This is a genomic window from Olivibacter sp. XZL3 (assembly GCF_004368405.1).
Taxonomy (GTDB): Bacteria; Bacteroidota; Bacteroidia; order Sphingobacteriales; family Sphingobacteriaceae; genus Olivibacter.
Map to the genome: position 1 here is coordinate 115,344 of NZ_SBJH01000010.1, position 57,671 is coordinate 173,014.

Genomic DNA, 57,671 nt, shown 5'->3' on the forward strand with positions numbered 1-57,671 from the left:
CATAGGTGATCACTATCCGAAAGGAAGGCAGATTGATTATGTATTGGGCCCATTCGACAAAGAGGAACAGCTTGAGTTGCCTTCTTTGATTCAACATGCTGTTGATGCTATTAAGAGCTTTGTGTCTGTAGGACTGGAACTAACGATGACGAATTTTAATAAGTAGGGAGTAGGGAGTGAGGGTTTAAGGTATATGGTGTGCGGTTTAAGGTGTAAGAGATAAAAGCCTATGGCCTAAGGCTTACAGCTGGTGCACTGACACGAGTAACGAATAACGAACAACCAATAACTGATAACGAACATGAAAGTTTACGGAATTAAGAACTGCAATACGGTAAAGAAAGCATTAGATTGGTTAAACAGTAACCACATTGCTTATGATTTTCACGATTTCAAAAAGCTGGGGGTAGACGAAGCTACCTTACAGCGTTGGGAAAAGGAGGTGAGTTGGGAATTGTTGGTGAACAAAAAGGGGACAACATGGAGAGGGTTGACCGATGAGGAAAAGGAAGCGGTTAACGACCGAGATTCGGCCAACAAGTTGATGCAAGAAAAAACGAGTGTTATAAAAAGACCGGTTATTGAATCACCGAAGGGTCTGATTCTGGGATTCGATGAGAAGGTGTACCAAGACAAATTAAAATAATTGTTACAAAGGCTTAAAATAAACGTTTTAAGCCTTTTTCTTTTTATAATGCCTTAAAAATAAGTTTATATTAGCAAAAAAATATAGCTGAGCGTAATCGTTATTTTAGTTAACGGATGTTTTTAGCCGCTTTCGCCGGCTATCAGCCGGAAAATATTCACATGATATAATTTTTTAATCCATAAATATGTTTAAAAATCAATCCTTAATTGCCTTTGCTTTCTTTGCGCTTACAAGCAGTACTTCCTTTGCCCAACAACCGCTGTCTGTTCAAAGCAAATACGACTATGAAAAAGCTTTTGCTCCCGTCTTTTACACGCAGAATGGCGACGAATATCGATCTGCCGGCGGAAAGCCTGGGCCCAAGTATTGGCAGAATAGCGTAAATTACACACTGAAAGTACGTTTGAATGAAGACCGTAAAGAGATTGAAGGCGTTGCCTATTTAGACTATACCAATAACAGTCCTGACGAGCTTGAATTTCTCTGGATACAGCTCGATCAGAACCTTTTTTCGAAAAAGAGCCGCGGGGCGAATATCGTGCCCGTAGGGAGGAGCCGGTACGGCTCCCACGATACGCCTTTTGACGGCGGATATGCAATTGAAGCTGTTAAGGGCGCCGACGGCAAAGATGTATCTTACACGATCGATGATACGCGCATGAAGGTGGTCCTACCACAGGCGCTCAATGCTGCGGGCGGAAATACGAAATTGGCGATTCACTACCGTTACACGATACCCGATTATGGGGCGGACCGCACGGGAATATTAGAAACAAGCAATGGAAATATTTTTGCGATCGCACAATGGTATCCCCGGGTGGCTGTTTACGATAATGTGCTCGGCTGGAATGTACAGCCTTACACCGGCCCCGGAGAATTTTATCTTGAATACGGTGATTTTAATGTTGAAATCACGGCGCCGAGTAAACACGTTGTAGTATGTGGAGGCGAGTTGCAGAATCCCGAAGATGTATATACAGCAGAACAATTGAAAAGATGGGACAGCGCCCGGAAAAGCGATAAAACAGTCATCATCCGTTCTGCAGAGGAAGTGACCGACCCAGCTTCCCGTCCACAGAATAAAAAGGAATTAACCTGGCGTTTTAAACTGAACCGTAGTAGAGATGTCGCTTGGGCCTCTTCCAGTGCTTTCATAGTGGATGCCGCAAAGATCAACCTGCCGGAAGGAAAAACCGCTATGGCAATCTCTGCCTATCCTGTTGAAAGTAACGGCAACAACGCGTGGGAGCGTTCTACCGAATATACAAAATCGTCTATCGAATACTATTCTAATAAATGGTACACTTATCCTTATCCTGTTGCGGTCAATGTTGCATCCAATATTGGCGGGATGGAATACCCAGGGATCGTCTTCTGTAAGAACACGGCGAAAGGTGCCAGTTTATGGGGTGTAACCGACCACGAATTTGGACATATTTGGTTCCCTATGATTGTAGGAAGTAATGAGCGCTTATATGCCTGGATGGACGAGGGCTTTAATAGCTTTATTAATTCACTTTCGAGAGACGCCTTTAATAAAGGCGAATATAAGGCGCCAAGATATGACGGGCATAAGCTAGCAAGTATTTATTTTGACGATGACTTGGAGCCTATTATGTCTTCGCCACAAAACATGAAAGAAAGTCATATCGGGACGTTGGCGTATAGGAAGCCACAGCTTGCATTAACTATTTTACGCGAACACATTTTGGGCGAAGAGCGCTTTGATAACGCATTTAAAACCTATATTGATTACTGGGCCTATAAACATCCCACCCCGGACGACTTCTTCAGAACCATAGAGAACGTTGCCGGCGAAAATTTAAGCTGGTTTTGGCGGTCGTGGTTCCAATATAATTGGAAACTGGATCAAGCTATTGAGGAGGTGCGTTATGTAGACGACGACCCTGCGAAGGGAGCACTCGTTACCGTTTCCAATTTAGGGGAAATGCCGATGCCTGTACTGGTTGAGGTTGTTTCCGCTAGCGGCGACAAACAGCAGATCAAGCTTCCTGTAGAGGTGTGGGAGCGTAATCAATCCTTTTCGTTCAAGGTGCCCACTACAGAAAAGCTTAAGTCCGTAATTATCGACCCAGAGAAATTTTTCCCAGATGTCAATCCTGGCAATAACAGCTGGTCGGATACGCAATAAGTGTTAAATTTCTCGTTTCGACTAACACTTTTCGCTTAAAACTGTTTAGTTTGTACCTAAGAACATCAGAATACATTATATGGTTAGGCCTTTTATACTAGTTTTTGTTTTATTGATTGCTGCTTTTACGGTACGTTCACAGGATCGTTTTAAGGGAATTGTGTTAGAATATAAGAGTAACGAATTCATGCCGGAAGTCTCTGTAAGGAATTTGAACCGGTCTGATAGTACGCGTAGCAATAAAGCGGGGGAATTTTCCATTTCCGCCGTTAAGGACGATATTTTGGTTTTTTCTTATCCTGGCTATCGAGTCGACAGTTTAGTCGTAACCGATTTTGCCTTGAAGCGTGTTTATTTAACGCCGATCAACGACCCGCGCATGTTAGAAGAAGTGAACGTTACCGCCTTAACTAATAGCAGAATTGCGGAAGAGAAAGAACGATTAAAGAAGGAAGGGCAGTTTGCCAATACGGTATCGAGTGGAAGCGCCGGAAACGGGACGCAACGCATGGGCGGTATTGGCTTTTCCCCTTCCCGTATTTTTGGGAAAAATGCCCGGAATGCGCGCAGACAATACAACATGCTGGAAGAAGAGAGCAATAATCGCATCATAGACGCCCGATTTAACGAACGATTGATAACCAGTTTAACACCACTAAGGGGGGAAGACCTAAGTTTGTTTATGGCTAAATACCGCCCCAAAGCGTCGTTCATTCAAGAAGCCAATGATGAAACGCTCCGTCTTTATATTATGGATTCTTATAATGAGTATAAGGATTTAGATACTGCGGCCAAAGCGAAAATTAAGCTAAAAGAGACGAATAAACGAACTAAATAAGGTTTATCTCCCAAACGATAGCGGTTTTATCATCACTCACGGAAACGAAGGTTTGATCGTCTATCCACGATATATTGTTGATGGACAGGCGATGGCTTTCATATCCCTTTTCAAGGCTGATATTTTTGATGAGGGAATAATCGTTCGCCCGCCAGATTTTTATGCTTTTATCCCGACTAGCGGTTAGAAAAAGCGGAAGGCTCGGGTGGTATACAATACCGTAAATGCTAAACATGTGAGCCGTTACGTTCTTTTTCAATTGAAAGTGTCCCGTCTCAAAGATATTTAATTGGGCATCCCGGCCACCGGTTAATAAATGCTCATCGTCGGGGGAGAAGGTCAGTGACGTGATCGCGGCACTGTGCGCGTCAAGTTCCTGTAACCGGCTGTAATCGGCCGCCTGGAATATCCTTATCATGCTGTCTTTTGAGCCGACGGCCAATATGTCTTCTTTCCGATTGAGGGCAATGCAACGTACGGTTTCTTTCGACACGCTGAAATGATACAAGAGTTTAAAATTGGTGGTGTCCCATACCGAAAGTGTACCATCTTCCGAAGATACAATCATTTCCGTTTTTGTGCTAAAGGCTTGTATTCCGAAGACCGGTTTTTCGTGATGTTGCAGGCGCGCAACGATATGCTGTTTTTCAAAGTCGACAATCGTTACTAATCCACTACGTTCGCCAACAGTCAACAGATTACTGGAAGGGATGCGGTGCAAAGAATAGACCGAACTTTTCACCGGAAGAAGTATTTTCGTGAATTTACCCGACTCGAGATCCCATTCAACGACGCCTTTATCGTTACCTGCAGTGAATAGGGTAGAGCGGGCGCTTCCACTTTCAACCGCAAATATCGGGTTCTGATGTCCCGACAAGGTGTACTTCTTACGAACCTCGAATCTATTCATAGCTTAATTTTGATGCCGTTCGGCTAGGTTCTCAGCGATACGCGATAAGGGTATGTTTTTCTCTCGCAACAAAACCAGCAGGTGAAAAACCAAGTCGGACGATTCATTGACAAAGTCGGTTTCCGATTCATTAAGTGCTGCTATCACCGTCTCTACGGCTTCTTCACCAACTTTTTGTGCGATTTTATTGATGCCTTTTTCCCTTAACCTGTTGACATAAGAGCCTTCAGTGGGATTTATAAAGCGATCGTTTACGATCTTTTCCAACTGGAAAATAAAATTCTGGTTGTAGTTTGTTTTGAAGCAGCTCCGTGATCCGGTATGGCAAGTCGGCCCGACCGGGTTCACTTTGATTAGCAGCGTGTCATTGTCACAATCAATAGAGGTAGATACTACTTCTAAGTAATGGCCGCTTTCTTCTCCCTTCGTCCATAAACGATTCTTGGTACGTGAAAAAAAAGTAACGCGCTGTTCTTGTTTTGTTTTCTCCCATGCTTCCTTGTTCATATAGCCCAGCATAAGCACTTCAAGGGTTTGATTGTCTTGGATAACGACTGGGACTAAACCTGCTCCTTTATTGAAATCTAGCATTCTCTTTAATTTAATTAGCTTTAGCGGACCTCAATACCATGCGTCCTTAATTCTTCTTTCAGTTCAGGTATACGTATCTCTCCGTAATGAAAAACCGAGGCTGCCAAAGCCGCGTCGACTTGGGTTTGTGTAAAGACATCTACGAAGTGCTGTTGGCTGCCCGCACCACCTGAAGCAATGATAGGTATACTGAGCGTTTGATTAACGGTGCGGAGTAATGTACAATCAAAGCCGTTTTTTGTGCCATCGTGATCCATCGATGTCAGTAAAATCTCTCCCGCACCTCGACTTTCTACTTCTTTTATCCACTCCTCGGTGATAATATCCGTCTTTATGCGTCCACCGTTCAAATGCACATAGTTCTTGCCGTCAATATATTTGGTGTCAATCGCTACGACGACGAATTGAATGCCAAAAGCGTTAGCCAGTTCGTCGATTAAAGTTGGATTTCTTACAGCGGCCGAATTGATGGATATCTTGTCTGCGCCTGCGTTTAGCAGGATATCGGCATCGCTTATTTCATGGATGCCGCCGCCGATGGTAAAGGGAATATTCACATTTCGGGCAACGGCTTTCACCATGTCCACCGTTGTTTTGCGCTTTTCGTGTGTAGCGGTAATGTCTAAGAATACCAATTCATCAGCCTCTTGTCTGGAATATTGCCAAGCCAGCTCAACCGGGTCTCCGGCGTCTCTTAGGTCAACAAAATTGACCCCTTTCACCGTCCTTCCATCTTTTACATCAAGACAGGGGATAAGACGTTTAGCAACGCCGGTATTTAAAAGTTGATGAGCGAACGAAGGTTCCATTCTTTTATTTCTTCAATACTTATTCTGTTTTCGTAAATCGCTTTTCCAACTACACAGGCCTCAATGCGCAGGTCATCAAGTGCTTTGATGTCTTCGATGGAACTGATGCCGCCAGAAGCTATCAACTTAATAATGGGTGAATGATCCAGCAACTTTTTATACAAGTCGACCCCGGCGCCACCCAGTTTTCCATCTTTATTGATGTCTGTACATAAAAACCGGAAGAAACCGAGTTCTAAGCACCGATCTATATAGTCGATCAACTTCAATGGAGAGCTTTCCATCCAGCCCGAGTATTTGATAACCTCATCCAATACATCAATAGCAACCACAATATGGTCGGAGCATTTGATACCATTACAATAGAGGTGACTAAGTTCATCTAAAAATTCCGGATTGGTGATAGCTTGTGTTCCGACGATTACACGGTGTATGCCGGCGTCAATCAGTTCTTTTACCTTATCGATACTTCGCACCCCTCCGCCATACTGCACCTTCATGTCCGTTTTTTTGATGATGTCAAAAAGGTACTGTTGATTACTGAAGTCGCCTTTGGCACCGTTGAGATCGATGATATGGACAAACTCGGTGCCGTTTGACTGATACTTTTCTATCATCTCTTCCAAACTGATGTCGTAAGTGGTCACATCGTCGTATTTACCTTCTCGTAAACGCACTACCTTTTTATCCAATATATCGATCGCTGGAATAATATACATTTCTTTATTGATTAGATTGTACAAAAATTTTTTAATAAAAGTTCTCCGGCTTCCCCTGATTTCTCAGGATGAAACTGGACCCCATAAAAGTTGTTAAACTGTATAGCCGAAGAAAACTTGAGACCATACGTCGTATAAGCTAGTGTAAAAGTAGGATTATATTCTATAAAATAAGAGTGAACGAAGTAAAAATATGCGTCAGCGGGAATTCCTTTGAAGAGTTCGCTCGTGTAGCAGGTGCTAACTTTGTTCCATCCCATATGGGGGACTTTATGCGCAATCTTGTGCGCAAAGTGTAAAGTGTCCATATCCATTATATTCAGTAACCGGGCATCTCCCTCCTCAGAATGGCGCGTTAATAATTGCATGCCTACACAAATCCCCAGTACGGGTTGTTTAAGAGCCTTTATTGAATCAATTAGACCCGATGTCTCCAGTTTTCGCATTGCGGCACCGGCATGCCCAACACCAGGTATAATAATATGGCTGTATTTCTCCATATTTTCCCCCGCATTAACCATACCATATTTTAAATTTAGCCGGTCGAGGGCAGCTGTGAGCGAGAAAATATTGCCTGCGCCGTAATTGATTATTCCGATCATTTTTCCAAAGTTGTATGTTATACGTGGTGTTTTTTACGCTGCATTACCACTCAATTTACTTAAAACGTAGAACTTAAAACTTAGTATTAGAGCACGCCTTTTGTGCTAGGCAGTTCCATGTGCTCCGGGTCTCTTTTTGTCGCCATTTTAATCGCTTTGGCAAAAGCCTTAAAAATAGCCTCAATTTTATGATGCTCGTTTTCGCCTTCGGCTTTGATGTTGAGGTTGCATTTGGCGGCATCTGAAAAGGACTTAAAGAAGTGCAGAAACATCTCTGTAGGCATTTCCCCGATTTTCTCCCGCTTAAACGTTGCATCCCATACCAACCAGTTTCTCCCTCCAAAGTCTAAAGCTACTTGTGCCAGGCAGTCGTCCATTGGCAAACAGAAGCCGTAGCGTTCGATTCCCCGTTTATCGCCGAGTGCTTTTAAAATGGTTTCGCCCAATGCCAGCGCAGTATCTTCAATGGTGTGATGTTCATCGATATGGAGATCGCCTTTTGCTTTTATGGTTAAGTCCATACTTCCATGGCGTGCTAGCTGGTCGAGCATGTGATCGAAAAAAGGAAGGCCTGTTTCAATAGCGGCCCTGCCTTTGCCGTCTAAGTTGACCGATACATATATGTCCGTCTCATTGGTGGTTCTTTGGTGTGTCGCTGAACGGCTTCCGACTTTTAGAAATTCATAAACTTTGCTGAATTCGGTCGTTTCCAAAGCAACAACTTGGGAGTCGATGAGCAGGTTTTCATCTGCTCCGAGCGAATCGTCATTTCTCAGCCAAATCGCTTTTGCGCCTAAGTTCTGTGCAAGGCGGACGTCGTTCATTCGGTCGCCAATCACAAAGGAACCTGCTAAGTCGTATTTTTCTGTGTCGAAATAGGCTTTCAACATCCCGATTCCCGGTTTTCTGGTTTCCGCTTGCTCATGCGGAAAGGTACGGTCGATATGCTCCTCAGCGAAGTGAACACCCTCACCGGCAAAGGTATCTATGACAAAACGGTGTACGGGCCAGAAGTTTGCTTCGGGATACGAATCGGTTCCTAAACCATCTTGATTGCTCACTAATACCAACTCATAATCCAGTTCTTTGGCTATTCGAGGTAGGTATTGTAAAGCTCCCGGATAAAACTTAAGCTTTTCGAAGGAATCAATTTGTTCGTCTTCGGGTTCAAGGATTAAAGTTCCGTCGCGATCGATAAATAAAACGCGCTTTTTGTTGTTGCTAACCATATGTCAATTCGTTCTTCCTTATCACCTATCGGCAAACAAAGTTACCATTTATTCCTGTTTCTTTTAAAAAGGTGCTTTGATGCTTTCGGTAGATTTTGTCGTGTTTTAAATAGTATTTCCTTGCTCTTTATTAACGGATACATATCCGCTGAGCGCGTTCAGGAGTTGTTGATTTTCGGTCGGCGTTCCAACCGTAATACGGAGGCAGCCTTCGCACAATATCACTGAAGATCGGTCGCGCACAATAATACCTAATTCAACAAGGTAATTGTAAACCGCTTTAGGGGCGGTCATTTTTACCAAAATGAAATTTGCCTCCGAAGGATATAGGTGTTGGACGAAAGGCAATGTGCTTAGGCTTGCAGCGAGCTTTTCTCTTTCTGCAACCGTAGTCTTTATCCAGGTGTTGATTTCGTCTACATTCTCCAGCGCTTGTAATGCCAATGTTTGCGAGGCCTCGTTAATGTTGTATGGAGGTTTGATCTTATTGAATACATGAATAATGTCGCTGGCGGCAAATGCCATACCGATTCGCAGTCCCGCTAAACCCCACGCCTTTGAGAGCGTCTGTAGGATTACCAAGTTGTTGTATTCGGCCAACTCCTGTGTAAAAGAGCGTTGTCTGGCAAAGTTGATATACGCTTCATCTACAACCACTATGCCGTTAAAGTTATTCAACAGTGTTTCAATATCGCTTCTGTTGATGGCGTTTCCTGTCGGATTATTTGGCGAGCAGATAAAAATGATCTTGCTGTATTCGTCAATTGCTTCTGCAATACCGTTCAAATCGAGCTGAAAATCGGAGGTGAGCGGAACACGTTTAATAAGTACATCGTTGATATTGGCCGAGACTTCATACATGCCGTACGTTGGCGGAACGATAATGATATTGTCTACACCTGGGCGACAAAACGCTCGGAATAACAGGTCGATCGCCTCATCGCTGCCATTGCCGATAAAAATATGCTCAGGCGGAACGCCTTTGACTTGACTGATTTTTGTCTTCAAGCGTCCCTGCAAAGGGTCAGGATATCGGTTGTAATTGGTCGGTAGCGGCGATCCGAATGCGTTTTCATTGGCATCCAGCAGGATGGAGGCCTCTCCCTTAAATTCATCCCTTGCGGAAGAATAAGGCGTCAGTCTTTTTATATTTTCCCTTAACAGGTTTTCGATATTGACAAGCATGTTTGAAAAAAAAAGTAAAAAGTAAAAAGTAAAAAGTAAATTTTAACTAACAACTAACCTTTTAACCGTACGCTTACTGCGTTTTTATGGGCCTGTAGCCCTTCGAGCTCGGCTAATATTTCTACAGTAGGTCCGAGTTGTTTGATACCGTCGGATGTAATATGCTGAAAAGTAATTTTTTTAATAAAAGAATCTACCGACACCCCGGCATAAGCCTTTGCATAAGCGCTTGTAGGTAAGGTGTGGTTGGTGCCAGAAGCATAATCTCCTGCACTTTCAGGGGTTAAATGCCCTAAGAAGACCGAACCTGCGTTTATTATTCGGTTCGTAATTGATTGCCAATTGTCGAGTGCAAGGATAAGATGTTCAGGTGCATAGGCGTTACTAAATGCCATGGCATCTATTAAGTCGTTACACAATATGGCATAGGAGTTAGCAATGGCGGCTCGTGCGATTTCGGCTCTCGGTAATATATCGATTTGTTTGGCCAGTTGTTGATTAACCTCTTTTATGATGGACTCGCTATCGGTCACCAAAATGGCTTGGCTATCTTTACCATGTTCGGCCTGAGCCAAAAGATCGGCTGCCACAAATACCGGATTACTTGTCCGGTCGGCTATGATCAGCACTTCCGAGGGGCCCGCGGGCATATCGATCGCTGTATTGGTAGTGGCTTGTACCGTGGTTTTTGCCTTTGTAACGAATTGATTTCCCGGTCCGAATATTTTGTCGACCTTCGGAACGGTTGCCGTTCCATACGCCATGGCTGCAATAGCTTGGGCACCACCAATAAGGTAAATCCGTTTTATTTTCAATAAATAGGCACAATAGGCGATATAACCATTGATAAGGCCATTGGCTTGTGGTGGACAGCAGACCACAATTTCCCTGCATCCGGCAATACGAGCGGGCACGCCAAGCATCAGGAAGGTGCTGGGAAGTACCGCCGAACCGCCGGGCACATAAAGTCCTACGCGCTCGATGGGCCGCGCTTCTCTCCAGCAAGTAACACCTTGCATGGTGTCTATTTTCTTTTCTTTCCGTAATTGATTTTGGTGGAACTTGTAAATATTGTTAAATGCAATTTCCAAAGCCCTTTGCTGCTCCCTGCCGATGCTGGTGGCCAGTGCTTGGATCTCGTCTTCTTCAATATATAATTTTTGCAGTTTAACCTTGTCGAACTGCTCGGTGAAGTCGAATAGTGCCGCATCGCCTCTATCGCGTACGCTTTGAATAATATGGTCAACACTTTCCTGAATGGTATTGGCAGGATCTGTATTGCGCAGCGTCAGCTGGTTTAGCGCATCCTGGGAAAGCTCGTTATAGTTATATGTATTTAACATGTTTTACTCGTATTAAGATAAAAGTATCAAGCCTGTCTGCGGAGGGCAGGTATCAAGACCAATATATTATGATGATAAATCTTAAGTCCTGATACCGATATCGTCTGTCTAATTACATAATAATTTTCTCAATCGGCATCACAACAATACCCTGCGCGCCGGCGGCTTTAAGCTTATTTATTCTTTCCCAAAAATCACGTTCTTGGATAACCGTATGAACCGCCACCCAATCTTCTTCAGCGAGTGGCACCACCGTTGGGCTCTTTACACCTGGAAGCAGATTAAGGATAACGGGCAGGTTTTCACGTCTCACATTAAGCACAACATATTTCGTTTCTTTCGCTTTTAAAACCGATTGAATACGTTGCATTAACTCTTTTACTATCTCTTCTTTTTCAATTCCGTTCTTACCGATTAAGATGGCTTCGGACGACATAACGTCGGCAAAAGGTTTTAATCCGTTGCTCTTTAAGGTGCCACCGGTAGAAACAATATCACAGATTGCATCGCTCAAGCCTAAACCGGGAGAAATTTCCACCGAGCCGGAGATGGTTCTGATGGTCGCATCAATCTGATTGTCGGCTAGAAACTTCTTCAAAATGTTTGGATAAGAAGTGGCGATAGCCCGGCCTTCCAAATCGCCGATCGTCGTGAGTTCGCTTTCATTCGGGATCGCGATTTTCAAGGTGCATTTTCCAAAGCCAAGGCGTTGGAGGTAATGTACATCTACTTCTGTCTCGTTAATCACGTTTTCGCCAACAATTCCCAAATCCGCAATGCCGTCTTGCACGTATTCGGGTATATCGTCATCACGTAAGAAAAGAATCTCTAATGGAAAATTGGATACGGAGGATATTAAAGAGCTCTTATAGTTTTCGAAGATTAAGCCACAGTTTTTAAGCAGCTCGACAGACTTCTCATTTAGTCTGCCTGATTTTTGGATGGCAATTTTTAAAGATGACATCTAATAACGTATATTAAGGTTGATAGCTTGTACTTGACAGGCTATTAAATAATAAAATAAAATGAAAAATCGATTGGAGTTTATTTGCTTCACGTAGAAACATACTTATTACATATCGCCGCAAAGGCGATGATGAAAATGTACGTGATGTGTGAAGACTTTTGACATTTTTTATTGCTAAGTGCCTTTATTTAAAAGGAACATTGCAAATATAGCGTTTGATTTTGTTTTTACAAACAGAAGGTAACTTTTATTGTCAAAAAGTTATACGCCTCCAGGAGAGCGTCCGAAGGCTATTATCAGACCGCTATAATCCAAACAGCAGACAGAAAAGCGTAAGCTTCGGCCCGGCGCTTATGGAGTAAAATAACAAAGTAAGATCACCCAATACTAAATATATAAATTGTCCCTGGTCTATTGTTTTCGTACATCAAATACTGTACATTGGCTATGTAAATTTGAAACAGACAGAATATGGCTGAAACAATTAATAAGAATACAATAGAACCAATTAAGGAAGAAGTGTTAGAATCGGGTATCCAGCATGTTAACAATCCCGTGCTGGATTTGCCACAGATTGTAAAAAAGTATCTTCAGAAAATTACAGGATATACACAAAATGGTAATAGTTATGTTTTTACAGATGGTTCGGCTGCTGTAGAAATTAAAGTAGTAAGTGATGAGATTATTCGCGTGCGTCTAGCTCCGCATAACCAATTTTTAGATGACTTTTCGTATGCCGTTCCTAATCCCGATCAGCATGTGGCGCTTTATGCTTTTCAAGAAGAGGATGATACTTACAGCGTAAGCACGAACACGGTAACTTGTGTAATTAATAAAGAAGACTTTTTGATTTCCTTTCAAGACAGAGAGGGGCGCGTGATCAACCGCGATCATACACCAATGCATTGGGAAGAGAACCCCGACTTTGGAGGCTATTACGTCTATTGTACCAAGGTGGCAGAAGAACAGGAAGCATTTTATGGAGTAGGGGATAAGCCAACGCATTTGAATTTACGCGGTAAACGGGTTACCAACTGGAACTCGGATACCTACTCGTTTTCGTTTGACCAAGATCCGCTCTACAGGAGTATTCCCTTTTATATCGGGCTGAACGAAGGAGAGGCATACGGTATCTTTTTCGACAACACGTTTAAAACTTATTTTGACTTTGCGGCAGAAAAAAATGATCAAACGAGTTTTTGGTCGGAAGGCGGAGAGCTGCAATATTATTATATCCATGGCCCACATATGATGGACGTTGTGAAACGCTACCACAGCATTACAGGCACACATTATTTGCCACCATTATGGGCTTTAGGGTTTCATCAATGCCGATGGAGCTATTATCCTGAAAGTAAAGTGCATGAAATAGCGGATGGCTTCCGCTCGAGAAATATCCCCTGCGATGCCATTTATTTGGATATCGATTATATGGACGGTTATCGTTGCTTTACTTGGAACAAACATTATTTCCCGAATCCCAAGAAGATGATCAAGACCTTGGCCGATCAAGGATTTAAGACCGTTGTCATCATTGATCCAGGTATTAAGGTGGATGATAATTATTGGGTTTTTAAAGAAGGGAAAGAAAATAAATACTTCTGCAGAAGGGGCGATGATTACTTTATGGAAGGGCATGTATGGCCCGGTAGATGCCAGTTTCCTGATTTTACCAATCCCGATACACGTGAATGGTGGGGTGGTTTGTTTAAGGGACTGGTTGACGTAGGTGTGGCTGGCGTATGGAACGATATGAATGAGCCCGCCGTATTTGGGCGCGGGACTTTTCCCAACGATGTGAGGCATAACTACGATGGCTATCGCGGTTCGCACCGCAAGGCGCACAATGTATACGGAATGCAAATGGTACGGGCAACCTATGAAGGTCTGAAAAAGTTGAATCACGGAAAGCGGCCCTTTACCATTACCCGCGCCGCCTATGCGGGGACGCAACGGTATTCTTCGGTTTGGACAGGCGATAATGTGGCTACTTGGGAGCACCTCCGTTTGGGGGTGTTGCAGCTTCAACGCCTATCGGTGTCAGGCATGCCTTTTTGCGGGACGGATATCGGCGGGTTCAGTGGTGAGCCCGATGGCGAGTTGTTTAGCCGATGGATTCAGTTTGGAGTCTTTTCACCTTTTATGAGGGCACATTCAGCGGGCGACACGCGCGAGCGGGAGCCTTGGAGCTTCGGAGAAGAATTTGAAGCAATCAATAAGCAGTTTATCGAACTTCGTTATAAATTTCTGCCCTATATTTATTCCGTGTTTTGGGAGCATGCGCAATATGGTTTCCCTATCTTACGGCCTATAACGATGCTTGAACAGGCGATCGAGAGTAATATACCGAGAGAAGAAGAATTTTCTTTTGGCGATAAGGTGCTGGTTTCGCCGGTTATCAATCCCGGGCAGTTAAGTAAAAAAGTTTACCTGCCTGAAGGTTCCTGGTATTACTATTGGTCGAACAAGCTGTTTAAAGGCGGCGAGGAGCACGACATTCCGACCCCATTAAACGAAATGCCCCTGTTTATAAAAGCCGGCGCCGTCATTCCGGAGTTTCCTGTCATGCAATATGTCGATCTTCGGCAGGTAGAGTTTCTGAAACTGCGCGTTTACTATGCCGACCTCGAAGTGAACTCTTTTATTTACGAAGATCACGGAGATACCTTCGCTTACGAGCAGGAAATATATCTTGAGAAAAAAATTGTACTAAAAGGTGAAAAAAATAGCCTGACCTTAAACCAAACGATTGATGGATTGTTTACAGAGAGGTATGAAACTTATACGTTATGTTTTATTGGCTTACCTTTTGAAATAAAGAAAATATTGGTTGATAATCGGGCCGTTGAATGGAAAGAGGAAGAGGGGGTTCCAACTATTCAGGTTAATAAAGATTTCCGGAATATTGTCGTTGAATAAAATAGAAAGGAATATTTACTAGCTATATAGGCTAACATATTTTCTTTCAGTGGCCGGCGTGTGCCCCGAATTACGTTGTTCGGGTGGCACGCCCTATAAACAAAAACGCAGTGACTACCGAAAGTGCCTAACTTTTTAAAAAAAACTATACCATACTATGCATAGTACTGTCGAAGTATTTTCGTTGTTTACTGAGTTTGATGTTAACCTTTTCAAAGCAGGAAAACATATTAAGCTATATGAGAAATTTGGGGCTCATTATCTAGAGAAAGAAGGAAAGAGTGGTACCTATTTTTCTGTGTGGGCGCCTACAGCAGCCTCCGTGGGTGTAATAGGTGACTTTAATGGGTGGAATCCTTACTCACATCCTTTATACGTTCGATGGGATGCGTCGGGTATCTGGGAAGGCTTTATTCCAGATGTTCCCTTAGGAACTAACTACAAATATATTATCAAAACCGCGGCAGGAGAGAATTTAGAAAAGGGAGATCCCTTTGCGCTGGTCTGGGAAACGCCGCCGCAAACGGCGTCCAAGGTGGCTACCACCTGGTATGAGTGGAAGGACGAAAATTGGATGGCAAAAAGACATCTACACAATGGTTTGGACAAGCCAATATCAGTATATGAGCTGCACCTTGGTTCCTGGATGCGAGATCCCGCACATCCGGATCGCCTATTAAGCTATGGCCAGGTGGCCGATCAGTTAGTGCCTTATGTCAAAGAAGCTGGTTTTACGCATGTTGAGCTGATGCCCATTATGGAGCACCCGTACTATCCGTCGTGGGGCTACCAAGTAACGGGTTATTTTGCGGCAAGCGCCCGATATGGTCCGCCGCAGGAGCTTATGTACCTTATTGAGCAATTGCATTTGAATGATATAGGTGTTATCCTTGATTGGGTTCCTTCTCATTTCCCGGGAGATGCACACGGCCTGTATTGTTTCGACGGATCGCATTTATACGAACACGCAGATCCGCGAAAAGGTTATCACCCTGATTGGAGCTCGTATATTTTTAATTATGGCCGTAATGAAGTCAGGGCTTTTTTGATAAGCAATGCGCTGTTTTGGCTGGATAGGTATCATGCAGACGGCATACGGGTAGATGCGGTGGCCTCCATGCTTTACCTGGATTATTCGCGGAAACAGGATGAGTGGATACCGAATGAATACGGTGGGCGTGAAAACTTGGAGGCCGTAAGCTTTTTACGGGAATTGAATGAGGCTGCCTATGCGGCTTTTCCGGATATACAGATGATTGCCGAAGAGTCAACGGCGTGGCCCGGCGTTACCACCCCTACTTTTGCGGGCGGTTTAGGTTTTGGGATGAAGTGGATGATGGGGTGGATGCACGATACGTTAAATTATTTTAAGCAAGACCCGGTTCACCGGAAGTATAATCATCAGCAAATTACCTTTAGTACGGTTTATGCCTTTCACGAAAATTTCATGCTTCCCTTATCGCACGATGAAGTAGTGTATGGAAAGCAGTCGTTAATATATAAGATGCCGGGGGATGAGTGGCAGCGTTTTGCCAATCTCCGCGCGCTATATCTCTATATGTTTACACACCCAGGTACCAAGTTGTTGTTTATGGGGGGCGAATTTGGGCAAACGGCCGAATGGGACTATAACAGGTCGCTTGACTGGCATCTGCTTCAATATCCGCCGCATAAAGGACTGTTTCTTTTCGTAAAAGATCTGAACAGCCTCTATAGAACCCAACCAGCGTTATATGAAAAGAGTTTTTCGGCGGAAGGTTTCGAATGGGTCGAATTGGGTGACCACGAGCGCTCGGTAGTGGTTTATTATCGGAAAGGGCATTTACAAGCAGACGATTTGATTGTTGTACTCAATCTGACGCCGGTTGTTAGAGAGTTTTATCGCATTGGTCTCCCTGCTAAGGGTAGCTATGAAATATTGTTGAATTCAGACGATCAAGTATATTTTGGAAGTGGCGTGGGCTGTGAACCGGTTGTGGCGGAGCCTCATCCCTGGATGCATAAAGCTTATTCAGCGCAGCTTACCCTGCCCCCCTTAAGTGGCTTGGTGTTAAAAAGGAAAAAGTAAAAAAAAGAAAAATGCGTGTAATTCATTTTGCGGCAGAGTGCTTTCCTGTGGCCAAAGTGGGCGGCTTGGCAGATGTATTGGGGGCGTTGCCGAAATATCAGCGAAAACAGGGAATCGAAGCCATGGTTGTGATGCCCTTTTACGACAAACCTTTCGTACGGGATCATGCCTTTGAGGTATTGAATGAGGGACATATTGTGCAAGGAGGCTCATCGTATGGGTATAGCGTATTAAGGGAGTCGACAAGTAGTTTGGGTTTTGAGTTGATCCTTGTCAAAATCCCCGGCCTGCTCGATAGAGAGGAAGTATACAGTTACTCAGACGAGCGGGAACAGTTTCTCGCTTTTCAACATGCTTCGTTAAACTGGTTATGCGTTAGTTCCCAACGGCCTGATATCATTCACTGCCACGACCACCATGTAGGCTTAATCCCCTTCTATATGGAACATGTAGAGCAATTTAGTTTTTTAAAGGGCGTGCCTACCGTTGCGACCGTTCATAATGGACAATATCAAGGGTGGATGAGCTGGGATATGGCATCATTGATGCCTGCATTCGATACTTGGAGATGGGGCTTGCTCGATTGGAACGGACTGATTAATCCCCTGGCAGCGCTGATAAAGTGCAGCTGGGCTTATACAACCGTTTCAACAGGTTATTTGGATGAATTATTTAAAAAAGCAAATGGCTTGGAAGCTCTTTTTCAAGCAGAACGCGCCAAGGCCTATGGTATTGTTAACGGCATAGATACCGATATCTGGAACACTTCGAGCGACCCGATGCTTGATACTCATTTTACGCAAGCCTCTGTCAGGAAAGGGAAAGCGTTAAATAAGAAAGCAATATGTGATCAATACGGCCTTGATGAGCGCTTACCTTTGTTCGTTTTTATTGGTCGGTTTGCCTTGGAAAAAGGAGCCGATCTATTGCCGCCAGCCCTTCAATCAATTTTTGAACGTTTGGCAGATCAGGTTAATTTCTTTGTGCTGGGATCTGGCGACAAAATCATTGAAACGTCATTACTGGAGACTCGTGAACATTTTCCACAACATTTGGCCTTGTTTCTTGGTTATAATGAAGAGCTGGCTCACCAAGTTTACGCCGCGGCAGACTTTTTACTGATGCCTTCCCGAGTGGAACCCTGTGGTTTAAATCAATTGTATGCAATGCGCTATGGAACGGTGCCCGTTGTGCATGCAACAGGAGGGTTGAGGGATACCGTGGTAGATGTTGACGCGGACGGATATGGGGTGTTGTTTGATCATATTACGGCAGAAGGCATATTGGAGGGAGTTGAAAGGGCATTGAAGTACTGGAACAACGTGGGTTTGAAAGAACAAACAGCCCTGCGAAAGAAATTAATGAAACTCGACTTTTCGTGGGAAAAGTCGGCAGCCAAATATACAGATTTATATAAAAAACTAATTAATTTATGACTCCTAAGGTAATATCCATTGTGCTAGGCGGAGGGAGGGGTTCCCGATTAGCACCTTTAACTGACAAACGGTCAAAACCGGCGGTGCCGATTGCAGGTAAATACCGCTTAGTTGATATTCCGATCTCGAATTGCCTAAACTCCGGCTTCAATAGAATATTCGTGTTGACCCAATATAACTCGGCGTCTTTAAACACGCATATCAAGAATACCTATAATTTCAGTGTTTTTAGTAAAGGCTTTGTTGATATTATCGCCGCTGAGCAGACGATTGAGGGAGATAAATGGTTTCAAGGGACAGCAGACGCCGTGCGGCATTCTTTACGTTATATGGTGAATCATGACTACGATTTCATCCTGATTTTGTCTGGTGACCAGTTGTATCAGATCGATTTTCAGGAGATGATTGAGTTCCATATAAGCAAAAAGGCAGAAATTACCATTGCTACAATTCCGGTTAACGCGAAAGATGCCACCTCATTCGGTATATTGAAATCGGATGAGGAGGGGAATATCACCTCGTTTACAGAGAAACCCAAAACCGAGCTACTTGTTGATTGGAGTTCTGAGGTAAGTGATGAAATGAAAGAAGCAGGACGCGTGTACCTCGCTTCCATGGGGATTTATGTCTTCAGTAAAGGTGTATTAAACGATTTGCTAACGCAGAATCAGGGCTTAGATTTTGGGAAGGAACTCATTCCTGATGCGATTACCGACCAGAAAAAGGTGATCAGTTATCAGTACGACGGGTATTGGACGGACATCGGTAATATCGACTCTTTCTTTGAAGCCAATATCGGTCTTACGGACGAAATACCAGCTTTCAATTTATTCGACAAACAAAGCATTTTTACCCGCCCGCGCATGTTGCCTCCTTCGAAAATAGCTGCAACGACGCTTTATAATGCTATTGTAGCAGAAGGCTGTATTATTGCTGCCAAAGAAATCGAACGGTCTGTGATTGGTGTGCGTTCGCGCGTCGGAAGGGGTACGGTTATTAAGAATACCTACATGATGGGAAGTGACTTCTATCAGAACCTGGAAGAATTGGAAGACGCTAAGCGGAATAACAAACCTATTGTGGGCGTTGGTGAAGATTGCCATATTGATACCGCCATTTTAGATAAAAGTTGCTCTATAGGTAATAATGTGCAGATTAAGGGAGGGGCACATTTACCGGATGGCGACTTCGATACCTATACCGTGAAGGATGGCATTGTTGTTATTAGGAAACGCGCCGTTATTCCCGATAACACCGTTATCGGTGGTTAACCAGCCATACGCGTCCAAATCCGCTTTGTAAACTTTAAAGTACAAAATATTCGTTAGCATTAACGACTATTTTGTACTTTTGTTTTTTAATGGAAGTTCCTCAAACCGTACTGCATTTCTTAGTAGGTTTTATAGCCGTTCCGGTTATACTAAAACAGTTTTTCCCTTTCCCCGTTGTCGTCCGACCTTCCTATGAAGGCATTGACAGCCTATATTTATACTTCAAAAATCGTTTTGTTTTACATGGATAAAATATTGATAAAATCTGCCACTTTAGCGTTTCCAGGTCATGAAAAGGATGGCCAGATGATAGATGTTCTCATCTACCGGGGCGTTGTCGATACAATAGGCGATAAGAATACGCTGAACGATGAAGAAGCAGTGATTATTGATGCTCATGGGCATTACCTTGCTCCTGGTTTTTTCGATTTGAATGCAAACCTGGGAGAACCCGGTTTAGAAACCAAGGAAACCATTATGAGTGGTTGTGGGGCGGCGGCCGCAGGCGGCTTTACCGGACTGGCAATGCAACCGAATACAGAGCCTGCCCTTCATAGCAGGGGAGAAATCGCGATGGTTGTCAATATTGCTAAGGATAACCTGGTATCGCTTCATCCCGTTGGCGCAATAAGCAAAGAAAGATCTGGTAATGACCTCGCAGAGCTTTACGATATGAAACTGGCCGGGGCTATTGCTTTCTCGAATGGGAACAAGAGTATCCAGCAGGCCGGGCTGATGAGCAGGGCCTTACTATATTGCAAGGGATTTAATGCGTTGGTCATGTCGTATGCAGAAGATGCCTCCATTGCCAACCATGCGAAGATGAATGAAGGTGTAGTGAGCACCTATTTGGGCATGAAGGGCAATCCCTCCCTTGCCGAGGAACTAATGGTAGCAAGAGACTTGTCGCTTGCCAGTTATCACGAAACGGCCATTCACTTTAGTACAATCAGTACAAAAGGAAGTGTTTCCCTCATCAGGGAAGCGAAGAAAAAGGGGATAGCGGTAACCTGCGACGTGGCTGCGCATCATTTGGTGTTAACCGACCAAGAGGTTGCGGGATTCGATAGCAACTATAAAGTTAGTCCGCCATTAAGAACAGCGGACGACGTGCACGCCTTAAAAGAAGGGCTGTTGGATGGCACGATCGATGCGGTGGTTTCGCAGCATACGCCACATGAAGTCGAGTTTAAACGGGTTGAGTTTGAAATTGCAAAAAATGGTATGATCGGCCTGCAAACCGTACTGCCCTTGTTATTGAAAGCCGAATTGCCGATCAGTTTAATTGTACAAAAGATAGCGATCAGCCCCCGGAAGATATTAAATCTCCCAATGCCCGCCTTCAATGTAGGAGCCGCAGCCAATTTAGTGTTGTTTAATCCGAAAGAAAGTTGGACTTTTGACGAACGGACGAACCACTCCAAGTCGAACAACAGTCCTTTTTACGGGACGACGTTAACGGGTAGGGTAAGTCTTGTTATAAATAACAACAAAGTATATAGTAATCTAAATTAACGTTATGGACTCACGTATTGAGAAAGCACTAATAGCCGCAGTTACTACCTTTAATAAGGTGAGCGGAATTAACGAAAATCAGTTTCAAGCGGCCTTGGTGGACGTTTTCAACAGCGAAGAGAGCTATATGCAAAAAGTAGCGTTATTGGACGACTGTTTCGATTCAAATCCTTCCTACGAGGATTTAAGAGAAATTATGTTTGATCTCTTATTGATGAACTTTTTCGCTGCCGACGTTGAAAAGCTGGAAGAGGATTATCTGGAGTCGGAGGAATGGGAAGATATCGAGGAACAGACGATCGATAGAGGGACGGAACTGCTCAATTTATTGCTCTATCTAAGGGAGTGTGCAGATGAAGAGATTGAACCCGAACTGGATGACTTTCTAAAGGAATTTTTGTTAGTGGACGAGGATGAATTTCAGGATGAACATCGTATCTATGAACCGATGATCGCCAATCAGATGTTGGTAGACAGCAGTTACGAGGAAATAAGTCGCGTTGCCGCCAAACTGGATGATCAGCAAGAGCTCGCCGACATATTTTATCCGATTATGAGTTTCTTTGCTGAGCAAAATCCGTCTGAGCATCAATTTGCTGAATACTTAAAAGCAAGCGCCAATACTGCTGTCGATGCGGCTATTTATGCGCTTGTGATTGCTTACAACAAATACTAAACCGAAATGGAGAACAACAGTTTATTACGGAAAGAAGGAGCTATTTTGGGCATCACGTTGGGTATACTTATGTTGGTGCTAACCATCCTGCCTATGTATTATTACGCGTCTAGCTCTTCTTTTTGGATGGTTATTATCGGTCCGGTAATCACTGGCTTTTTTCTTCCTTTGATTCTGGCCGTTTTATTTACATTCCAGCTTAGAAAAAAGGTGGGCGGATATTGGAGCTTTAAACAAGCCGTGATAGCGGTTTTCTCTATGCTGTTTGTAGCAAGTCTCATTTCGACTATTTCAGGATTCGTTTTTGAGAAATATGTAGAACCGGATATGCGCGAACGTTATATGCGCAATATTGCGAATAACTCCATTGAATACATGGAGAAGTCGGGCGCTAATGCCGAGCAGATTGATGCACAACTAGAAAAAATAGACGAACAAATCGAAAACACGGGAGAGGCGAACCTCAGTAACACACTGCGCGGTTTAGCTATTTCCACTATTGTCGTCTTTGTTATCGCCTTAATATTCGGTGCGCTGTTCAAAAAGGAACGGCCGGTTTTCCAACCTATTTCTGAAGAACCGCAGGAATAACATTTTAACAACTGGCTTAGTAAAGTTTATTTAGACATGGATATATCTATCGTCATACCTTTGTACAACGAAGTGGAGTCTTTACCTGAATTGATGGCTTGGATTAAGCGTGTTAATGAGGAGAACGGCTTTACTTATGAGGTGATCATGATAGACGATGGGAGCACGGACGGATCGTGGGAAGAAATCGTAGCGCTTAAATCGATATACCCGGAAATTTATGCCATTAAGTTTAGGCGCAACTACGGAAAATCTGCAGCATTGAATGTAGGCTTTGCCGCCGCCTCGGGTGATGTCGTCATCACGATGGATGCCGACTTACAAGACAGCCCGGACGAGATACCGAGTCTCTTCCGTCGCATAAAGGGAGAAAAACTCGATTTGCTTTCTGGTTACAAGCAGAAAAGGCATGATCCGTTGAGTAAAACCGTACCAACCAAGCTCTTCAATGCGGTGACGCGTAAGGTATCCGGAATAGAAAATTTGCACGACTTTAACTGCGGATTAAAAGCCTACCGAAAAGACGTCGTTAAAAACATTGAAGTTTATGGTGAGATGCACCGTTATATTCCCGTTATTGCAAAATGGGCTGGCTTTACAAAAATTGAAGAACAGGTTGTAAAGCACTACCCAAGGAAGTACGGAACAACCAAATTTGGCTTTAGCCGCTTTGTAAACGGTTTTCTCGATCTGTTGTCGATCTTTTTTGTAGGCAAGTTTAGCAAAAGGCCGATGCATTTTTTTGGCAGCTTGGGCGTGCTAAGCTTTATGGGCGGTTTTATCATCACCCTGTGGCTGATTATGGATAAATTGATCAGTATATCGAAAGGCACAGTTTACCGCAATGTAACGGATCAACCCTTGTTTTATATTGCGCTTGTCGCGATCATTGTGGGTACTCAATTGTTTCTAACTGGCTTTATCGCTGAATTAGTGTCGCGGAACGCGCAAGACAGAAATAATTATCAAATAGAAAAAGTGATCTAAGTTAGCTGTTCTTTTTATATGCTTTTTTTTTCCATCGTTATACCTTTATATAACCGGCCACAAGAGATAGACGAACTTCTCTTTACCTTGGTGCAGCAAGACTACCCTAAGTTTGAGGTACTCGTAATCGAAGATGGGTCATCGTCAGATGCACGGGAGATTGTTGCTCGTTACGAGGACAGGCTCGATCTTCATTACCATTTTAAACCGAATGAAGGGCAAGGATTCAGTCGGAATTTTGGTTTTGAGCGAGCGAAAGGAGATTACTTCATTGTATTCGATTCCGATTGTTTGATTCCAGCGAACTACCTTCGATTGGTTAACGATTATCTGTCGACTCATCCATTGGATGCCTATGGAGGGCCTGATGCTGCACATGCCTCTTTTACACCGGTTCAGAAAGCGATCAGTTACTCGATGACTTCACCCTTTACTACGGGCGGAATCAGGGGGAACAAGAAGCATATCGGACCGTTCCATCCACGGAGTTTCAATATGGGTATTTCACGAAGCGTTTGGGAAACTGTGGGCGGGTATAAATTGACCAGATTGGGGGAGGATATAGAATATAGCATTCGGATTCAAAGAGCCGGATTCAAAATCGGCTTGATACCGGAAGCGGTGGTTTATCATAAGCGAAGAACAGACTTTAGCCAGTTTTATAAGCAATTGCATTTTTTTGGAAGAGCTAGAATTAATATTTACAAACATTTTCCATCGGAATTAAAGTTGGTGCATTTCTTTCCGGCACTTTTTACGCTCTTTTTTTTCTTCACGCTGGGATTAAACTTGTTGGAAGGGCTTTTTTTGTGGCGGCTGTCATGTACGCAATGGTGTAATTTCCTACTTATCGCGTACATTTTATTGCTTTTTTTTCACGGATGGTGGCAAACAAAATCGCCAAAAATTGCGGGTTTAGCCGTGATCGCGGCGTTTATCCAATTGATAGCTTATGGAATCGGATTTATGCAAGACTTTTGGAAGAGAGTGATCTTGGCCAAGCAGCGCTAAAAATCTATTCGAGGGCGAGGATCTTACGATTTAAATCTTCTATACTGAAAGGTTTTGCGATATAATCGTCTGCTCCGGCCTCCAAAGCGATTTGCTCACTTTCTCTGCTCGCTGAAAACATAATAATGGGCAAACGCGCAGTTTCTTTATTGCTTTTTAGGATCCGGACAATTTCATCTCCCATCAGGAAAGGCATCCAAATATCTATTAAGAGCAAATCTGGCTTTTCTTCTGCTATCCGGGGTAATAAATGCATGCTATTAGGTTCTAACAACACGTGATATCCGTAACTTTCCAATAATAGGCCGGTAATATCTAATATGCCTTCATCGTCGTCACATATCATTATTGTCTTTATCATGTTCATCATACTTAAGTGGTAACGTAAAGCTAAAGGTTGCTCCTTCTCCGATTGAGCTTTCGACCCAAAGGGTTCCTCTATGTTTCTTGATAATCTGGTTGCTTATATACAGGCCAATACCGATACCCGGATATCGCTTTTGCACGTCATCTACGCGGTAAAAGGAATCGAATATTTTCTTTTGATATTGGTGGTCGACTCCCAAGCCGTAATCGGTGATAGACACTTTGATAAAATCGCTTAGTCGCGAAAGGTGAATATTGATCGATCTGTTTGCTGGAGAAAATTTAATGGAGTTTGTTAGCAAATTTAGGACAACCTGCTCCAGGCGTAACTTATCTCCTACGTAGTAATTGCTTGCCGTTCCTTGAATTTCAAAATGATTGTCTACATAACGTTTTCGCAATTTGGATACCACGTCTACAATCATCGCATCGAAATCAAAAGGTTGTTTAGCCAATTCAATGGTGCCTGTTTTTATTTTTGATGCATCTAAAAGGTCGGCGATTAGATGTTCCAGCTTATCAACATAGGACTTCGTTTTATTCAGCGTCTTTTTGATTGTATTATCTACTTCAGGGGGAAGCATCCGTTGTGTCAATTGCAAACTTGCTGTAACCGTTGTCAAAGGCGTTTTAAGCTCATGGCTGGCTAAACTGAGAAAATCGTCCTTTCTTTTTTCGACCTCTCTCAATTCCGTTATATCACTGATAGCCAAAATAATATTAGCATGATTTTGATGTGATACAAATTGTGCATCAAAAGTCAGTACTTTTTTTCCGGTTCTCGTCGGAAAGTCTTCTATCTGATAATTTCTTATCTGAGTGTTTTTAGAAATTAGGCGCTCCACCAGATTTCGAAGTTCCATGATATCCCATTTGCCCTTGTCAAGTTCAAAGATGTGTTGATTCAGTATTTCATCTTCTGCGATGTGAAATGTTTTAAGAAAGGGAGTGTTAACCTTAATAATGGTTAAGTCTTTTGTAAGTATCATTACGGCATCCTTAACCGTTTCCAATACAGCAAGCATTAGGCTTTCATGATCGGTTAAGTGGTTGTCGTGCTCAACCAAGTGTTTTTTTACTTTTAATTTTTCTATACGCAATTGCTCGCTGGTGAGCTTTAAACGCGTAATGTCGTTTTGAACGCCTACATAATAGATAACTTTGCTGTCCTTATCCTTAAGCGCTTTCAAATGAAGGGCATTCCAAAAGAGGGAGCCGTCCTTTTTGTAGTTTTTTATTTCTATCTGACAGTCTTGACCTGAATGAAGCGCTTCTTTAATGATTTTTCTTTGCTCTTCATTATGGTCGTTGCCTTGTAGAAACCGACAATTATGTCCAATAATCTCATCGCGTGAATATCCGGTAAGCTCTTCAAATGCGCTATTGCAGTAAACAATCGGGTGATCGGGCTGGGCGCAATCAGTTATCACTACACCGGCTTTTGTTGCATTCAAAGCTGTGAGTAGGAGATCTAATTCCTGACTGTGAGTACGAGCGGAAAATGAAAATTTATTTTCGTCAATTTGCTTCATACGTTAACGACTGTTTGCCTATGCCTATTCGAAGCAGGGAATATCTTGTACAGTAAAGTGGTCATATCCGCGCTTCCCTTTTTGTATTTTGCTATTGCAAACTTCAAACCAAAGTACGATTGATAACCACAGCGCCGAAATCAGGGCGAAGAAAATTACTCACATTGTATACGATCGGTAGGAAGAAGGGGCTAAAGGTAATTTATGTCCGACCGCTAAGCGCGTGGTAGGCCATTATAGCTAATAAAAAAATAACATAAAAATGATAAAAAGGTTTTTTGTTTAAAATCAAGCAATTGAGCCTTTCAGTCAACTTTATTATTAGCTAAAAGAAGATTTTGGTTGAATATTTGATTAGCATATATACGGATGTTACTGCTGCCGACGTTATAAAAATAACTTTTAAGCATCTTAGTATAATAGGTGCTTAAAAGGAGCCCAACGGCGGTTTGATAAAGGTTTAGGATCCTGATTAAAAATTAACTAGTGAAGCGAATATATAGTTATGGAGTTTAGTTATTTTCTATACAAATAGCTTCTTTATTGTTGAAAAATTAAATGAACGAACCTAGCATGTGCTTATGCTAGCGAAGGGAAATGAATAAGAGCTTACACCTGCTCGCCGAGCAGATGGGATTTCATCGCCATTAAAAATTAAACACACAGATGAGAAACATTCTTTGCGTAGATGACGACACTGATTTTGCAATGATGGTTGCAGATATATTAAAACGAGAGGGATACAACGTAAAAATAGACACGGGTAAGAACATGCATAGTATTTTGAGAAGCGATAAATATGGATTGGTTCTGCTGGATGAACGCCTGATGTGGATGTGGGGCAGCGACCTCTGCATGGAACTGAAACAAAACCCGTCAACGAGGCATATCCCGGTAGCGATGGTGTCTGCAGCGGACGACATCGCAAAAATTAAGGATAGATGTGGGGCAGAGGCCTATATGAAGAAGCCATTTGAGCTCATGCAATTTTTGCATTTAGTAGACCAACTTTATCTATATAAGGACGAAGTTGTGTAGCTTTGTATACTAAGGATATTTTAAAGAAATTCTATGAGCAGCGGACAACACCGTAAAGAGATTTATAAAGGACTAAACGTCGGAATTATACTGAAGAAAGATCAGCGGACAGGCACTATCACTTATGGGTACGTCAAAGATATTTTAACATCAGCATCGTTTCATTCCAGGGGCATTAAAGTGAGGCTTGAAGACGGGCAGGTTGGTCGGGTTGCCGAAATTCTGGAGGAATAGTTTATCAACTTAAGAAAGTATTAAAAAGGCTGTCTTTTGGCAGCCTTTTTATGTTATATAGAAGGATATTAGGATCCGAGAGGTTTACGGAGTGTCTTTGTTTAAACGGATCGTACAAATTTGTACTTATTAGTAAAAAGAACTATTTTTCTTCCATGCAAGAATACCTCTTATTCATTGATACAGAAACGACCGGTTTGCCTAAAAAGTGGACCGTGGGATATGCTGCAAAGGATAATTGGCCCAGTGCGGTTCAGGTCGCCTGGATTATATTTACAAAGGAAGGGAAAGAAGTGAAGCGGGAAAATTTCTACATAAATGAAAACGACATTAGCATTAGTACACAGGCGCAACGCGTTCACCGTATAGACAACGTCTATTTAAGAAAACATGGAGTGCCGCGTTTAGCAGTAATGGAAAAACTCAAAAGCGATTTGGCGAAATTTAAGCCATTGGTTATAGGCCACTTTATCGCCCTCGACGTCCACGTGTTGGGTGCAGATTTTTACCGATGTGCGCTAGCGCAGCCTTTTTCTGAATTGTCCTTGTTCTGTACTATGATCGCGAGTTCAAAATATGTTAAAAAGCCTTGGAAGAAACACCTCCGTTTAAACGAGCTATACCAAGAGCTCTTCGAAACGGAGTTAGAGAAGGCGCATAATGCGTTGGTCGATGCAGAGGCAACCGCAAGGAGTTATTTTGAGTTGGTTAAGCGGAAGGAAATTACCGAAGAAGTTATTCGTGCGCAGCAGGTTACCTTGTCTGAACAGTTGACGGTCAATCACGGGCGAATAAGCAAGTCGGCGCTACTAATGATGATCTTTTTGTTGGTCGGTATAATCGTATGTTGCATCTTGATTTTTTAGATTTTTTATGAACAGTAAAAAAGAAGAAAACTTTTTCTCGGAAGAAGGTTACCTAATGCCTGAGGAAATTTATTCGAAGAAAATAAGTGATATTGCGTTCAGGGAGCTTGTGACATGCAAAGAAAACATGCCAGCTTATGAAGCTGCACGCATTATGGCCGAAAATAAGGTGAGCTGTTTGTTCGTTACGAGCGAGAGCGGGCATGTCAACGGCTTTGTTACCGACATCACTTTACGAGACAACGTTATAGCCAAAAAGGCAGATCCCACCAAACCTATTTATTATTTCATGGATCGGGCAATCCAATCGATCCCGATAGAGACCTATGTATATGAGGCGTTGTTAACCATGTATGAGACAAAGCTTCGCTATTTACTCGTAGAGTCGGAGGGGAAATATGTAGGCTTTGTCAGCCGGAACAAATTGATGAGTGAACAAGCGCAATCGCCTCTGGTATTTATCCAATCTGTTAAGCTTGCTAAAACAAGTAGTGAGTTAAAATACAAATGGGCTCGCGTACCTTATATCGTCAACCAGCTACTAAATAAGGGTGTACAGGCCGAAATCGTCAACCAATTGATAACGGCCATAGCCGATACGATAGCGCAAAATGTCGTGGAAGAAGTGTTGCATGAAATGGGCAATCCACCTTGCAAATTTGTGTTTATGGTGTTGGGCAGTGAAGGGCGCAAAGAACAGACTTTGAAAACAGATCAAGATAACGCCATTATTTACGAGGATAAGGCGAACGAACACCGGGAAGAAGTTAGGAAATGGTTTCTTGAATTTGCCCAGAAAGTGTCAGACAACCTGCATTTCATAGGCTTTACCTATTGTACGGGTGGATACATGGCGAGCAATTCACAGTGGACGCATTCCTTGTCGCACTGGAAAAACAATTATAAAAAGTGGATGGAAGAATCGCTTCCTGAAACTGCAATCAAATTTTCTACTTTTTTCGATTGCCGAATGATCTATGGCGATAAAGCGATCATGGACGGCCTTCGCGAATTTCTCGATGCGGAGCTTCAGCAACCATTAGAAAAATTTTTTGTATACCTGGCGAAGAATGCGTTGCAGTATGTCCCGCCCTTAACGTTTTTTAAACCGATTAAGACAATCACCGTGCAGGGACGGGAAGTCTTTGATATTAAAAAAGCAATGACGCCGATCGTGGACCTTGTGCGGGTCTACGCGCTAAGAAATCGGATTTTCCTTGAAAACACCGGAGAGCGAATGAAAATGCTGCGTGATATGGGTGTCTTTACCGAAAAGCAGTACCAAGAATTGAGCTTGTCTTATTATTATTTGATGACCATGCGTTTGAAAAGCCAAGCGGTTCGCATGATTGTCGATAAGGCAGAGCCGGATAATTACATTGATATCGACAAAATTACCCGAATAGAGCGTGTTACCCTAAAAGAAATTTTTAAAACGGTTGAAAACTTTCAGTCTGGCATACGTATCAAGTTTACTAATAATCTATTAGGATAGGAGGCGGCCACTTGTCAGACGACCAAACTCAGTAATAATACGCCAATAAGGCCAACGATGGCGACAATAGATTCCATAACCGACCAAGTAAGCACAGTGTCTTTTATAGTGAGATTAAAGTATTCTTTAAACATCCAAAAGCCGGAGTCATTGACGTGAGAGAAAGCCAGACTGCCGGCTCCAACGGCTAGTACCATTAAATTTGGATCGGTTGCTGTTGAGTGTATTAAGGGTAAAATCATCGAGCCGGTGGTGAGCCCCGCCACTGTTGCCGACCCTATGCATATCCGTATGATCGCCGCTATGATCCACCCCAATGCGAGTGGCGGAACGGGGAGTGCCTGTAAAGAATTTGCAATTTCTTCGCTTACCCCAGTTTGTGTAAACACCTCTTTGAGTGCGCCCGATCCGGCAATAATTAAAATAATGGTAGCCACATCCTTCACTGCCTGCGTACAATGGTTCATCAGATCGTCCATTTTATGCTTTTGCGCGACGCCGAGGGAGAAAAGCGCGTAAAAAAAGACGATCATCAAGACAACTGAGGGAGAACTAAGGAAAATGAGTGATTTTTGGACCGTCGGACTAAGCCTAAAGGTATGTTGTAAAAATGTGGTAGCAATCAGTAGTATGACAGGAAGCAGGGCCGTAAAAAAGCTATTGAAAGTACCGGGTAGTTTGTCTTCCGGCAAATCTTCCGAGACGAAGGTTTTGAGCGGCTGCGAAGGAATTCTCTTTAGAAACTGTGCAAAAAAGGGACCGGCGATGACAATGGCAGGTATAGCCAAAGCGAAGCCGTAGACGAGTGTGAGCCCCATATTCGCATTAAACAGGATGACTAAGGCAGAAGGAGAAGGGTGGGGTGGCAAAAAGCCATGCGTAACCGATAAAGCAGCCAACATGGGCAAACCGATAAAGACGGCAGGAAGCTTGTATTTGTAAACTACCGAAAATATGAGTGGTACCATTAGTACAAAGCCGACACCGTAAAAAAGAGGAATGCCAATAATAAAGCCTACGACCATCATGGCCCATTGGATTTTACCGGGTCCTACCCAAGCCATCATCACGCTGGCTATTTTTTGCGCCGCGCCGCTAACGGCTATGATTTTTCCAAACATGGCTCCAAAGGCGATCAAAATCAGCAAGGAGGACAGGATGTTGCCGATTCCCTTTTCAAGTGCCGGCGCAATTTGATCGATAGACAAGCCTAAGCTGATTGCGGCAAAAATTGAAACGACTAGAAATGCAGGGAAAGGATGGACTTTAAAGCTATTAATCAGTAGGATCAACAACAAGATCGATATGGCAATACAAATTAAGGTCATTGGTTTCTGTTTTTGTTGGCCTGTTTAGGACCAAAATAACAGAATAGTTTTATTTATAGAAATAAAGAGCAAATATTATTGAGAATATCTTTAGAAGGATATAGCAAAGCCGCTCGTCATTTCGACGAGCGGCTGAAGAGTTAGTATCCTGGATTTTGCTGTAAGTTAGGATTAATAGCAATTTGGGTAATAAAAAACCCAACACCGTTGCTGTTATTTTTTTACATCCGTTAGCTTAAACAGATGTAGAAAAAGTGTCTGAATTTTCAGTGCTGCCAGTCTTTGATTAAATCCAAGAGACTTCCCTTTCCGGAACAACGTGTTATAAGAATAAAGAAGTAAACGAAGCATATCGCAAAACAAAAAAGGCTGCCTCACTTCTGAGACAGCCTCTTTTTATTTTACCAACCTGGATTATTGGGAGCCAAGTTAGGATTTGCCTGCAACTCGCGTTGCGGAATAGGGAGTAACAGATATTTTTCTGTCCATGTGGTTCCGCTTTCATTACGGAAGCCGATCAAATCTACAAAACGATTATTCGTGAGATCATACGCTTTTCGGGTTCGTTGTATGTCGAAATAGGCTTTATTCTCATAACACAATTCGTGATATCTTTCTCTCCATACCGCCTCTCTGAACTGATCTTGATTGAGACCGCTGAGTGGTTGAAGTCCGGCGCGCTCACGAACCTTGTTAAGGGATTCATAGGCAGCAGCGGTAGGTCCTCCGTTTGCTTCGTTTTCTGCTTCGGCATGAATTAAATAGACTTCCGGCATACGAATCAACGTGAAATTGATGTCGGGTGTCAGGTCTCCATTAACTCCGGAAGAAGCTTCCAGCCAATATTTATACAAAGCAGGGGGGAAGGTAATTGTACCAGATCCTCCTTTTGCACGTGGCGAGCTGGTGAAAAAGAAGCCCCGTTCTGCACTACGTTTATCACCCTCTTCGTAGGTATTAACAAAAGCAGGGCGAGGAACCAGCGCTCCGTATTCATCACCATGAGGTGAAATCGAGGAGTTGTAAGGGATAATCATCTGCGTGATGTTGTTCTCCGCAACGCCACCCAGGTATTGAACCTGTAGGATAAACTCGCCCATGTTTTTATTTGGACGATCGTGAAGAAAGTCGAGATTGCTAAATAACGGATATAATGCGTCTCCCTGGCTGGTTATTTCCGCTGCTTTATCTGCGGCTAAGCGGTAATACTCGGCTCCTTTGTTTAAGGGATAACCAGCCATCGTTAGATAAACATTGGCCAATAGCGACTTAACAGCTCCTTTAGATACCCTGCCTGTTCGTTCCACTTCTGGCAGACTAGATGCTTCGGCAGCAGTTAGATCGCTCACAATCAGCTCATAAATTGCTTCCTGACTGCTTCTGCTTGGACGAAGTTCCTCGTCAACCAAAGGATCTACCGGCGTAGTCACCAGCGGAATATCTCCAAATAGTCGGGTAAGGAAGAAGTAATAGTATGCCCGGAGGAAATGCGCTTGGCCCATTAAATTAGATTTCTGCTCCTCTTCCATGTCAATCTGTGGAATCCGCTCAATAGCCACGTTTGCATTGGCAATACCTTCGTAGAATCCCTGCCAATAACTGTAAAACCCAGGATTTTCTGTGCCTGTGGTATGGTTTATCACGCCTAGATTGAAATTACTTTGAGAGTTCGTTGTTGCATGGCCAACCAGTAATTCAAGATTGATCCATGGGCTTTCGCCGTAGCTAAGACCGTCACCGCTCGTATTAGAGCGCAAGTTCGTATAGATACCATTTACAAAAGTCTCGGCTTGGGAGCCGTTCTGAAAATAGCTCTCCTGTGTAGGGTTGCTCTTATTGTTCTCGTCGAGAAAGCTTTTGCTACACGAGCTCGCAAGGAGCAGCGTCGCAATTGTAAAAATGGATATGATAGGTGTCTTCATCTTTTTTCTTCTGTTTTTTGATTAAAAGGTTGCGTTTACGCCAAAAGTGAAGGTCATCGGCTTTGGATAATCGTGAAACTCGATGCCTTGTGCAAACGTGTCGTCGTAAGTGGTTACTTCCGGATCATAGCCACTGTAATCTGTAATCAAAAAGAAATTTTGTACAGATGCATATAGCCTCAATCTGCTCAATTTAATTTTACTTAACGCATCAGAAGAAAAGTTGTATCCGAGCATTAAGTTTTTACCCCGAATAAAAGAACCGTCTTCCACTTTATGAGAGTCTAATAGCGTATCGTAACGCACGCCCGCTCCTCTTATTTCAGCAATTGGTGTGTTTTGATTTTCAGGAGTCCACGCGTTTAATACGGTCGCGTAGCTGTTGGCGATACCGGTGCGGTCCTCTGCGGAGTGTTGACTCATACGGAAAACGTCATTTCCATAAGAATACTGAAGCTCCAATGTAAGGTCTAAATTTTTATAGCGGAATGTATTAAAGAATCCACCATAGAAATCGGGAATACCTTTTCCGAGAATGGTCCGGTCGGCATCGTTGATTTGTCCATCATCGTTTAAGTCACGGTATTTAATATCACCGGGTAAACGGTTGTATCGAGCAGCCTCGGCTTCTTCGGCAGTACTCCAGGTACCTTCCCGTATTAATCCATAGAAGCTACCTACAGGATTGCCTACGCGTAAGATGTTACTGTTGCTTCCAATAAAGAAGGGATTCATGAAAACGTCTTCGTTGTTGGTGCCGAGTGCGGTAACTTCATTTTTTAAATACGAGAAATTCAGTGCTGAAGTCCAAGAGAAATCACCCCTGTCGATATTTACCGTATTGATTCCAAACTCGAATCCACTGTTTTTCATATCACCGATATTCGTCATGAGCGTCGTATAACCACTGGAGGCGGGTACAGGTGCCGCAAGAAGAAGGTCGGAGGTTTTCTTAATATAGGCATCAAATACGATATTGATCCGATCGTTTAACAAGCCTAAGTCGAAACCCGCATTATATTGAGCGGTTTTCTCCCATTTAAGATTTGGGTTAGGCAAGGTGTTAATAACGGTTCCGGCCGATAAACGCCCATCGAAAACGTAGTTGCCTGATTGTAAATTGGCTCTAGACAAATAGCTGTCGATTTCCGAGTTTCCGGTTAACCCATAGCTTAAACGAAGTTTTAAATTACTTACGGTTTCATTTCCTTTTAAGAAATCTTCTTCAGAAATACGCCATGCTGCAGCAGCAGAGGGGAAGAATGCGAATTTGTTATTCTCTCCGAAGCGAGAGGAACCATCGAAACGACCGGTAACGGTTAATAGATACTTGTCCTTATAGCTGTAATTAGCACGGGCAAAATACGAGTTCATTTGATAGTTTTGTATGCTGGAAGTTGGTGGCATAGGCGTAGCTCCCATACCGAGGTTGTTCCACTGGTAGAAGTCGTCCGCTATGTCATTAGCCGATGCTTCCCAGTTCAACACTTCAAACTTTTGCGCCTCCGTACCCAATGTTGCACTGATGTGATGATCTCCGAACGTTTTATTATAGTTTAAGTGGTTTGACCATTGCCAAAAGAATGAACTTTCAGCACCAATTCGGGCAAAGCTTCTTCCTAAGCCGCCGTCAAAATTTGAAAAACTACTTGCAAAATAAGGTTGATGTTGATCGCGAACATTAGCCCCAATGGTAGTGGTAAAGTCTAGTCCTTCCAAGATAGTTGCTCTCGCATAGGCATTTCCGGTAAAGACATTGCGTCTGTAGAGCCGTGTGATTTCATCTGCCTGTGCTCTCGGGTTGTCGCCTGTTTCTAAGCCGTCGTAGTCTTCACGTCTTCCGTAAGTGCCGTCTGGATATTGATAAGGAATAAACGGAACCATTTCAATCATCATACGCGGTGGTATATTTCCACCTACGCCATCGTCTTGGCGACGTTCTGTGTTGTTGGAATAACTGATTGTTCCTCCTACTTTTAGCCAATCACGTACTTGATTGTCGATCACGGCCCGTGCGCTATACCGCTTTTGGAAGCTGTTTACAATGATACCTTGGTCGTCGAAATAACCTAAGTATAAGCCATAAGTAGAACGCTCGCTTCCTCCCGTAAAGGATAAATTGTGCGATTGACCAATAGAAGTGCGGGTTAATAAATCTTGCCAGTCAACATCGTATAGAGGCGTCCCATCCGTATTAAAGAGTTCTCTATTGCCGAGGGTATTCCCTACGGCATAGCGTCTGTGCTTCTCTGCTGGGTCTTCATAGCGACCTGCCGCAAAGCCTTCAGGGTCGTATTTTGCTGCATTTCTATAGCCCAGTGCTTCTATTTCCATCCATTCCGCTGAATTTAAAACATCTTGCTTACGGGCCATTTTGTTTACTGTCATGAACGCATCGTAGCTGATCTGGTTTTGATCGCTTTTACCGCGTTTTGTCGTAATCATAATAACGCCGTTGGCACCGCGCGTACCATAGATAGCGGTTGCCGAAGCGTCTTTCAGTACGTCGACGGATTCGATATCCCCTGGGTTCAGGGTGGAAATATCTTCGGTAAAGATAATTCCGTCAACTACGTATAATGGCTCATTCGTGGCGTTAATTGAACTAAAACCGCGTATGCGGACTTGCGTCCGACCGCCGGGCCTTCCCGAGTTAGTAGACGCGTTTACCCCAGCAATACGGCCGCTCAGCGCCTGGTTAACGTTTTGGGCAGGGCGTTGTGTCAGCTCTTCGGACTTAACGCCTGCTACTGACCCTGTTATGTCTACTTTTCGCTGGGTTCCGTAACCGACAACGACTACCTCGTCCAAACTTTGGTTATCTTCTTGTAAAACCACGTTGAGCGAGGTGGTATTCCCAACCGGCTTTTCGGTGCTTAAGAAACCGATATAACTGAAAACAAGAATGTCTGTTGGAGAAGCCTTGATGGTATACTGGCCTTTTTCATTGGTAGTTACACCTTGATTTGTTCCTTTAACAAGAACAGATACTCCAGGGAGTGGTGATTGATCCGTTGCACTGGTAACTGTTCCGGTAATTTGTGCCTGTCGTGCCCCAAGAGGAGATTTGGTTACCTTAGCAATAGACATGGTGGTAGACGCTTTTGCTTGCGTAAGCGTGCCGCCTATTGTCATTAATAAAGCCAAACTCCCTGTTAAGGCTAAATGCTTAATTGGTTTGCTTTTTTGATTGGTCATAAGTGTTTAATAATCAAGTTGTTAATACTTGGTGTGTTTTGATTAATTGGTTTGACGTTAACTAAATCGCTTTAGTTATTCCGTTCGTAAAAAAGCGAGCTGGTTTTGGTGCTTCTGAAAAGTTAAATCGCTTTAGCAAATTGCTTAAAAAGTAGTTAGTCATCATTTTACGGTTTTGTTAGCTCAATTTTTGTTTACAATTGGCTAACTTCTTAATAAAAAACGTAATATCAAAGTACTTTATGAAATTTGTGTACAATGGCGGGTAGTTAGCCGATTTTTTAACAATTAATGTGAAAACGATTGCCTTATTGTTTAAGTTAAATATTATCTTTACCACAACCATATCAGCTAAACATACGACTACCAATTGGATATCAATGAAAAGAAATAGAATCTCAATTAAAGATATTTCCAAAGCGCTGGGGCTTTCCAATACAACGATCTCTTTTATTCTAAACGGAAAAGCGGAAGAAATGCGAATAAGCGCTCAAGTTGCAGCGCGCGTTTTGGCCTATGTAAAGGAGGTTGGTTACACGCCGAACTATTTAGCAAGAGGATTAGTAACAGGGAAGACAAACACGATAGGATTTATTGTAGAGAATATTGGTAATCCCTTTTTTTCGCAAATAGCCTCTTTAATAGAAGAACAGGCCTATAACAATGGTTATAAAATAATTTATAGCAGTACGAATGGCGAGAAAGCGAAAGCGTTGGAGTTGATACGCATGTTCAGAGATCGGGGGGTGGACGGTTATATTCTTTGTCCGACAGAAGGACTGGAAGAGGAGATTACGCAGCTTAGGGAGGAAAACAGACCGGTCGTTTTGTTTGATAGGTATTTGCCAGCGGTAGATTCGCACTATATCGGAATCAGCAATGAGGATGCTATGTACAACGCTTGTAAACACTTAGCAGATAAAGGCAAGAAGCATATAGCTTTAATTACGACAGACTCCCAACAAACACAGATGTTAAGCAGGCTCGAAGGATACCGGAAACTGCTCAAAGAACGAAATCTGACAGCGTATATTCTATCTGTTCCTTATGAGGAAAGAAGAGAGCGGCTGCAATTGGATCTTGAAAATTTCCTGGAAAACAACGGTATTATAGACGGTATCTGTTTTGCAACGAACTATCTTGCGGTGGGTGGACTGGAGGTGCTGAGGCGTAATCAAATTAAAATTCCTTCTCATATTGCCGTTGTTGCATTCGACGACAATGAGGCGCTTCGCCTGTTCCAGCCCGGTATAACCGCCGTGGCCCAACCACTTGAAGATATGGCAAAGCTCATTATCGACAGATTGCTTATCGACTTAAAGCTTGGGAAGGTAACCGATAAAACCTTTCATAAAGAACTGCCTGCACGATTGATCGTTAGGGAATCGACTGGATAAGCGTTGTCGGACAGTCGTGAATATTGATCAGCGGTTCCATCTCGGAATTTCCAGGTCGAATCCGAACAAATCAAGTGCACGCGCCACTGTATGCGTAACCATTTCATCCAATGATTGGGGTTGCATGTAGAATGCAGGCACCGGTGGCATGATGATACCACCCATTTCAGTTACTTGTAACATGGTTTTTAGATGCCCGGCATGCAAAGGAGTTTCCCTAAAAAGGAGAACTAGTTTTCTCCTTTCTTTTAAGGTGACATCGGCGGCTCTCGATAAAAGTGAACTCGTTACGCCAGTGGCGATTTCGGACATCGTTTTTACCGAACAGGGGGCGATTAGCATACCCATCGTTTTAAACGAACCGCTGGAAATCGCTGCGCCAACATCCGATAACGCATACACTTTATGCGCTAAGGCTGCCAACTGATCGTGCTTATAACTCGTTTCATACGTCCTTACCATTTCGGCCGCTTTGCTTATAATAAGGTGTGTTTCAACTTCCAGTTCGCGCAGTAGTTCCAAAGCTTTTATTCCATATTGAATGCCTGTTGCCCCGCTGATACCCACAACTAGTCTTTTTTTGTTCATTTTCTTTCAAAGGCTTTACCAACCAATACCATAATCTTCTCCATGATTACTACTTCCTCCCCAAAAAGTATGATGGTCTTGATCGACAAAGATAGCATTTATCGGGCCGCTCGTACGTTCTCCAAAGCTCATGTTATACCCCATTTGTTCTAAGGTCTTCCTAACTTCCTCGCTGGTATTGTTCTTGAGTAGAATACTGCCTGATTTAGGCATTCTGTCTTTCGTTTTGGTACCGCCGAGTGATAGCCATAGTTGGTTGCTGTTAATGTTTGCCGCTTCACTTGCTTGTTGCACGGTCATACCGAATTCAACGGTATTAAGAAAGAACTGAAGCAGGTTTTGGTCTTGTGTATCTCCGCCCTGTACAGCAAAGGCTAAAAAAGGTTTGCCGTCCTTCAAGGCTAGGGAGGGTGTTAAGGTTACACGTGGACGTTTTCCGGGTTGTACCACGTTATAAGGGCTGATGGTGGAGTCGAGAACAAAGCTCTGTAGTCTTTGGCTCATGCCCACGCCCGTGTTTCCGGCGATGCAAGCAGGAACCCAGCCTCCACTGGGCGTAATGGCAATCAGCCATCCATCTTTGTCGGCAGCAACGACACTGGTTGTGCCCCGCCAGAGGCGATCATGATACAGGCTGTCTTCCAAGGCTTGTTTATTTAATAGAGCGTGGTTACCTGCATCGTGTTTAGGGACAAAATCTTTGATCTGTTGATTGCTACTGGTGTCCAGTAAGGATTGTCTTTTCGTTAAAAGCTCTTCAAAGGGGTTTTTTGCGCCTTCGAAAGGAAAAGGGTCGCCCGGCAAGGCAATAGCGAGGTTCTTGTTTTTAGGTATCGAAGCTGCGCGTGATTTGGCATACGTTTTATCAAGAAGTCCTTTAATAGGAGGCCGCGGTTTAAAATAAGGGTCTCCATAATAAAAATCACGATCGGCAAATGCCAAATTCATGGCTTGATAAAGTGTGTGAATATAGTCGGCAGAATTGTAACCCATTTTCTTTAAGTCGAAGTTTTCAAGAATATTCAGACTCTGCAACAGGGCTGGTCCTTGCGTCCATTCTTGAAGTTTGTATACCTCGACACCTCGATAATTTACATGAAGTGGTTCTTCCTCGATGGGTGCCCAATTGGCTAAATCCTCTTTGGTGATTAACCCGCCTTGTTCCGCTGAACCGCGGACAAATTCATCCGCAATGTCTCCCTTATAAAAGCGGTTATAGGCGTTCATGATCGCATCTGCTCTGCTTTTACCTTGCTGCAGCGCCTGCTGTTCGGCCTCAACAAGTTTGTTAAGCGTGGCTAATAGCTGAGGCTGCCTAAAAATTTCTCCGGCAACGGGAGCTTCCCGCTCTTCGCCAAGATGCGGTAGAAAAACATTTTTGCTGTAAGGCCATGCCTTTATTTTTTCTTTGTTGCGTTCAATGCTATTGGCGGTTTGTGCGTCAATCGGATAGCCGGAGGCCATTTCCATCGCTGGCGCTAAAACGTCTTTTAAACTGAGTGAACCGTATTTTGCCAACATATAGCAAATCCCGCCCGGCGTACCGGGTGTTACGGCAGCCAAAGGACCGTACTCCGGAGGGAATTCGTAGCCTTTATTTTTAAAGAAATCGACGGTTGCGCCTGTAGGAGCAACGCCTAATGCGTTGATGGCGATCACTTTCTTCGTCGTCGGGTTAAAAATTAAAGCCTGTGTTTCCCCTCCCCAGCTCAGCACATCCCACATGGTACAAGTAGCCGCCAACATCGCGCATGCGGCGTCAATGGCATTTCCGCCTTTTTGAAAGGTCATAGCGCCTGCGGTAGCAGCCAAAGGCTTACCGGTAATGGCCATCCAATTTTTGCCGTGGAGCGGTGGTTTTTGGGTTTGCTGACCGAGTGATAGCGTCGGGAATAAAAAGAAGGAGCAGAGGAATAGGGAAAAATACTTCATATGAAAATAACAGATTTTTGATATAAGTCAAACTTAGATAAATTCCGCTTTTTTCACAAGTACTCATTTTCTTTTTGGCGTTCACGCTTTCCTCATTTCAATGACGGAGCTATATGATTGGGAGCTTGTTTCATAGCCGAAAAGACATGTAAAAATCGGGTGATGTGCTGTTGCCGAATTGGCAGCGCAGATAATTTAAATCGGTAAGTATAAAAATCCGAGCACCTATGTCAAATGTAGAAAAGAACAATCAAATTATAAGCTTTACTGTTATAGGATAAAAGGTTACATATGAATAATATATCGCTCTATTTACCCAATAGACTGCAAGGGAGAGAGGCCCTGTTACTCGCTGCCGATATAGGCGGAACCAAAACCAGTTTGGGCACTTTTAAAGTAAAAGGTACAGTGATTACGTTGCTGAATGAACAAACGTTTCCTTCAAGCGGGTATCTTTCATTTGACGACATCTTGGATGAATATCTACAAGGGTACGTAGATTCACCTCCGAACATTTTATCCATCGGCGTTGCGGGTCCGGTTGTTGATCATGCAGTGAAACTAACCAATCTCTCTTGGAATATTGATGCGAGATTGATACAACAAAACAGAGGTTGGGACAAGGTCTGTTTGTTGAATGATTTGGAAGCGACGGCTTACGGATTGGCAGGCGTGGCAGAAGATGACGTTGCGACCATCTATTCCGGAGTGCAACAAGACGGGAATATTGCGGTATTGGCGCCAGGTACTGGCTTGGGTGAAGCAGGTTTATTTTGGGATGGTGCATTTTATCGGCCTTTTGCCACAGAAGGTGGACACAGTGAATTCGCTCCCCGCACGGAGCTGGATATAGAGCTGTTTCGTTATTTGCGAAAGAGCAGCCGATTGATCAGTTGGGAACACTTGATTTCCGGTGCCGGCATTTACAGCATATACAGTTTCCTACGGGATGTGAAGGGATACAAGGAGCCGGCTTGGCTGAGTGAAAAGCTCCGGGCAGACGACCCGGCGGCAGTGGTTAGTCATACAGCAATGCGCGAGCTTAATGATGCATGTGTTAAAGCGATGCAATTGTTTGTGAGTTATATGGCGCGGGAGGCCACGAGTTTGGTCCTCAAATTAAAAGCCACAGGTGGCCTGTTCCTCGGCGGCGGAATTCCGCCAAAGATTTATCCACTTTTACGGAATGAGCTTTTTCGTGAACAGTTTGTTCAGAGTGATCGTATGGAGCGTTTATTGCAAGATGTTCCTATTCATCTCATATTAAAAAGTCGGACTGCACTCATCGGGGCGGCTTATTATGGTGCTTTTGGTGAAGATATTTAGTCGTTCCGCTTTAAGAGCGAAATGTTACTGCGAATTTTTTACTTTTGTTGATTAAATCCTTCTTACAAATTCTCGCAGATCACCACATTCAATGAATTTACATGCCGTCCATAAGCGTATTATCGACCTTTTAACAAAGACCGATACCCCTATATTTTTAACAGGCAAAGCCGGGACTGGTAAAACGACTTTTCTTCGTTATATAAAAAGTAACCTGACAAAAAATATAGCGGTCGTAGCGCCGACAGCAATAGCGGCCTTAAATGCAGGGGGTGTTACCATTAACTCATTATTTCAAATACCCTTCGGGCCACTTATTCCACAACAGAATCGAAACAATTTGAAGGGGGATATGGCGGTTCGCATGTCGCCGGACAAAACGAAGTTATTCATCAGTTTAGAACTCCTTGTTATTGATGAAATCAGTATGGTTCGGGCCGATGTTATAGACAGAATCGACTTTGTCCTAAGAGCGGTAAAAGGATCTGCCCGCCCATTTGGAGGCGTTCAACTGCTGATGATCGGTGACCTTTATCAATTGCCGCCCGTTTACCAAAACGACTGGCCTATCCTGAAGGAATATTACGGCAGTCCTTATTTTTTCAGTGGCCGTGTCTTTGAATCCGTTCCGTTGCTGAGTTTTGAACTTACAGAAGTTTTTCGCCAGGCCGATCCTATTTTTATTACCATTTTAAATAGTATTCGGAGTGCGCAGATTGACGAGTCGCTTTTAGCCGTTTTAAACCGGCAGTACAAGCCGGAAATTGCAGCTACTGAATTGAATGAGTATGTCACGCTGTCTACCCATAATAGCTCCGTTGCTCAAATAAATGAGTCGCGACTTCGTGATTTGCCCGGTGAGTTGATGGTATATAGAGCAAGGGTTGTAGGCGATTTTCCAAAAGACGCATATCCTGCGGACGTTGAACTATGCCTTAAAGTGGGTGCCCAGATTATTTTTATAAAGAACGATTCAAGCGGTAAAAAACAATACTACAATGGACGAGCGGCGCAAATTTTAAACCTTGCAGAAAACAGCATACGCGTCCGTTTTTTGGATGATGAATCTGAATTCGATGCGGTGCCGGAAACTTGGGAGAACACAAAGTATGCGCTGAATGAATCGGAGGGCAAAATAGCGTCGTCCTCGAGCGGTTCGTTTACCCAATATCCCATTAAATTAGCCTGGGCAATTACGGTACATAAGAGTCAGGGTTTAACGTTCGACAAGGCGGTTATCGATGTTGAAGCGGCTTTTGCACATGGACAAACCTATGTAGCACTGAGTCGCTGTAGAAGCTTAGAAGGGTTGGTGTTAAAAGCGCCGATAAAAGCTGAAAATGTAATAACGGACGCTCGTATTACCGACTTTATGCGCCGCAATATAGAAAGAACTGAATCCGAGCAGAAACTAGCGCAACTGCTGCTGCAGCAGGAATATCTTGTCGTAGCAGATCTGTTCAATTTTCATAATATCGAAGCAGAATGGGGCGAGCTGAAGTTGCTATTGAAGCCTTCAGAAAATGAGCCCATGGTTGCCGAATGTGTCGGGCAGATTGAAGATGTTTTGGGCAAGCAGGTAAGCAAGGTGGCCGACAAATTTTTGGCGAAGGAGTTTGCTGACCTGAACCGCGAACAAGCGCTTCTCTCGCATATCGACTTTCTGGCTCGGTTAAAGAAAGCAATGAGCTACTTTATGCCTAAGATCGAAGTGTTGTTAACACAGATCCAGAAGCTGTTGGTATTACCTATAGATGAAGAGCCCGATCCAGCATTTTTCTCGATATATAACCAATTACTCATGCATTTGAAGGGAAAATTTGCTGCTATGCGAATCGAGTTAACAGACGCTTGGTTGAGGGATTTGTCGGCAGTCACCATAGAGGCCGCAATGAATCATTTTCCGGTTTATCAGACAAAAAAAGCGGTAGCGGAGCCTAAACCGAAGGAGATTGCAAATCCATTGTTGCTAACCGAAATTCTTGCTTGGCGTAAAGAGCAGAGCCGCAAATTGGATGTGCCAGAATATCTCATCTTAAGCGAGCAACTTTGTATCACCATTTCTGCCAAAGCCCCCAAAACTTTGGGCGACTTGGCACAAGTTAAAGGTGTGGGTGTGGGCAAGGCGAAAGAGCTGGGAGATGCATTTGTGAAGATTATTCGCCATTTTTACGGAGAGCACGACTTATTTGGTTAAGCGGCTATTGCTCAAATACAGGCCATTTGTTCTAGCTGCCATAAGCACACAATTCCCGTTGTTTTCACAAAAGCTATGGAATGTTAAAAGAATATCTATATTTGTCTACTAATTCCATAGATTTAATATCATGTTTAAAAAATTACTTTTTCTTAGTTTTTCCGTATTAATTTCACAGGTCATGTTTGCACAGCAAACGATCACCGGCACGGTTAAGGATGGTGATGATGTGGCCATCTTGGGCGCAACCGTTATTGTGAAGGGGACGTCGATAAAAGTTGCGACCGACATTAACGGTGCATTTGTCGTTCAAGTACCAAATCCACCGCCTTTTACGCTTTCCGTCAGCTCGGTGGGATACAGAACAAGAGAAGTCCAAATAGAGGAAGTGCCGACTAGCCCTCTCAATATTGTGCTCATTGCCGATGATTTCCAACTTTCGGAAGTGGCGGTTACCGCCAGACGGCGCACCGAACGTATACAAAATGTACCCATCTCTATTTCCGTCGTCGGTGGTGCCCGCGTAGAAAATGCGGGGGCATTTAATGTTAATCGGTTAAAGGAGCTCGTGCCAGCAGTGCAGTTATATTCTTCTAATCCCCGAAATACGACACTCAATATCCGAGGTTTAGGGTCGACCTTTGGACTCACCAACGATGGTATTGATCCGGGCGTTGGGTTTTACGTTGACGGCGTTTATTTTGCCCGTCCGGCAGCTACTACACTCGATTTTATCGATGTTGAACGCATAGAGGTACTGAGAGGTCCGCAAGGTACGCTGTTCGGAAAAAATACTACAGCCGGCGCCTTTAACATCACGACGCGTAAACCAAGTTTCACACCAGAAGTGAACTTTGAAGCGAGCTACGGAAACTATGGCTATATTCAGGCAAAGAGTTCGATCACTGGTCCTTTAACAAAGAATTTGGCCGCTCGTTTTTCTTTTTCGGGTACGCAACGAGACGGCGTACTGTATAATGTTGCTACGGATCAACACGTAAATGATCTCAATAACTTGGGGTTCCGGGGACAATTGCTTTACACGCCATCCAACGATGTTTCCATTATATTGGCAGGGGACGCCTCGAGGCAACGTCCTAACGGTTATGCACAAGTATTCGCCGGTGTGGCTACTACTCAGAGGGCCACTTACCGTCAGTTCGAGCAGATTATCAGTGACTTAGGGTATGATTTGCCGAGTCGTAATCCCTTTGATAGAGAAATAGACCATGACACGCCTTGGCGATCAGATAATGATTTAGGCGGTGTTTCGCTGAATGCAGATATTAAGGTTGGAGCAGGTACGCTCACCTCAACCACCGCCTGGCGCTATTGGAACTGGAATCCGTCCAACGACCGCGATTTTACCGGTCTTCCTGTTCTGGCGCTTTCACAGGCTCCTTCCAAACATCAGCAATGGTCGCAGGAAATTCGTTACGCTGGTGAATTTTCGTCGCGTTTAAGCGGTGTTTTTGGTATCTACGCGATCGGTCAGCAATTAAAGACAGATCCTTATCATACCGAAGAATCCGGTGCAGCGCAATGGCGTTTTTCTCAGAGCTCAACGAGCTCATTATGGAACACGGCGGGCTTGCTCGATGGTTATGGAATCCGTACCTACTCCAAGCTTACTTCATTCAGTGGCGCTGTATTCGGTCAGCTCGACTGGGCAATTACCGAACGACTACACATTTTGCCGGGATTGCGTTTTAATTATGATGAAAAGAAAGTCGATTTTAACCGCCAGACTTACGGGGGGCTTCAAACGGAAGATGCCGAGCTTTTAGAAATAAAAAGAGCGGTTTACACCGATCAGGTATTCAATGCAAACACCGATAATACGAACTTGTCCGGGCAGATAACACTTGCTTATAAGGCAAGTGACCGAGTTAATAGCTACGCGACTTTCTCTACAAACTACAAGCCAGTGGGACTTAACTTGGGTGGTTTACCAACCAGCGATGGGGAACCGATGCTAGAGCTGGCAGAAATTAAGCCGGAGTATGTGACCTATTATGAGTTAGGCCTGAAGACGACACCCTCTGAAAACGCTACCTTGAACTTTGCAGTCTATAATACCGATATCAAAGATTTTCAAACCCAAGTTCAGACAGCAGAGGTAGGCGTTAATCGTGGTTATCTGGCCAATGCCGAAAAAGTGCGGGTGCGTGGTGCGGAGGTGGATGGAAATATCTTTTTAGGGAACGTTTTCTCCTTATACGGAGCGCTTTCCTATACAGACGGGAAATACGTTTCCTTTACGAATGCACCGGTTCCGTTGGAGGAAACCGGTGGACCATCTGCGTTTAAGGATATTTCGGGCGGCGACTTACCCGGTATTTCGAAATGGGCGGGCTCACTAGGCGGTCAGATTGATGTCTCCGGCAAATTTCTTACTTTAGGCGGGAATTACTTTTTGGCACTTGACTCTTACTTCCGCTCTTCTTTTTCCTCAAGTCCGTCGCCGTCTCAATACCTGAATGTGGATGGTTACGTATTGTTGAATGCGCGACTTGGATTTCAGGCCAGCCGAGGTACTTCCTTTTTTATCTGGAGCAGAAATCTGTTAGATAAGGACTATTTCGAGCAGCTGCTTCCAGCAGCAGGTAATGCGGGCCATTACGCAGCGGTACTCGGCGATCCGCGCACCTTTGGAGTTACTATCCGTTATAGCTTCGGACGTCCGACACCCTAATGTGTCGGACTAATACCCTGTTCGTTCGTTTAATGCTGTACATTCTATCGCCAACTGATTATAAGGAGGGGATGTTAAAAAGGCTGCCAATCGATTTATTATTGACTATATTAATGGAAAAGTAAAACTTTCAAAAAAAAATCATTTTGTTTGGGTAGAATTTTAAACCATTGGCTACCTTTGGCCTGTTAAAATTATGTGTACTGTATGTTAACGATATGGTACGACGCGGTTTAGTTAAAGGGATGCTTACGCATGCTGGATATAGCATCTCCTTTTATAGAAAATAATTTAGATTAACGAATGGAACATAAAATCAAAGTCGCTATTCTCGGTGTGGGAAATTGCGCAAGCTCACTGGTACAAGGCGTTGAGTATTATACCAATCATCCTGACCAAAAATCTGGCTTAATGACAGACGATATCGGTGGATATCGTGCGGCTGATATTGAATTTGTTTGTGGGTTCGATGTTGATGAGCGAAAAATCGGTAAAACCTTGAAAGAGGCCATTTTTGAAAAACCGAACTGTACAATGGTTCTATACGATCAAATCGGTTCTGAAGCGCCTATCTATCCATCTGTGGTGCTTGACGGGGTTTCTCCGCTGATGTCGTCTTATCCGGAAGCACAGCGATTCAAGGTTGCTGAACCGTTGAAAGTGACGGATATGCTGGACAAGAGTGTTACATACGATAAAGCGCTTGTGGATACTTATCGCGAGCAGATCGTTAAGCAATTAACCGCGCATCAGGTAGAGGTTTTGATTAATTATCTTCCTGTCGGCTCTCAAATTGCCACAGAATTCTTCGCAGAGATCTGTTTAGAGCTCGGTATTTCGTTGGTAAACTGTATCCCTGTGTTTATTGCTTCAGACCCCGTTTGGGAACAAAAGTTTATTGATGCCGGCATCCCAATCATTGGAGATGATATGAGAAGTCAGTTTGGAGCGAGTATCTTATCACAAATGCTTCAAGAACTTGCCTTTGCTCGTGGTCATCATGTAAAAGCGCACATACAAAGAAATATAGGTGGGAATACCGACTTTCTGAATATGGAAGATAAAAACCGCCTAAAATCGAAGAAAATCTCAAAAGAAAACGTGATTAGGGCGCAAAATGATATACGGAATATATCCACAGAAAATAGCTTTCTGCATGCCGGGCCTTCTGAGTATATCGCTTATTACGGCGACAACAAAGTAGCTAATTTCCGACTGGAACTGGAAGGTTTTATGGGAGCACCTGTGATATTGGATGCACAATTGTCGGTACAGGATTCGCCAAATTCGGCAGGCGTGGTGATAGACGCTATACGATACGTTTACGTTGCCAGGGAACTGGGCATTGTAGGCGCATTGCGCGGTCCGTCCGCAGCAACGCAAAAGACTCCGCCCGAACAAATGATGTTCAGTCAAGCACTGGAGGAGTGTCATGCTTTGGCTAAACGCGAGTTGACCGCTTCTACCCAAAGTCAGCTAAAAAAGGAGCAGCTTGTCACAGAATAGTGGTTGCCTACGTTGAGGTAATACAAGGCGAGCACTTCATCTTTAGGTGCTCGCCTTCCTTTTTGAATCAAAGTCCTAAAGGCTTGTAGAAAAAATAATGGCGCTGCTATGGCCACCAGCCGTTTACTTTTCTTATCAATAAAATCTGTCCGACGTGGTAAGCATTGTGATCTAGGATCAATAAGGCTTCGTTAAATAAACTTTGGCCACTACCATGATCAAAGCGCCTAAAGATGTCGACATCGTTCCGCATAAGCAGATCAATAAAAGCTTTATGATCTTCCCGAATGCTAGTTTGCGTTTGTTTCCATTCGCGACTATCTCTGGGGCTACTGTGTTTCGGCCAGTAACCGGAAGGCCAGTTTGGAGATACATAGCTTGGATTGCGGCAAAACTCTAGGATGTCGAATTGCGTAATGCGGATATGTTCTGTTAATTGCCAAATATTATAAGGGAAATTCTCCTGTTTCTGTCCGGCTTGTTCCCAAGAGAGGCCATGTATAGCGTCGATGAGGTCAACGTGTGCCCCGCTATTTGTAAAGCGATCCAATAACTGGCTTTTAACCTGTGAAATAAGGTCGTTTATTGCAGTTTCCATGCGAATAAAAGTGCTGAAACCATCATTTTGTTTGAATGAATGTAAAATACGCGAGGTTGCCGCCTTACAGCTTTCTTTTAATGCCGGTTAAAAAGATATTGGTATGATGGCATCGGCTGGATGCTTGCGTTAAATCTCAAGTTAAGTAACTGAACTTAGTTTTTTTCTGCCATCCATCATTATTTTTTGATGATCAAAGGCAAGATGGGGTAATTTGTCTATGGCAAACCATTCTGCTTCTAAGGCATCATCTGAGGCAATCGCGCCGCGTTGTTCATCAAGGATGCCTATATAAGCTATGGATATGGTACGTCCGCGTGGATCCCTGTCCGGATCGTCATATATGCCAAGGCGCTCTAGGTTTAAGTTTGTTATACCCGTCTCTTCCTCAAGTTCTCTGAAGGCAGCGGCATCTATTTTTTCATCGATATCAACGAAACCTCCCGGGAATGCCCATTGATCTTTAAAGGGTTCTTGTTTTCTTTTGATTAATAAGATATGCCATTCCTGGTTTTCGCCGCGGTGAAAAAGCAGGATGTCTACGGTTAAGGCCGGTCGTTGATGCTTATAAGTGTACATAGAAATTAAGTGAAGTAGATGTTTTGATTTTTGTTGGTGCCGAGTTTTGTGCCCCACTCTTTTGAACCAACATGCAAGTCGGTTTGCGCGGTTGATGTACAGCGTATTTAGATCTTCCATATTTTCGGCATCCGGTTATACAATAATAACCTTTTAGGCCGATTTCAGCAACGCAAATAGCCGAATAGTGCTACAGAATTATTACTTTTAGCACTGTATTTATATGTATACAATGAAGCAGATTTTCCATCAAGGCCCGATAAGTCCGTCGTTTATTGCAGAAAGTATCGCGAAACATAGCGTTAAAACCGAAATTGGCGCTCATAATATCTTTTTAGGGCAGGTGAGGGCAGACCTTATTGATGGAAAGGATGTAGCTGCCATATCGTACACAGCCTATGAAGAAATGGCATTGGAAAAGATGCATATAATCCGTGAAGAAATTTTTTCGAAGTATTCACTGACCTGCATGCACGTACACCACAGTTTAGGCACGGTAGGAACCGGTGAAATTTGCCTTTTTGTATTTACATCTTCGCCGCACCGCAATGCAGCTATTGAAGCATGTACCGAAGTGGTTGAACGAATAAAAAGCGAATTGCCTATTTGGGGTAAAGAGCTCTTGGATGATGCGGGGCATCAATGGAAGGTGAATCACTGAGAAGATGATCCATAGCTAGGCCTGCATCGGCTAGCTATGGACCGGGTAGTAAGTTAAATGGCTATTTTGCCACCCGTTATAGCGATGGTTGCACCTGCAATGTAGCTGCTATCCTCGGAAGCGAGGAAGACATACGCGGGCGCTATTTCTGCCGGCTGGCCGGGCCTTTTCATTGGGCTATTTTTGCCGAAATTTTCTGGTTCAGGCATGGTTGATGGAATCAATGGCGTCCATACAGGGCCTGGAGCCACCGCGTTCACCCGTATTCCTTTATCCTGTTCCAATAACATTTGAGCCAGATTGGCCGTGAAGTTCTGAATGGCTCCTTTTGTGGCTGCGTAATCAAGCAGAACCGCATTGGGATGATACGAATTAACCGAAGCCGTGTTGATGATAGAACTTCCAGGTTTCATATGCGGTTCAGCGGCCTTACATAGATAAAACATACTTCGAATGTTGGTCTCGAATGTACGGTTCCATTCTTCCGAAGAGATTTCGCTTAGGGTTTTGTGCGACATCTGGTACGCAGCATTATTTACGAGGATATCGATCTGCCCAAACTCTTTAATGGCCGTTTCAATTAGTAGCTGACAGGACTGTTCGTCTCGAACGTCACTTTTCAGCACTACTGCCTTTTGGCCGGCAGCCTCCACCCATTTGGCGGTTTCCTTCGCATCTTCTTCTTCGACGTCGTATCCATAACCTATCAATACATCGGCACCCTCTCTAGCATAGGCAATTGCTACTGCACGGCCTATGCCCGAGTCTGCACCGGTAATAACGGCCTTCGCGCCCTTAAGCTTGTTTGTGCCTTTATAACTTTCTTCACCATGGTCCGCCTTAGGCTTCATTTCAGCTTCCGTACCGGGTACGTCCTGAACTTGTTTTGGAAAAGGTGGTACGGGATATTTTGTGTGGGGATTTTTGAATACACTCATATCAATAATATTCGTTTATGCGTTTGTGAAATCTTTTACAGGACAACAACTATTAAGAGCGATTGTTTAACAGAAGGTTTTCCAAATCTTTGCATTCCTGCGTGCCCATAGAAGGTCGGGGTACTACATAAGGTTATTGAACACTTTCGTGATGCAATTGTTATAGTTGAATATGGAAGCGGTAATAAGGTCTTAGGAAGGCCTTCTGATTCTCATTGTCAACCGTTACTGAATCTGATTTAATGAGGTAAAGCACGGAAATGAATGTTTAGCAAAAACTCAAATCATATTTATACAGGAACGAGTGGTATCGTTCTGCCGTTTAAAAACAAGTCGTTTTATCCGGCGGAGTTCCAGGAGAAGAGTAGGCTGGAAGTTTACGGTCTGCTCAATAACAGTATTGAAGTCAACAGTTCATTCTATAAAATTCCAATGAAGTCTACCGTCAGCAAATGGAGTAAAATGGTTCCGTCGGCATTCAAATTTACCTTTAAATTATTTCGGGAAATTACCCATACCAAAGGCGGGTTTTATAAGGATGCAGATATTGTGCAATTTATGGATGCGGTAGACGGTGTTGATATTGAAAAAAGGGGATGTATCCTCATGCAGTTTCCTGCTAGCTATAAATTTCAAAACCAGACAATGTTTATGGATTTATTGCAGGTTATTTATCCAGAAATAAAACGGCAAAAATGGGAACTCGCTATCGAATTCAGAGACAACTCCTGGTATGGTGAGACGATCTACGAAATGATGGATAACCTAGGTTTCGGTCTTGTTATTCATGATAAAGGCGGAAATAGTACGCCGCTTTTTCATACGACGGCTGATTTTGTATATGTCAGGTTCCATGGACCGGACGGCGATTATAAGGGCTCATATGAAGACGATTTCTTACACGAGTACGCCGCCTATATCGTGGATTGGTTTCGTGAAGGCAAAAACATTTTCGTGTATTTTAATAACACCATGGGCAATGCATTAAAGAATCTAGAAACGCTTCGCCGGGGCATAGTTGAATTAGTAACACCATAAACGAACTGTTTGCTCATGATTGTCACGTATAAAGAAAATGGATGGGATGTTATCCTACAGCGCCATCACGGAAAAATTGCTGCAACTCTTTTGAATCAGTTAACGTGGGTAAAGGACGATCAAAGAAAGTTGGATTTGTTGTTGGCCACCGCCGAACACGATGATTCGGCGAACGAATTTGAAAAAAGCAATTTAATCACTAAAACTGGTGGGCCGATCGATTTCCATATGGAAATGTTTTCGGAAGAGCTATGCGACCGTTTAATGAAGCAGGCGTTTACGCGGGGGCTATTTATTGTTCTGCTTATATCTTGCCATATTCAGTTCCTTTATGATGGCGCATCGCCTGAGGCAACGGCATATTGTAGGCGCCTTCAGCTTTTTCAACGCGAATGGAGGAGACAATTGGACGTGACGGAAGCAGCAATGAGGCGATATTACACCATTTTGCAATGGTGTGATGCGTTTTCACTGATTCTATGTCAGCAGCAAATTCCTCCGGAAGGACGAAAATTGGAAATAAGTAAAGGGCCAGAAGGCGAAAGTTTTAGTTTATTTTCTTTATCTGATGAAAATTATCTTTCCGTAGAGCCTTGGCCTTTTGTTTCTCCCAGCTTTACGTTAAATCTTGAAATCAGAACCCTGACCTCTTTGTCCTTTAAAAGCGATCGCCAATTTCTAGACGAGCTTTGGGCAGCGCCTTTATCAATTCGATCGATTACTATTTGCAAGAATAGTTGATAACCAGCAATCGCACGCACGCTTCAAAAAAGGAGTAAACATAATAGCGGAACCAGAAAAAGGGATATAATGGACGAAATTCCCACCAGCAGTGCCGAATTCGCTTTTTCGGTTTCTAAGAAAGAGGCGAAAACAACTAAATTTGCGGCAATTGGAAAACCGGAAATAAGTAGCATTAAATTAGATTTTTCGGCATTTAACACCTGTAAAAATTGCTTTTCGAGTAATACCAGTGTTATTAAGAATACCGCTCCTGAAAGATAACGTATGGCCAATATTTTGGTAAAGGTGAGATAAGGGATCTGTTTAAAATTCAACTCCGCTAGGGTAATGCCAATGATGAGCATACCTAAAGCGGAAGCGGCCCAGCTTATCACGCTGCCTATCGCTTCGGCACCTTTTGGAAGCTCGATTTTTGTGATGTTTAACAGAATTGCAATAAGGCAGGCATAAATAGCTGGAATTTTAAAGATGTTTTTCACAGCTTTGGTCACTCCTAACCCTTTTGTGCGCGACATCAAATAGTAGCCTATTGTATCGCCATAGAGTACATTTCCTACATAAGCGCTGATGATGAGTGGCATTTCTTTACTTCCGAAGAGCGCCATGACGACGGGAATGCCAAACCAGCCAATGTTGTAATAGGAGAAACTGCCTTTTAACAGACTTCCATTAAAATCCTTTGCAAAAAAGCGTTTGCAAAGGATTGCCGGTAGGTTCATTGTGAGTGCGAGAACAAAAACCATGGAGCCGATTACCATTGTTTCTGATAAATTGGCTTTCAACAGATTTTCAACAATCAGCAGAGGAATTAGTATATATAATAACAATTTAGAAATCCATTTACTTTCCAGGTTCCACCGTCGTTTGGCAAAAAATCCGACAACGATTAGGGCATAGAGCGGTAGCACATGAGTGAGTAGTTGCTGAAATACATCCATTAGCGTATCTGTTGAATAATGTCGTCCGTTAAGCGATCTGCTTGTTCCACATTAAACCATAAAGAATTTACATCTAGCTGAAGTCCCGAAAGCGGGTGCCCCACCGTATAGAGCGGAAGACGGGGTATTCCATCTCCGCTTTCAAGTCTCATGGTGTTTAAATCGGCGAGTAAGCCGCCGGCAGCGTATTCTTGGATGTAATTTTTTTTCAGCAAAATCTGTAGCAGTGGCAGGTCTTCCATTTTACTAACAACGCTTGCAGGACCAGAGGCGTTGATCACAAAATCTGCTTCGTAGGATTTTTCATCCTCCGTTTTTAGGATAAACTTGGTTCCATCCCATTGAATGTCATCGCTATTGCCGATGACTCGAAGTTGATTAGTCTTTAGCAGGTTCCTAACCTTCACGCCATTTTCCATTGGAATGGCATGTCTGTTAATGTCAAAATAGGGCTTTATCCACTTGTCAAATAGGATTTTCTGGTCAGCAGACAATAATTTCCATATGGCGTAGGTGTCTTCCCTCAATGAATAGAGAATATTTTGATAAAGGTTGGCTCCTTGTGTTGCCTGTCTGATATCTCCTTCCAACAAATCGAGCTGGTTCTTGCCTACACGTTCTTCCGCGGCCCAATCGACTTTTCGCTGTAAATGATTTTCTACTTCTGCTCGGAATAAACGTATCAGATCCTTGACGCGTAAGGATCGTTGGTTCTCCCGGATCAGGGTTCTGATGTTGGAAAGTGTTAGTACTTTTCTTTGAAAGGGAATCTCGGCGGGCGACTGAACCCTTGGTAAAAGCCCGCTCAACGAAAAAAAGGTGATCGGGCCCTTATGGCCATTTTCAACTAAAGTAATCAATGCGTCAATAGCGGTAAGGCTGCTTCCCACGATGCTTACTTTTGCGTTTTTATCTTCTATCGTTGTGAGTATTCTTTTGGAAGGCCAGGGCGAAGCAATAAATTGCGTTAAGCCATTCAACTCCCTGAAGGTCGCGGAGGCCGGCGTGCCCGTCGCCAATATGACGTAATCTGCATGATAATAGGAGTTTTTGTTTGATTTTAATGTGATTCGCTGCTCACCGGTTGCTTCCGCATCAACAATTTCCATATGTTGTTTGCTGACCTGTAGCTTGTGTTGCTGTGCTATTTGGAAATAATGATCGAGCATGGATTGAACATACAGCCCATATAGCATTCTCGGTGGATAAGAGTCGGGGTGGGGGTGTACTTGCGGAAAGTCTTGCTCTATTAAATCTTTGTGCTGATGCATCCATTGCACAAAGTGCAATCGTTCTCCGGGAAACAGTCCCATTAAACCTGCTTTCGTGTTAAGCAAATGCCCTTCTTGCCCCGTACCGTAAGCCAATCCGGTACCGAATTCGTTTTTTCTTTCGAAGAGGACGATCGAAAGCGGTTGTGAAGATTTTGCGATTATATATTTTAATACTAGCTGTATAAAACAGGCTACGCCACTAGCGCCAGATCCAACGATAGCGATTGTCTTTAGTTCGGTATCCATACGCATAATAAACGCCTTGATCTATATATTGTTCGTTGCTGATTGCGATCGGTCAATACCGATGTTAATGCTTGGATTGCTAAGAACAATATGATCATTAAAATTGTTGTTTAGCAGGATTTGTTCAGAAAGCTAATGGAAATCGATGTTACCGTTGTCGTTATAGTAGTCGTTGTTGTTATAGCGGTATTGCTGTGGTTTCTCCGTCGTAATAGGCAGGACCGAAAGGACATGGAGCAAACGATTCGTTCACGAGAGATAGAACCGGAGAAACACCGAGACTAGAAGGTGTAAATGAAGGTAGCCGACAACCGAATTCGTAATAAATGAAAGGTGCTATGAATAGCCTTGAACCTAATATTAACAGAGATGAACTATACACAAACAAAAGAAGTCATTGAACATCATCAGCTAAAGAGTGGCAGTTCAGTCACCTATAAAGGAGACCACTACGATGTCATCCGTTTATTGCCGTTACCAAGTGATGAAACGCATATGCGCGAATATATTGATACGTATTTAGCACTTTATCCAACGGTAGACACAACTGAAGTTGAAAAGAAATTAGTTGAAGCCGAAGACCTTACGGTGGGAGCACTTATTAAAACAGACGTTATCTACAGGTTGGTTAAAGTAGACGAACTGATGTAATCTTGTAGTGCAGCCTCGACCTCACTTTAGGAGACATGCTATTGTATTATCAGCCGGACTGTTTGAGTTTTCCTGCCAGCGAGGCTTTGGAAGTAAGCTGGTCAAGTCGAAGTTGCGCGAAGCGAATAGTAAACGTTGCTGTCGGTAAAAAAGGACGCAGAAGTAGCCTTTAATGCATGTTTTCTAAACGATTTTTCTTAGAGAAGATGTTGAAAATATTGTCTGATGGCGTTTTAGCTTTAATGTTTTTCTTTAGCGTAAATAGCAAAGAAACCGATTTATTTATCAGGGTTTAAGTATGACAGCAATATTTTTTATCCACAAAAGGGTTCTTTTGCCAGCTGTTGGCGCAAGCCTTGCGGCCTATGCCGTTAGACGTTAATATCCATGAAAAAGAAAGTCGTACTATTGGAAGATGACGAAGCAATTAGGGAAATGATAGAGTACCTATTGGTTGACGAACAGTTTGATGTATCAAGCTATAGTCGGGCGGCTATGTTTATGCGAAATCTGCGAAACGAAAAAGCCGATCTTTTTCTTTTGGATATCATGCTGGCCGATGGTAATGGAATCGATATCTGTTATAAGTTGAAAAGGAGCGAGGATACCAGGCACATTCCTATAATTATGATGTCTGCTCATTACGATCTTAATATTATGGAGAACATACCGGCAGAAGATTTCATCAAGAAGCCTTTCGATATTGATGATTTTCTATGGCGGGTGCAAAAACAGTTGTTTAAGTTTGCCATGCCATAAGCAGAGCGGCATAATACAATCAACCGATCTTCCTCCTGCCGTATCTCCTGTTTTTTTCTGCCTAGAACGAGGGGTTTCTTTGTCGTCATTAGTAATTACACGATAAAAATGTATATTTGACGGTAGAGAAGGCTTTATGGAGCAACCTAACGACCATTTAAAACACTTGTGGAACCAAGTATGTCTATTCAATGATAAAAAGTCATTCGAATTGCTTTTTTATCAATTGAACAGAAACCTGATTAACTTTTGCAATACCTTTATTCATCATGAGTATGCCGCCGAGGAAATTGTATCAGATGTATTCGTCACATGTTGGAATAATAGGAGGGAGCTGACCGCGATATTGAATCCGAAAGCTTATCTTTATATGGCTGTTAAGAATCGGGCACTTAATCACCTCAAAAAATATTCTCATTTACATCTACAAACAGGCCTTACAGATGAGCTCGTGCTTATTGACACCCGCGATCCAAATGTAGAGTTGGAAAAGAAGGAGTTTTTCCTTAAAATTGACAGTATAATCCAGCGCTTGCCAGGGCAAACCTCACTCGTTTTTCGATTGATTAAGGAAGACGGTATGAGATACAAGGAAGTTGCCGAACTTTTGGAGATTTCCCCGAGAACGGTACAGACACATATGCGTCGTGCTATTCAAAAGATTAGTGAATGCCTGCGGGCGTATAATAAACGTGATCATCTGGTTACCAAAAACAAACTTTATTCTTTTATCTCCTTGGTTTCTTTTTATTTTCTGCACAGCTAAAAGCCATCTTGGTAGCAGAAAAGATATTTCCCTTTTTTTTTGGTGCGTTGTACGCATTTTCCATTTTAAAACTGTCTATATTGAAAAAGGGAGTAGCTTAGGCTTTTTAATTTCCAAGAACTCAATATGGATCGTCGGCGATTTGAATTTTTAATAACAAAAGAACTTAGTGATGAGCTTTCTGTACAAGAGTCAGAAGAATTGGCTTGGATATTGAAAAATAATGCAAAGTTTTACACCGAATATCAATTGTTAAAGCAATATTGGAACCACAAGCAATCGCATAGTTTACGTGACGAACAGTTATTTAGAAAAGTTTTAGAAAGAATCGGCGAGAGCTCTGCCCCTGAAAAAAAGAGGTCCCAGTTTCGTGTGCCATTAGTTGCCGCAT

Annotated in this window: 50 protein-coding genes (2 of these 50 cut by a window edge); 29 read left to right on the forward strand and 21 right to left on the reverse strand. The window is 43.2% G+C overall.

Going from position 1 to position 57,671, the window contains the following annotated elements; genetic code table 11:
* The 4 genes from pth to EPX21_RS04240 all read left to right on the forward strand — a co-directional run.
* On the forward strand, positions 1-166 hold the final stretch of the coding sequence (pth, locus tag EPX21_RS04225) for an aminoacyl-tRNA hydrolase (protein ID WP_134088419.1). Its footprint begins 395 nt before the window's first position; 166 of the gene's 561 nt are visible here — the last part of the coding sequence; its start codon lies beyond the left edge, outside the window; the stop codon is at positions 164-166.
* A 135-nt stretch (positions 167-301) separates the two neighbouring features.
* A complete protein-coding gene (locus EPX21_RS04230; protein WP_134088420.1) occupies positions 302-646 on the forward strand; it encodes an ArsC family reductase in 345 nt (114 codons plus the stop codon).
* Positions 647-833: 187 nt separating this feature from the next.
* Positions 834-2,801, forward strand: coding sequence for a M1 family metallopeptidase (locus EPX21_RS04235; protein ID WP_134088421.1), 1,968 nt, complete (start codon positions 834-836; stop codon positions 2,799-2,801).
* Positions 2,802-2,880: 79 nt separating this feature from the next.
* Positions 2,881-3,639: a hypothetical protein gene (locus tag EPX21_RS04240; protein ID WP_134088422.1), complete on the forward strand. Its 759-nt coding sequence runs from the start codon at positions 2,881-2,883 to the stop codon at positions 3,637-3,639.
* Here EPX21_RS04240 and EPX21_RS04245 read toward each other — a convergent pair.
* The 9 genes from EPX21_RS04245 to hisG form a co-directional block, all read right to left on the reverse strand.
* Entirely contained in the window at positions 3,632-4,549 is a 918-nt protein-coding gene (locus EPX21_RS04245) for a WD40 repeat domain-containing protein (protein WP_134088423.1), read from the reverse strand. The genes EPX21_RS04240 and EPX21_RS04245 overlap by 8 nt on opposite strands.
* Positions 4,550-4,552: 3 nt before the next feature.
* Entirely contained in the window at positions 4,553-5,140 is a 588-nt protein-coding gene (gene hisIE, locus EPX21_RS04250) for a bifunctional phosphoribosyl-AMP cyclohydrolase/phosphoribosyl-ATP diphosphatase HisIE (RefSeq protein ID WP_134088424.1), read from the reverse strand.
* Between the two features lie 20 nt (positions 5,141-5,160).
* Positions 5,161-5,949, reverse strand: coding sequence for an imidazole glycerol phosphate synthase subunit HisF (gene hisF, locus EPX21_RS04255; RefSeq protein WP_134088425.1), 789 nt, complete (start codon positions 5,947-5,949; stop codon positions 5,161-5,163).
* Complete coding sequence (locus EPX21_RS04260) at positions 5,919-6,668, reverse strand: HisA/HisF-related TIM barrel protein (RefSeq protein ID WP_134088426.1); 750 nt, start codon at positions 6,666-6,668, stop codon at positions 5,919-5,921. The genes hisF and EPX21_RS04260 overlap by 31 nt, the downstream gene beginning before the upstream one ends.
* A gap of 11 nt (positions 6,669-6,679) precedes the next feature.
* On the reverse strand, positions 6,680-7,270 hold the full coding sequence (gene hisH / locus EPX21_RS04265; protein WP_134088427.1) for an imidazole glycerol phosphate synthase subunit HisH: 591 nt from the start codon (positions 7,268-7,270) through the stop codon (positions 6,680-6,682).
* 86 nt (positions 7,271-7,356) lie between these two features.
* On the reverse strand, positions 7,357-8,499 hold the full coding sequence (hisB, locus tag EPX21_RS04270; protein ID WP_134088428.1) for a bifunctional histidinol-phosphatase/imidazoleglycerol-phosphate dehydratase HisB: 1,143 nt from the start codon (positions 8,497-8,499) through the stop codon (positions 7,357-7,359).
* Positions 8,500-8,604: 105 nt separating this feature from the next.
* Complete coding sequence (gene hisC / locus EPX21_RS04275; RefSeq protein WP_134088429.1) at positions 8,605-9,684, reverse strand: histidinol-phosphate transaminase; 1,080 nt, start codon at positions 9,682-9,684, stop codon at positions 8,605-8,607.
* Positions 9,685-9,737: 53 nt separating this feature from the next.
* Entirely contained in the window at positions 9,738-11,027 is a 1,290-nt protein-coding gene (hisD, locus tag EPX21_RS04280; protein ID WP_134088430.1) for a histidinol dehydrogenase, read from the reverse strand.
* A 112-nt stretch (positions 11,028-11,139) separates the two neighbouring features.
* Positions 11,140-11,991 (reverse strand): ATP phosphoribosyltransferase, encoded by an 852-nt coding sequence (gene hisG / locus EPX21_RS04285; RefSeq protein WP_134088431.1) that lies wholly within the window; start codon positions 11,989-11,991, stop codon positions 11,140-11,142.
* 474 nt (positions 11,992-12,465) lie between these two features.
* On the opposite strand from hisG, the gene EPX21_RS04290 reads away from it, so the two are divergent.
* The 9 genes from EPX21_RS04290 (at position 12,466) to EPX21_RS04330 (ending at position 24,468) form a co-directional block, all read left to right on the forward strand.
* The gene (locus EPX21_RS04290; protein ID WP_134088432.1) at positions 12,466-14,913 is read left to right on the forward strand and encodes a glycoside hydrolase family 31 protein; all 2,448 of its coding nucleotides are present in this window, start codon (positions 12,466-12,468) and stop codon (positions 14,911-14,913) included.
* Positions 14,914-15,070: 157 nt separating this feature from the next.
* Entirely contained in the window at positions 15,071-16,981 is a 1,911-nt protein-coding gene (gene glgB, locus EPX21_RS04295) for a 1,4-alpha-glucan branching protein GlgB (protein WP_134088433.1), read from the forward strand.
* 11 nt (positions 16,982-16,992) lie between these two features.
* Positions 16,993-18,417: a glycogen synthase gene (locus EPX21_RS04300; RefSeq protein ID WP_134088434.1), complete on the forward strand. Its 1,425-nt coding sequence runs from the start codon at positions 16,993-16,995 to the stop codon at positions 18,415-18,417.
* Positions 18,414-19,688, forward strand: coding sequence for a glucose-1-phosphate adenylyltransferase (locus EPX21_RS04305; protein ID WP_134088435.1), 1,275 nt, complete (start codon positions 18,414-18,416; stop codon positions 19,686-19,688). Before EPX21_RS04300 ends, EPX21_RS04305 begins: the two co-directional genes overlap by 4 nt.
* A 243-nt stretch (positions 19,689-19,931) precedes the next feature.
* On the forward strand, positions 19,932-21,203 hold the full coding sequence (locus EPX21_RS04310; RefSeq protein ID WP_134088436.1) for a dihydroorotase family protein: 1,272 nt from the start codon (positions 19,932-19,934) through the stop codon (positions 21,201-21,203).
* Positions 21,204-21,207: 4 nt separating this feature from the next.
* The gene (locus tag EPX21_RS04315; RefSeq protein ID WP_134088437.1) at positions 21,208-21,879 is read left to right on the forward strand and encodes a hypothetical protein; all 672 of its coding nucleotides are present in this window, start codon (positions 21,208-21,210) and stop codon (positions 21,877-21,879) included.
* 6 nt (positions 21,880-21,885) lie between these two features.
* Positions 21,886-22,470 (forward strand): DUF4199 domain-containing protein, encoded by a 585-nt coding sequence (locus EPX21_RS04320; RefSeq protein ID WP_134088438.1) that lies wholly within the window; start codon positions 21,886-21,888, stop codon positions 22,468-22,470.
* Positions 22,471-22,506: 36 nt separating this feature from the next.
* Positions 22,507-23,457 (forward strand): glycosyltransferase family 2 protein, encoded by a 951-nt coding sequence (locus EPX21_RS04325; RefSeq protein WP_134088439.1) that lies wholly within the window; start codon positions 22,507-22,509, stop codon positions 23,455-23,457.
* Positions 23,458-23,475: 18 nt separating this feature from the next.
* Positions 23,476-24,468, forward strand: coding sequence for a glycosyltransferase family 2 protein (locus EPX21_RS04330; protein WP_134088440.1), 993 nt, complete (start codon positions 23,476-23,478; stop codon positions 24,466-24,468).
* Positions 24,469-24,472: 4 nt separating this feature from the next.
* Here EPX21_RS04330 and EPX21_RS04335 read toward each other — a convergent pair whose 3' ends face one another.
* Together EPX21_RS04335 and EPX21_RS04340 are read right to left on the reverse strand one after the other, a co-directional pair.
* The gene (locus EPX21_RS04335; RefSeq protein ID WP_134088441.1) at positions 24,473-24,829 is read right to left on the reverse strand and encodes a PleD family two-component system response regulator; all 357 of its coding nucleotides are present in this window, start codon (positions 24,827-24,829) and stop codon (positions 24,473-24,475) included.
* Positions 24,804-26,366 carry a PAS domain-containing protein gene (locus tag EPX21_RS04340; RefSeq protein ID WP_134088442.1) on the reverse strand — a complete coding sequence of 521 codons (1,563 nt, stop codon included), beginning with the start codon at positions 26,364-26,366 and terminating at the stop codon, positions 24,804-24,806. Before EPX21_RS04340 ends, EPX21_RS04335 begins: the two co-directional genes overlap by 26 nt.
* Positions 26,367-27,032: 666 nt before the next feature.
* On the opposite strand from EPX21_RS04340, the gene EPX21_RS04345 reads away from it, so the two are divergent.
* From EPX21_RS04345 to EPX21_RS04360, 4 genes are all read left to right on the forward strand, one after another.
* Positions 27,033-27,404, forward strand: a complete 372-nt coding sequence (locus EPX21_RS04345) for a PleD family two-component system response regulator (RefSeq protein WP_134088443.1) — start codon at positions 27,033-27,035, stop codon at positions 27,402-27,404.
* A gap of 33 nt (positions 27,405-27,437) precedes the next feature.
* Positions 27,438-27,638: a YwbE family protein gene (locus EPX21_RS04350; protein WP_134088444.1), complete on the forward strand. Its 201-nt coding sequence runs from the start codon at positions 27,438-27,440 to the stop codon at positions 27,636-27,638.
* Between the two features lie 155 nt (positions 27,639-27,793).
* The gene (locus EPX21_RS04355; protein ID WP_166670674.1) at positions 27,794-28,504 is read left to right on the forward strand and encodes a 3'-5' exonuclease; all 711 of its coding nucleotides are present in this window, start codon (positions 27,794-27,796) and stop codon (positions 28,502-28,504) included.
* 7 nt (positions 28,505-28,511) lie between these two features.
* Complete coding sequence (locus EPX21_RS04360) at positions 28,512-29,999, forward strand: DUF294 nucleotidyltransferase-like domain-containing protein (protein WP_134088446.1); 1,488 nt, start codon at positions 28,512-28,514, stop codon at positions 29,997-29,999.
* Positions 30,000-30,013: 14 nt separating this feature from the next.
* On the opposite strand, the gene EPX21_RS04365 is transcribed toward EPX21_RS04360, so the two are convergent.
* From EPX21_RS04365 to EPX21_RS04375, 3 genes are all read right to left on the reverse strand, one after another.
* On the reverse strand, positions 30,014-31,327 hold the full coding sequence (locus EPX21_RS04365; RefSeq protein ID WP_134088447.1) for a gluconate:H+ symporter: 1,314 nt from the start codon (positions 31,325-31,327) through the stop codon (positions 30,014-30,016).
* A gap of 401 nt (positions 31,328-31,728) precedes the next feature.
* Positions 31,729-33,249 carry a RagB/SusD family nutrient uptake outer membrane protein gene (locus tag EPX21_RS04370; RefSeq protein ID WP_134088448.1) on the reverse strand — a complete coding sequence of 507 codons (1,521 nt, stop codon included), beginning with the start codon at positions 33,247-33,249 and terminating at the stop codon, positions 31,729-31,731.
* 21 nt (positions 33,250-33,270) lie between these two features.
* Positions 33,271-36,447, reverse strand: a complete 3,177-nt coding sequence (locus EPX21_RS04375) for a TonB-dependent receptor (RefSeq protein ID WP_134088449.1) — start codon at positions 36,445-36,447, stop codon at positions 33,271-33,273.
* Between the two features lie 380 nt (positions 36,448-36,827).
* Between EPX21_RS04375 and EPX21_RS04380 the strand changes: the two genes are divergently transcribed.
* Positions 36,828-37,844 carry a LacI family DNA-binding transcriptional regulator gene (locus EPX21_RS04380; RefSeq protein WP_134088450.1) on the forward strand — a complete coding sequence of 339 codons (1,017 nt, stop codon included), beginning with the start codon at positions 36,828-36,830 and terminating at the stop codon, positions 37,842-37,844.
* Positions 37,845-37,871: 27 nt separating this feature from the next.
* Here EPX21_RS04380 and EPX21_RS04385 read toward each other — a convergent pair whose 3' ends face one another.
* Positions 37,872-38,432, reverse strand: coding sequence for a UbiX family flavin prenyltransferase (locus EPX21_RS04385; RefSeq protein ID WP_134088451.1), 561 nt, complete (start codon positions 38,430-38,432; stop codon positions 37,872-37,874).
* A 15-nt stretch (positions 38,433-38,447) separates the two neighbouring features.
* The gene (locus EPX21_RS04390; RefSeq protein WP_134088452.1) at positions 38,448-40,364 is read right to left on the reverse strand and encodes a gamma-glutamyltransferase family protein; all 1,917 of its coding nucleotides are present in this window, start codon (positions 40,362-40,364) and stop codon (positions 38,448-38,450) included.
* A 291-nt stretch (positions 40,365-40,655) separates the two neighbouring features.
* On the opposite strand from EPX21_RS04390, the gene glk reads away from it, so the two are divergent.
* From glk to EPX21_RS04410, 4 genes are all read left to right on the forward strand, one after another.
* On the forward strand, positions 40,656-41,690 hold the full coding sequence (gene glk / locus EPX21_RS04395; protein ID WP_134088453.1) for a glucokinase: 1,035 nt from the start codon (positions 40,656-40,658) through the stop codon (positions 41,688-41,690).
* Between the two features lie 91 nt (positions 41,691-41,781).
* Entirely contained in the window at positions 41,782-43,887 is a 2,106-nt protein-coding gene (locus tag EPX21_RS04400) for an HRDC domain-containing protein (protein WP_134088454.1), read from the forward strand.
* Between the two features lie 130 nt (positions 43,888-44,017).
* On the forward strand, positions 44,018-46,582 hold the full coding sequence (locus tag EPX21_RS04405) for a TonB-dependent receptor (protein WP_134088455.1): 2,565 nt from the start codon (positions 44,018-44,020) through the stop codon (positions 46,580-46,582).
* 303 nt (positions 46,583-46,885) lie between these two features.
* Positions 46,886-48,088 (forward strand): inositol-3-phosphate synthase, encoded by a 1,203-nt coding sequence (locus EPX21_RS04410; protein ID WP_134088456.1) that lies wholly within the window; start codon positions 46,886-46,888, stop codon positions 48,086-48,088.
* Between the two features lie 106 nt (positions 48,089-48,194).
* Here the strand turns inward: EPX21_RS04410 and EPX21_RS04415 are convergent, their stop codons facing one another.
* Positions 48,195-48,686, reverse strand: a complete 492-nt coding sequence (locus EPX21_RS04415; RefSeq protein WP_134088457.1) for a DinB family protein — start codon at positions 48,684-48,686, stop codon at positions 48,195-48,197.
* 141 nt (positions 48,687-48,827) lie between these two features.
* Complete coding sequence (locus EPX21_RS04420; protein WP_134088458.1) at positions 48,828-49,265, reverse strand: NUDIX hydrolase; 438 nt, start codon at positions 49,263-49,265, stop codon at positions 48,828-48,830.
* 232 nt (positions 49,266-49,497) lie between these two features.
* Between EPX21_RS04420 and EPX21_RS04425 the strand changes: the two genes are divergently transcribed.
* The gene (locus EPX21_RS04425; protein ID WP_134088459.1) at positions 49,498-49,926 is read left to right on the forward strand and encodes a molybdenum cofactor biosynthesis protein MoaE; all 429 of its coding nucleotides are present in this window, start codon (positions 49,498-49,500) and stop codon (positions 49,924-49,926) included.
* A 53-nt stretch (positions 49,927-49,979) separates the two neighbouring features.
* On the opposite strand, the gene EPX21_RS04430 is transcribed toward EPX21_RS04425, so the two are convergent.
* On the reverse strand, positions 49,980-50,864 hold the full coding sequence (locus tag EPX21_RS04430) for an SDR family oxidoreductase (RefSeq protein WP_134088460.1): 885 nt from the start codon (positions 50,862-50,864) through the stop codon (positions 49,980-49,982).
* A 264-nt stretch (positions 50,865-51,128) separates the two neighbouring features.
* Between EPX21_RS04430 and EPX21_RS04435 the strand changes: the two genes are divergently transcribed.
* Positions 51,129-51,902, forward strand: coding sequence for a DUF72 domain-containing protein (locus EPX21_RS04435; RefSeq protein WP_134088461.1), 774 nt, complete (start codon positions 51,129-51,131; stop codon positions 51,900-51,902).
* 15 nt (positions 51,903-51,917) lie between these two features.
* Complete coding sequence (locus EPX21_RS04440) at positions 51,918-52,643, forward strand: DUF3891 family protein (protein ID WP_134088462.1); 726 nt, start codon at positions 51,918-51,920, stop codon at positions 52,641-52,643.
* A 23-nt stretch (positions 52,644-52,666) separates the two neighbouring features.
* Here the strand turns inward: EPX21_RS04440 and EPX21_RS04445 are convergent, their stop codons facing one another.
* Both EPX21_RS04445 and EPX21_RS04450 read right to left on the reverse strand, forming a co-directional pair.
* Positions 52,667-53,584 carry an AEC family transporter gene (locus tag EPX21_RS04445; protein WP_134088463.1) on the reverse strand — a complete coding sequence of 306 codons (918 nt, stop codon included), beginning with the start codon at positions 53,582-53,584 and terminating at the stop codon, positions 52,667-52,669.
* Positions 53,584-55,104, reverse strand: a complete 1,521-nt coding sequence (locus EPX21_RS04450; RefSeq protein WP_166670675.1) for an FAD/NAD(P)-binding protein — start codon at positions 55,102-55,104, stop codon at positions 53,584-53,586. Before EPX21_RS04450 ends, EPX21_RS04445 begins: the two co-directional genes overlap by 1 nt.
* A gap of 369 nt (positions 55,105-55,473) precedes the next feature.
* On the opposite strand from EPX21_RS04450, the gene EPX21_RS04455 reads away from it, so the two are divergent.
* The 4 genes from EPX21_RS04455 to EPX21_RS04470 all read left to right on the forward strand — a co-directional run.
* A complete protein-coding gene (locus EPX21_RS04455; RefSeq protein WP_134088465.1) occupies positions 55,474-55,755 on the forward strand; it encodes a hypothetical protein in 282 nt (93 codons plus the stop codon).
* A gap of 387 nt (positions 55,756-56,142) precedes the next feature.
* Positions 56,143-56,514, forward strand: a complete 372-nt coding sequence (locus tag EPX21_RS04460; protein WP_134088466.1) for a response regulator transcription factor — start codon at positions 56,143-56,145, stop codon at positions 56,512-56,514.
* A gap of 136 nt (positions 56,515-56,650) precedes the next feature.
* Complete coding sequence (locus tag EPX21_RS04465; protein WP_134088467.1) at positions 56,651-57,280, forward strand: RNA polymerase sigma-70 factor; 630 nt, start codon at positions 56,651-56,653, stop codon at positions 57,278-57,280.
* Between the two features lie 126 nt (positions 57,281-57,406).
* Positions 57,407-57,671, forward strand: the 5' end (the start) of a protein-coding gene (locus EPX21_RS04470) for a FecR family protein (RefSeq protein ID WP_134088468.1). It continues 746 nt past the right edge of the window; 265 of the gene's 1,011 nt are visible here — the first part of the coding sequence; it begins with the start codon at positions 57,407-57,409; its stop codon lies beyond the right edge, outside the window.

Bases quoted from the DNA above. Each gene is read 5' to 3' on its own strand.
- EPX21_RS04465 (WP_134088467.1), top strand. From the start codon at position 56,651: ATGGAGCAACCTAACGACCATTTAAAACACTTGTGGAACCAAGTATGT.
- EPX21_RS04445 (WP_134088463.1), bottom strand. From the start codon at position 53,584: ATGGATGTATTTCAGCAACTACTCACTCATGTGCTACCGCTCTATGCC.
- EPX21_RS04460 (WP_134088466.1), top strand. From the start codon at position 56,143: ATGAAAAAGAAAGTCGTACTATTGGAAGATGACGAAGCAATTAGGGAA.
- hisC (WP_134088429.1), bottom strand. From the start codon at position 9,684: ATGCTTGTCAATATCGAAAACCTGTTAAGGGAAAATATAAAAAGACTG.
- EPX21_RS04380 (WP_134088450.1), top strand. From the start codon at position 36,828: ATGAAAAGAAATAGAATCTCAATTAAAGATATTTCCAAAGCGCTGGGG.
- EPX21_RS04420 (WP_134088458.1), bottom strand. From the start codon at position 49,265: ATGTACACTTATAAGCATCAACGACCGGCCTTAACCGTAGACATCCTG.
- EPX21_RS04405 (WP_134088455.1), top strand. From the start codon at position 44,018: ATGTTTAAAAAATTACTTTTTCTTAGTTTTTCCGTATTAATTTCACAG.
- EPX21_RS04370 (WP_134088448.1), bottom strand. From the start codon at position 33,249: ATGAAGACACCTATCATATCCATTTTTACAATTGCGACGCTGCTCCTT.
- hisF (WP_134088425.1), bottom strand. From the start codon at position 5,949: ATGGAACCTTCGTTCGCTCATCAACTTTTAAATACCGGCGTTGCTAAA.
- hisG (WP_134088431.1), bottom strand. From the start codon at position 11,991: ATGTCATCTTTAAAAATTGCCATCCAAAAATCAGGCAGACTAAATGAG.
- hisIE (WP_134088424.1), bottom strand. From the start codon at position 5,140: ATGCTAGATTTCAATAAAGGAGCAGGTTTAGTCCCAGTCGTTATCCAA.
- hisH (WP_134088427.1), bottom strand. From the start codon at position 7,270: ATGATCGGAATAATCAATTACGGCGCAGGCAATATTTTCTCGCTCACA.
- hisD (WP_134088430.1), bottom strand. From the start codon at position 11,027: ATGTTAAATACATATAACTATAACGAGCTTTCCCAGGATGCGCTAAAC.
- EPX21_RS04400 (WP_134088454.1), top strand. From the start codon at position 41,782: ATGAATTTACATGCCGTCCATAAGCGTATTATCGACCTTTTAACAAAG.
- EPX21_RS04350 (WP_134088444.1), top strand. From the start codon at position 27,438: ATGAGCAGCGGACAACACCGTAAAGAGATTTATAAAGGACTAAACGTC.
- glgB (WP_134088433.1), top strand. From the start codon at position 15,071: ATGCATAGTACTGTCGAAGTATTTTCGTTGTTTACTGAGTTTGATGTT.
- EPX21_RS04240 (WP_134088422.1), top strand. From the start codon at position 2,881: ATGGTTAGGCCTTTTATACTAGTTTTTGTTTTATTGATTGCTGCTTTT.
- EPX21_RS04325 (WP_134088439.1), top strand. From the start codon at position 22,507: ATGGATATATCTATCGTCATACCTTTGTACAACGAAGTGGAGTCTTTA.
- EPX21_RS04440 (WP_134088462.1), top strand. From the start codon at position 51,918: ATGATTGTCACGTATAAAGAAAATGGATGGGATGTTATCCTACAGCGC.
- EPX21_RS04425 (WP_134088459.1), top strand. From the start codon at position 49,498: ATGAAGCAGATTTTCCATCAAGGCCCGATAAGTCCGTCGTTTATTGCA.
- EPX21_RS04335 (WP_134088441.1), bottom strand. From the start codon at position 24,829: ATGATAAAGACAATAATGATATGTGACGACGATGAAGGCATATTAGAT.
- EPX21_RS04320 (WP_134088438.1), top strand. From the start codon at position 21,886: ATGGAGAACAACAGTTTATTACGGAAAGAAGGAGCTATTTTGGGCATC.
- EPX21_RS04230 (WP_134088420.1), top strand. From the start codon at position 302: ATGAAAGTTTACGGAATTAAGAACTGCAATACGGTAAAGAAAGCATTA.
- EPX21_RS04330 (WP_134088440.1), top strand. From the start codon at position 23,476: ATGCTTTTTTTTTCCATCGTTATACCTTTATATAACCGGCCACAAGAG.
- EPX21_RS04360 (WP_134088446.1), top strand. From the start codon at position 28,512: ATGAACAGTAAAAAAGAAGAAAACTTTTTCTCGGAAGAAGGTTACCTA.
- EPX21_RS04430 (WP_134088460.1), bottom strand. From the start codon at position 50,864: ATGAGTGTATTCAAAAATCCCCACACAAAATATCCCGTACCACCTTTT.
- EPX21_RS04435 (WP_134088461.1), top strand. From the start codon at position 51,129: ATGTTTAGCAAAAACTCAAATCATATTTATACAGGAACGAGTGGTATC.
- EPX21_RS04290 (WP_134088432.1), top strand. From the start codon at position 12,466: ATGGCTGAAACAATTAATAAGAATACAATAGAACCAATTAAGGAAGAA.
- EPX21_RS04455 (WP_134088465.1), top strand. From the start codon at position 55,474: ATGAACTATACACAAACAAAAGAAGTCATTGAACATCATCAGCTAAAG.
- EPX21_RS04340 (WP_134088442.1), bottom strand. From the start codon at position 26,366: ATGAAGCAAATTGACGAAAATAAATTTTCATTTTCCGCTCGTACTCAC.
- EPX21_RS04355 (WP_166670674.1), top strand. From the start codon at position 27,794: ATGCAAGAATACCTCTTATTCATTGATACAGAAACGACCGGTTTGCCT.
- EPX21_RS04385 (WP_134088451.1), bottom strand. From the start codon at position 38,432: ATGAACAAAAAAAGACTAGTTGTGGGTATCAGCGGGGCAACAGGCATT.
- EPX21_RS04300 (WP_134088434.1), top strand. From the start codon at position 16,993: ATGCGTGTAATTCATTTTGCGGCAGAGTGCTTTCCTGTGGCCAAAGTG.
- EPX21_RS04415 (WP_134088457.1), bottom strand. From the start codon at position 48,686: ATGGAAACTGCAATAAACGACCTTATTTCACAGGTTAAAAGCCAGTTA.
- EPX21_RS04305 (WP_134088435.1), top strand. From the start codon at position 18,414: ATGACTCCTAAGGTAATATCCATTGTGCTAGGCGGAGGGAGGGGTTCC.
- EPX21_RS04410 (WP_134088456.1), top strand. From the start codon at position 46,886: ATGGAACATAAAATCAAAGTCGCTATTCTCGGTGTGGGAAATTGCGCA.
- EPX21_RS04260 (WP_134088426.1), bottom strand. From the start codon at position 6,668: ATGTATATTATTCCAGCGATCGATATATTGGATAAAAAGGTAGTGCGT.
- hisB (WP_134088428.1), bottom strand. From the start codon at position 8,499: ATGGTTAGCAACAACAAAAAGCGCGTTTTATTTATCGATCGCGACGGA.
- EPX21_RS04375 (WP_134088449.1), bottom strand. From the start codon at position 36,447: ATGACCAATCAAAAAAGCAAACCAATTAAGCATTTAGCCTTAACAGGG.
- EPX21_RS04365 (WP_134088447.1), bottom strand. From the start codon at position 31,327: ATGACCTTAATTTGTATTGCCATATCGATCTTGTTGTTGATCCTACTG.
- EPX21_RS04345 (WP_134088443.1), top strand. From the start codon at position 27,033: ATGAGAAACATTCTTTGCGTAGATGACGACACTGATTTTGCAATGATG.
- EPX21_RS04245 (WP_134088423.1), bottom strand. From the start codon at position 4,549: ATGAATAGATTCGAGGTTCGTAAGAAGTACACCTTGTCGGGACATCAG.
- EPX21_RS04315 (WP_134088437.1), top strand. From the start codon at position 21,208: ATGGACTCACGTATTGAGAAAGCACTAATAGCCGCAGTTACTACCTTT.
- glk (WP_134088453.1), top strand. From the start codon at position 40,656: ATGAATAATATATCGCTCTATTTACCCAATAGACTGCAAGGGAGAGAG.
- EPX21_RS04450 (WP_166670675.1), bottom strand. From the start codon at position 55,104: ATGGATACCGAACTAAAGACAATCGCTATCGTTGGATCTGGCGCTAGT.
- EPX21_RS04390 (WP_134088452.1), bottom strand. From the start codon at position 40,364: ATGAAGTATTTTTCCCTATTCCTCTGCTCCTTCTTTTTATTCCCGACG.
- EPX21_RS04310 (WP_134088436.1), top strand. From the start codon at position 19,932: ATGGATAAAATATTGATAAAATCTGCCACTTTAGCGTTTCCAGGTCAT.
- EPX21_RS04235 (WP_134088421.1), top strand. From the start codon at position 834: ATGTTTAAAAATCAATCCTTAATTGCCTTTGCTTTCTTTGCGCTTACA.